Consider the following 55,252-nt stretch of genomic DNA (forward strand, 5'->3'; position numbering starts at 1 on the left):
CAAACGGTGGGTATTAACTTGGCCCGTCGTGCGATGGAAGCCCCTTTACGTCAAATTGTTGATAATGCCGGCGATGAGTCTTCGGTTGTGCTTGATAAAATCAAGAACGGCGAAGGTAACTTTGGCTTTAATGCGGGTACTGGCGAGTACGGTGATATGATCGAGATGGGAATTCTTGATCCTGCCAAGGTAACTCGTACAGCACTGCAAGCAGCCGGTTCTATTGCTGGTTTGATGATCACCACCGAAGCGATGGTTGCTGATCTTCCTGCTGAAGCAGCTGCCGGCGCCCCTGCTATGCCTGATATGGGCGGCATGGGTGGTATGGGTGGTATGGGCGGTATGATGTAATAACCGCTTTAGCGCTGATAAAGAGCCCCGGCATTGTCGGGGTTTTTTTTGCCTGTTATTGGCGCCTTGGTGGCAATCAGGTTTTTTAAAGGCACAAAAAAGCCCGGACTAGCCGGGCTTCGATATCACTTAGCCTGCTACTTATACAAACTGTAATAAGCTCAGACAAACAACAGTTAAGGCAACAGAGCAGTGGATAACCCCTTTAACCGATGCCATTGGGCCAACCTTACCGAAGATAGCATTGGCTTCCAAAAGAATAATAATGGCAATTACAGCTAGCAAACCCATCGACGGGTCCACGGCCGGCAGAGTCGCGTGGTCAACTAAATTGCTCGCAGCACCGCCGCCGTGAGTAGACGCGGTCATGCCCAGAACCATCGGCATAGAGAAGAGGGTGTTGGTGCGTGAGGCTAACAGCGCTTTAGGGCCAGCTACGGCAGCGTCGCCGTCAACGATACCCGTGACAATCTTCTGGTTTGGCCAGATGATCAGCCAAACGTTCAAAAACATAAGCGTACCCATCAGAGCGCCCATGGTGATATAGCCATCAATACCCCAAGTTTTGCGGATACCGATTAACAACAATACCCCAGTGATAAAGGTGAACATGGCGCCCCAGCGGAACCACCATAATGCGCGAGGGGCCAGCTTTTTAGTAGCATCGGCTTTAGCACTGGCCTCGGCCTCTTTGAAATACTCGCCCTGGATAAAATTGAAGTAATACAAAAGGCCGATCCACGTAATCCCAAAGATGACGTGTAGCCAGCGAAACAAAATATCATGACTGATGAAGCTTTCCATTGAGAATCCCCTAAAACTGGAATGAGTTTATTGTTTTCAATCCCCTAACCCAACTGTCACTGATTCAGCAAATAGCTGGTAAGGCATTGAATTTAATATAACTATATAGGCTATTTATCGATAAAAGGAAACCCAAATTGTATTTCAGAGTCTATAAAATCGTTAAATGGCCGCATCGATAAAAATTTTTGCTATGTTTAATAAAAATCTGTGTACAGTTGCGCCAATTTGCTAGTGTTACGATCAATAATCGCTCTGCGATCATTTTGGCTAATAATTGTGCTAAATCGTGCAATATTAATAGGATGATGTGAATAACTTTATGTCCCAACGAGATAATGACTCTATAGATCATGTGCCTGAAATAACCCCTGCCCATGATGAGATTGCTTCCTTTCAGCGAACTCAAGCCAAAGGTTTGCTGGCGAGTCGTTTGGGGGAAGTGCCTGAAGTTGGTGACGCGGGCGCTACTTCCACAGTGACCAAGTCCATTTTGACACTGGTAGTGCTAGTGTTATTGGCGACGGCAGCACTGGCGGGTTATTTATACCAACAGCTACAGATAGCCGAAAAATCGCTGCAAAACTATGAGTTGCGTATTGGTGATCTGGAGCGTCGTCTAATGGTAACGGATGAAAGTATGGACCAGTCCAGCGCCGCGATGAAGGTTAAACTCCGTGAATTGGATTCCGAGGTACGCAAAATTTGGGACAATGTCTGGAAAAAAAGTAAACAGCAGTTTGCCGAAAATGATGTTCTGTTGAAGCAGCATGCTGGCAGTATAAAGACTATTGATGCCTTTATCGCATCCGCTAAGCAGCAAATGACTCAACGAGATAATGCCGTGGCGGGGCTGACTAAACAGTTAAAGCAAACCCAGCAGTTGCAGGCGCAGGTGACTGAGAGTCAGCGTCTGCTTAAGCTGCAGGGAAGATCTTTGGAGGCAGTGGCTGATAAAACTAACCGTGTTAGTGCTGATATCAGTAATTTGGATCGCCGTGTTAAAGCCACTGAGGAATGGGTTGAATCTATTAATGGCTTCCGCCGTCAGGTTAACCGCGATATAGGTGACCTAAAGCAACAAATTGGGCAAATGCAACAAACACAAGACACCCTCTCTCCGTAGTGCTTTTTAGCCATACTCATTTTCGCGGCAATGGCTACCTTGGTGTATAATCACGCTCCTATTTTTCCACAAGACCCTACTGAACGAGAGGTTTATTTTCGATGACTGTAATCCGTCAAGAAGATTTGATCGAAAGCATAGCCGGTGCGCTGCAATATATTTCCTATTACCATCCGGTAGATTTTATTCAGGCTATGGATAAAGCCTACCAACGCGAGCAAAACCCGGCCGCTAAAGATGCGATTGCACAAATTTTAATTAACTCTCGTATGTGTGCCGAAGGGCATCGCCCCATTTGTCAGGACACCGGTATTGTGACGGTGTTTTTAAAGGTCGGGATGCATGTGCAGTGGCAAGCGGATATGTCGGTGACCGATATGTGTAACGAAGGTATTCGTCGCGCTTATATGGATCCGGACAATGTGCTTCGTGCCTCTATTCTGGCTGATCCAGATGGCGCCCGTACTAACACCAAAGACAATACCCCCGGCGTTATTCACTATGAAATTGTTGCCGGTGACAAAGTGGAAGTCCACGTTGCGGCCAAAGGCGGTGGTAGTGAAGCCAAGTCAAAATTTGCCATGCTTAACCCCTCCGATTCTGTAGTCGACTGGGTGTTGCAGATGGTGCCCCAGATGGGTGCCGGTTGGTGTCCACCGGGCATGCTGGGTATCGGTATTGGTGGTACCGCCGAAAAAGCGATGTTATTAGCCAAAGAAGCCTTGTTAGAGCCTATCGATATTCAGGATTTACAACAGCGTGGTGCCAGTAACCGTGCTGAAGAGTTGCGTCTAGAGCTGCATGAAAAGGTCAATAAACTAGGCATTGGCGCTCAGGGTCTGGGTGGTCTGACCACCGTTATGGATATCAAAGTAAAAGATTATCCAAGCCATGCGGCCAACAAAGCGGTTGCGATTATTCCTAACTGTGCAGCGACGCGCCATACCCACTTTACCTTGGACGGCGCCGGCGCCGCCACCTTAACACCGCCAAAACTGGAAGACTGGCCCGAGGTTACCCGCGCAGCCGGTGGCAATGTTAAGCGTGTTAATCTCGATACCGTCACACCGGAAGAAGTGAAAACCTGGCAACCCGGAGATACCCTATTATTAAACGGTAAAATGCTAACCGGCCGTGACGCCGCGCATAAAAAAATGGTCGATATGATTGCCGCTGGTGAACAATTGCCGGTGTCTATGAAAGGGCGTTTTATCTATTACGTCGGGCCGGTAGATCCTATCGGTGATGAAGTTGTCGGCCCTGCTGGACCCACAACGGCAACCCGTATGGATAAGTTTACTCGCACCATGTTAGAAAAAACCGGCCTGTTAGGTATGATCGGCAAAGCCGAGCGAGGCCCAACCGCGATTGAAGCGATTAAAGATCATCAATCGGTTTATCTAATGGCGGTAGGCGGTGCAGCCTATTTAGTTGCCCAAGCAATTAAATCTTCCAAGGTGGTTGGCTTTCCCGAATTGGGTATGGAAGCTATTTACGAATTCGAATTAGAAGATATGCCGGTGACGGTTGCAGTTGACCATCGTGGTGAGTCTGTTCACAAAACCGGCCCACAAATATGGCAAGCAAAAATTGAACAGCAGGCAATAGAGGTTACCTAAGCGCTATTAATAATTAACCAGAGCAACTGTTATGCCTACTGCTGAAATCTCTCCATTAGCATTACGCCAGCGCATCCGCAATGGCCAGCACACAGCTAACACTTCCGGCTATGCCGCCGGCTTTGTACAATGTAATTTGGTGATTTTGCCAAAAGATTGGGCTGACGAATTTCTGCAGTTTTGTCAGTTAAACCCAAAGCCTTGCCCCTTGGTGGGTATGGCTTCACAGGCTGGCGATTATATGTTGCCTGATCTGGGTGAAGATATTGATATCCGTTCTGATATTTCCGGTTACCGTATTTTTGAATATGGTGAACTGAAAGCATCGGTTGCCGATATTAAAGACTATTGGCGTGATGATCTAGTCAGCTTTTTATTGGGCTGTTCCTTTTCTTTTGAACAATCGCTGATTGCCGAAGGCCTTGAGATACGCAATCTTAGCCAAAACCTTAATGTGCCCATGTATCGTACCGATATTGACTGTCGTCCCTGCGGACGCTTTAGCGGTAAAATGGTCGTTAGTATGCGTCCCTTTTTGGCGGCGGATGCCATCCGTGCGGTAGAAATCTCTAGTCGTTTTCCATCGGTTCATGGCGCGCCTATTCATTTGGGTGACCCTGCCCTAATTGGGATCAATGATATTAATCAGCCAGATTTTGGTGACACGGTTAATATTAATCCCAATGAACTTCCGGTTTTTTGGGCCTGTGGTGTCACGCCACAGGTTATTTTGGAACAGGCCAAACCATCATTCTGTATTACCCACGAGCCGGGTTGTATGTTGGTCACCGATATTCCCAATAGCCAGTTATCCAATTTATAGTGCTAACGGCAGTACTATTGAATACCAACCTTTTTATAGCACAGCATGGGAGTAGCCACTATGACATTACAGCTAAATTGTGATTTGGGCGAAAGCTTTGGCAGTTGGACTATGGGAATGGATGCCGCGGTGATGCCTTATATCGATCAGGCTAGTATCGCCTGTGGATTTCACGCTGGCGACCCGATGGTGATCCGCAAAACCTTGGCGCTGGCTAAAGCGCATCAGGTTGTCATCGGTGCCCATCCGTCATATCCCGATCTAGTCGGTTTTGGTCGCCGCTCGATGCAGTGCAGTAGCGAAGAAATTATTAGTTTGATGCATTACCAAATTGCGGCAATCGATGGTATGGCAGCTAGTGCAGGTCTTACACTGGACTATGTCAAACCTCACGGCGCACTTTATAACGATATGATGGCAAAACCCGATGTGCGCGATGCCATTATGGCATCTATGTCTGAATACCATCGTCCTCTGACACTGATGCTACAGGCAACTTTGCAAAATGCCGAGCATCAATCGGCAGCAGAGCGTTTTGGATTGAATCTTTGTTTTGAAGCGTTTGCTGATCGTTGTTATGACGATGATGGCAGATTGCTGGCACGTTCAAAACCCGATGCTGTTCATAGCAAAGAAAAAATGCTCGCTCAGGTGAAACAGTTATGTAACGAAGGAAGCGTCACTACAATTAATGGTAATACGCTAAAGTTGCAGGCTGATACGCTCTGTGTGCATGGTGATAATAAAGCTGGCGTGCAGGCTATTCAGGACATTCGTGAGTTAATTAACGGATGAGAATAGCACTGGCGGGTGAAAATGCGCTGATTATTTATTTTGATGAGGCTGGCTTTTCTGCTCAGGCATCACCAGAGGTGGCGGCTCGAGTGCAGGTGGCCACAGTGGCTGTTAGCGCTGCGCTAGACTCTGTACTGATTGATTTAATTCCTTCCTATGCCTCGCTAACGCTAATTTTTGATGCCTTAAAAACCGATCATTTTTATATTCGCCAAACCTTAACAACGATATTGGCGGAACAGGATAATGTGCAGTTAGGGCAGGGCGAATTAGTCACCTTGCCGGTTTATTACAGTACGGAGTCGGGGCCAGAGTTAGAGCTTATTGCTGCCAATGCCGAGCTGTCGATTGAGCAGGTGATTGATTTACACCAAGAGCAGGAATATCGCGTTTATGCCATTGGCTTTGCTCCGGGTTTTGCTTATTTAGGTCAAGTGAATAAAAAAATTGCCACCGCACGTCTATCAACACCGCGACAAAAAGTACCTCGAGGTGCCGTTGGTATTGCCGACCGTCAAACCGCTGTTTATCCGGCGCCATCGCCCGGAGGTTGGAATTTAGTGGGTTTATGTCCGCAGCGCATGTTTGATCCGGCGGCAGAGCCGAGTATGCCGGTGGCTGTTGGTGATCGCATTCGGTTTGAAGCTATTTCCCGCAGTCGGTTTTTAGCATTGGGGGGTGAGCTGTGATAAGTGGCTTCAAAGTCATTAACCCCGGTATATTAACCTTGATTCAGGATGCCGGTCGTTTTGGTTTTCATGGTATTGGCTTAACCAACGGCGGGCCTCTGGATCCACTGGCTTTTCGTTGGGCTACTCGTCTTTGTGGAGCCGCGGTTGAAAACGCTGCATCTAGCGATACCGCTTTGGAAATTAGTATTGGTGGCCTATCACTTGAAGCCTATGTCGATACCGTAATAGCGGTGACCGGTGCCGATATGCCTCTAACGATTAATGGTCAGCCCTGCCAACTGTGGCAGAGTCATTCGGTCAAAGCCGGTGATTATATCGAGCTGGGTTATGCACAGCAGGGTTGTCGAAGTTATTTGGCGGTGAGCGGTGGTTTTGATATTTCCCACAGTTTTGGTAGCGCCGCAACGGTAAGCCGAGAGTCGATTGGCGGTCTCAGTGGTGAGCCTCTACAGCAGAATGATGTATTGCCCTGTGCCGGTTATCACACAGCGCAACATTATGCTGTTGCTGATAATGATCGGCCACAGTACGGCAATGCATTAACGGCGAGAGTTATTTTGGGCTATCAGCAAGAAACCTTTAGCGAGGTACAGCAACGATTGTTTTTTACCAGTGACTATACCGTCTCTGATCGCTGTGATCGTATGGGTTATCGTTTAACAGGACAAAGCATTCAGTCATCGGTTGAGGGTATTTTATCAGAGGGTATTTGTCATGGTGCTATTCAAATCCCTGCCGATGGCCAGCCGATTGTATTGATGAATGATCGCCAAACCATCGGCGGCTATCCCAAAATTGGTTCAATGATTTCTATTGATACCGCAAGGTTGGCGCAATTATCAGCGGGTGCCAAGGTTTGTTTTGAGCCCATATCGATGGAGCAAGCACATAGTTTATTGCATTTTGCCGAAGCCAACTTTCAGCAAATATCCTTGCAACGGTGCTAAAGAAAATGAATGCTATTGATCATCAACATGATCTTGCACTCAGTCAATCCATTGAAGATTTACTGGTGGCGCGCAATTTACGGGGTATGCGCGATGTGCAGCCGGCACTAAGCTCGGGATATTGTCTGCGTGCGGCAAAATTATTGCAGGCATGCAAAGGCACGGTATTACTGGGCACCGGCTTTCCGGTATTGAATAGTTTTGAAACAGATGGCCCAGTCGGTGCGATAGCCTTATACCAAACACTGGACTTTTTAGGTGCCAGCCCCGTGATTGTCTGTGATGCGCCTCTGTCAAAAGCGATTGCCGCGAATTATCGGGTCTATGAAATTACGGTTAATGATTTGAATAGTGCCGAGGCTGCAGCACAGCAGGTGCTAGAAAAATTACAGCCTGATCTGGTGTTATCGATTGAGCGCGCAGGTTTAACCGAGCAGGGCATCTACTGCAATATGCATGGTGAAGATATTAGCGACCGTTGTGCCAGCTTTGACTTTTTCCTTAATCATGCGCGTTGCCCTACCTTAGCGATTGGTGATGGCGGCAATGAAATTGGTATGGGTAATATCCATAAAGCAATAACGCAGCTGGATATTACTCCATCGATTACCCGTTGCGATGAACTGGTGATTGCTGATGTGTCTAATTGGGCAGCTTATGGCTTAATAGCCATGCTGGCCCATTGGCAACAGGCTGATTTATTGCAGCGGATAAATTCACAGCAAATTTTAGCGTATATCGTCAGCCGCGGCGGCCTAGATGGCGTTACCAAAGAGCCAAACTTAACCGAAGATAGTTTGCCTTTAGCTGAAGGACAAAGGATGATTGCCAACTTGCGGCAGATAATCGGTTTTAGTGAGTAAGATTTTAATTAAAAATAGGTTTTAGTGATGAGTATTGTCTATTTAAACGGTGAATACCTGCCGATGGAGCAGGCCAAGATCTCGCCTATGGATAGAGGTTTTTTATTTGGTGATGGTATTTATGAAGTGATTCCTTCCTACCAAGGTAAGTTGGTGGGTTTTGGTCCCCATATCGACCGCATGAATAATGGCCTTAATTCGTTGGATATTCAGTTTATCTATAGCCATGATCAATGGCGTGAAATTGCTACTACCCTGAGCGAAAAAAATGGTGCGGGTAATTTGGGGATTTATTTTCACGTTAGTCGCGGTGCTGATACCAAACGAAATCACGCTTACCCCGAAGATCTAACACCCACCGTATTTGCCTTTGCCTTTGAAATTCCGCCGGAGCCTGTGGCTGATCGCAATCTGGTGAAGCGCTATAAAGTCTCCACAATGCAAGATTTACGCTGGAGACAATGTAATATTAAAACGACCGCTCTATTAGGTAATGTGATGCATTACCAGCAGGGTTATAGTGAAGGCAATGATGAAACCATCCTTTATAATGAGCGTGGTGAAATGACTGAAGGCAGTGCGGTTAATGCTTATATTGTTAAAGAGGGTAAAGTGATTACCCCGTCACTGGATAAGCAGATTTTACCCGGCATTACTCGGCTTATTTTATTGGATGTGCTGCGCCAGCAAAGTTCTATACCGGTTGAAGAGCGGGTGGTAACGATGGATGAGCTACGCAATGCTGATGAAGTCTGGCTTAGCAGTTCCAGTAAAGAGGTGGTGCCGGTGATTGAGGTGGATGGCCAACCGGTAGGTGATGGCAAGGTGGGCGATATTTGGCAAAAGGCACAGGCTTTGTTTTCTGCCCACAAATATAACTACTAACTTATTCAGGAAATACATTGTTATGGCCAGGCCGACAATAGCGCGCGTTGATTTACAGGCGCTACAGCATAATTTTCAATTAGCACAGGGTTTAGTCCCGGATGGACAATGTCTTGCTGTGGTTAAAGCAAATGCCTATGGCCATGGCGCTGTCGCGGTAGCTAAGGCGTTGGACTCGATGGCGGCGGCTTTTGGGGTGGCCTGTATTGAAGAGGCTGATGAATTACGTCAGGCTGGTATTAATAAGCCCGTGCTATTGATGGGGGGTGTCTTTAATCAACAGGAAGTCATCCATGCCGCAGAAAATAACTACTGGTTGATGTTGAATAATCAGCAACAGCTAGACAGTGTTATTGATGCCGATTTAACTCAGCCGGTTACCGTATGGTTAAAAGTGGATAGCGGTATGCATCGTTTAGGTATTGGTCTTGGCGATGTCAGTACTTATTACCAGCAACTTCAAGCCAGCGACAATGTGTTAGATGAAATAGTTATCGCGACCCATTTAGCCTGTGGCGATGAGCTTGATAGCACCTTTACCGATCAACAGATCAAGCAATTTATGGCCAGTGTTGAAGGTATCAATGCTCCGCTAAGCATCAGTAATTCATCGGGACTGTTGGCGTGGCCGCAGGCCAGACAGCACTGGAATCGACCGGGTTATATGCTTTATGGCAACACACCGTTTAGTGGTGCTCATCAAGATGCGGATAAATTACGTCATGTTATGACCTTGTCATCAGAGGTTGTAGCGGTGCGCGATATTGATGTGGGTGAATCTGTAGGTTACTCCGCTAATTGGACCGCTAAACGCCCCTCAAAAATTGCCACCATTGCTGTTGGTTATGGTGATGGCTATCCGCGACAGGCGCGTAATGGAACGCCGGTTATTATTAATGGCAACCGTGCTCCGCTAGTCGGTCGAGTGTCAATGGATATGATCACCGTCGATATTACCGATTTGGCTGATGTAGCTGTGGGTGATGAAGTAGTGCTTTGGGGTGAGCATCTAACCGCCAATGAAGTGGCTGAATGCGCAGGGACTATTGGTTATGAAGTGTTGACCAGAATGCCTTTGCGAGTGCCTCGGGTTTACAGCTGAATGCCTATTCAATCTAGGCCGGTTTTTTCACCGCGACTGTTATAGCTGATATCGCCATATTTCCCGTCCTTATCAAGATCATTGTCATTGCTATCCTTGCTTTGGTTGCCCTGAGCAAGAGCCCTTAAGTTGACACATCTAACAATACTGCCGTCACAGGCTACGGCCTCAATTTTATAGTGACCCCCCGGTGATATTGGGGCCTCGTCGAAACCTAAAGCGGTTAAATCCTCGGTATAGCTTCCTTGTTCAGCAGCATAACGCTCCTGCGCCTGCATAATATGATTGAGGTAGGGCAGAGCATCGCCTGCTCTATTACTTTTTAATACAAAGGCCTGATAATTTACCATCGCTATGGATGCCAATAGGCCAATGATGACGAGTACCACTAACATTTCCAATAAGGTAAATCCGATTTTCCGGCTACGATTGATTTTCAATATTCTCTCCAATAGGTTTTGTGCAGGGATAAATCGACAGTATCGTTAATGCACTCAGTACCGATACAGACGATCAGCTTGTCCTGTTTGCTGAGGGATGGGTTTGAGGTGTTGCAATTGGCTATGCAGTTATTTTCAGTGGTAAAAATGATGCTGGGTTGAGTGGGGATGCCCTGCCGTTGAAGCTCTTTATAGGCCTGCCTATTGCCTGAAATAGATAAAACTGAATGGCCCTTTAGTAGGTTTAAAATATAGTATCTTGCAGTGCCTATTTCTCTTCGAGTGTTTGTACAGTTATTATTTTGACTGCTCGGTATATAAGTGGTGAATAAAAGTTGATGATTGAAGCTGACCGATGAAGACAGAATTTTTTCACCATTAGCGCTATCCATATTGAGATACCAGCCATACTGATTAGCTCTGGATCGGGTATGCAATCTAGGATTGACCGTGACAGCGGCCATATCGGAGGCGGTAATAACCCTAGTACCCACATAGTTGTAATTAGCAGGAGGCGTCAATGGATGGTGATCAAAAACAACAAAGAAGCGATCTTTGATAGTAGTATTATCAGGCTGTGGCCGATAACCACTGCCCACGGCAATGCTTAAAAAAGGTGTTTGGCCACGAAGACGGATATAGGCAATATCAGCAGCATTATAAAAATGACGATTATCACCGCCCAGATTGGCAATCATTGCTCCTGTGGTGCCTTTAGCAAAATCGTCTTTATTGTTAGTCTGTTGATTAAGATCAAAGCGCCATAACTGTCCCATAATATCGATGGCAAATAAAACATCGGCATAATTATCCCCATTAATATCGGCAACGGTAACATCGGCTGGAATACTGAAATGCATATTATCCAGCTCAAGATCATGACCGTGTTTACCCGCGCTCCATAGCAACTTGCCGCTGATCGCATCTACCATATAAATAGCATTGCCCTGATCGCTATGGCTAAGGTCGAGATGGTCATGTTTGCTATCGTAACCACCGGCAAAGAAAATGACTTTTTTATCTTGGCAGCCGGTTATGCCATCGGTGCAATTCCAGCGCAGAGTGGCCAGTTGCGGGCGTGACCAGGTTTGGCCCAAATCAGTAAATCCGGGGCTAGCATCACTGTGACCATCATGGTCGAGATCTTTCTTGCCGTTAATTTGCCACATCAATTTTGGTTGCTGCCGAGCACTGACATCTAGGGCAAATAGGCTATTACCACCCCGTCGCATCGCTTGATAAATATAGACGTGGTCGCCCGTCTCGGGAATATCTATACCGCCGAAGCTACTGACAACGCTACCATTGCCATTGCTATCGTGGCGCCATACAGTCATTGAAGCATCAAGTCCGTAGGTTTTATTTAAGGGGTTTGGCGTATTTTGATAATAGCTAGTCAGATTTGGCAGTAATTGTTTGGGTATAAAGCTAAAAATTGGATTACCACTGGCGGCATCAATAGCATGGAAAAGTCCTCTATTAGAGCCAGAAAATAGGGTGTCATCAAATTGTTCTTTATCGGCATTTAAGGTGCGATAGCTGACTACTGCAGGTCGGTTATGAATAAAGTCGGCAACAAAGTAGTTGGGCGATGGGTTGTCACTCATCTGATATCCCTGTGTCCAGTTGAGTACGACGTTGCGTTTATCGACTTCGGCAGATTTAAGTCCTAGCAGTTCGGCAGTAATCTTGGTGTTGTCTTTGGTTAATCTTTCTGTCGCTAGTGCTTCGTTATTAGGGGTAAAGTCATTGAGGTAGGTATAGATTTTACGCGTTGAAGGAGAGTCGAGTCGGTAACCATAGCCACCATAGTCTATATGATTGCCATCGACAGTCGCTGTGTTATCACCATCATCAGGATTCCAGTCTGTTATTGATGTCCAAAAACTTAATGCAGAGTCGTTAAAATAACCGGCATTTTTATCCTGCCGGATGGCATTTGCACCATTGGCGTCGACAATTTTACCGTTGGCAAGCTGATACTTTTTGATATTGCCCGCCCAGCGTGATGATGCACTGGGTTGAAATAAGGCAAAGTAAATATCGCTGCGATGCTGCAAATTGTTATAGGCATTGACGGCAATAACAGGGGTGGTCAAAGTATCTATGGTTTTAGTAGTGCTCTTAAAAATATCGTTAATAACGGAGGATGTTTTTTGTGAGTTATTAGTTTGACCAAGGTCTATCCGATGAATTTTTATGTTGTTTGGTTTGGTGTCTTTGCTCAGGCTGCTCTGATCGTTAAGTATGATGATATGGTTTTCCGAACAGACTGAGTTCTGTTCGGGGAAAATTTTGACAGCTTTTTGTAGCAAGGTTTCCAGAGAAACATTAGCTTGATCAGGTTTAATATAATCTACGGCTGTTTTTAAGCTTTCAAGGTTACTGTTCTTGGAAATATCAACCAACCTATGAGCCAAATGCTCGCTATCGGATGTCATTAATCCGATAGTGACGGGTCTGCGTGTTTGATAAAAATTGTCGAGGATGGTTTTAAGTGATTGTTTGGAATGCAATTTGTTAGATGCGTTGACAACGAGTAATACATTGGGCATCCGTTGCTTTGGGTAGATATCAATATCATCGGCAGATAATAGAACGCCATTTGTAAGCAGTAGAATAACAGCGATTAGTTGTAGCCAATTTTTCAACATACACGCTCTGCGGCCGGATCAATGCTTTGGTTAGAGTAGAGGGGCAATGCGACTTAACCCCTGTGTTTGTTTTGATGTTGATTGAGTTCTGGTTGATTCGGCGACAATATAGATTTCGTAGTTTTTCCCGACATACGAGCCCAAACTATAACCAGAGGGCGGTGCTGTATTTCCAATAAAGGCTATTGCGCCAGATTGGGTATAGTCATCGTTGGCATTATGCGTTGCCGATAAAGCATCGGTTAGTATTAATCCCACACCATCTTTGGAGAGCCCTTGATACTGCAGTTTTTCAAGGGTTGTAGTTGAAGTAGTAACGCTGTCAAGGTAATCGGGGTCTGCCAATGCCTTTACCTGCGCTTGGATCTCGCTATAGGCTATTTGATGAAGATATTGCGATAGCAAACTATTGCGAGCCATTTGCGATTGCAGTTGGGATAAATCTATTGCAGCGATACCTAACAAAGTCATTACCAGCAATAGAATCAAGCTAACCATTAGTACAGCGCCTTGTTGACGAATGTGAGAAGGCATAGCCGGCTCCGGTTAACGACTGTTTTTTAATTGCACTGTAGTGCTATAGATCCTGCGGGCCTGTCGATCGGTGTCGGCCGTTTCCAGTTCCGCGCTATCAAGCAGCCGGTATTTGCGCGCTTGCGCCTTGGCAAAACCTCGTTGCAAACCGTTGCTTACCAACAGCGCAATGCTGACGGATTTAATATAGGGCCAGTCAGATTCCTCTAATGCGCTTTGAGGCATATATTGATTCACGCTACCAGTGCTATCGCTGGTATCAGTCACGCCATATAACACCTGCATATTATCGATACCATCGATCAGTGGTTGAGCTCCCCGCTCAAGCCATGTGCCTTTGTTTTTGTTATAGCCACGGCAATAAAGACTATTAATACCGTTGACGGTATCAATCGTATAAACATTGACAATAATGCTATGTCGCTCTGTGGCATCGAGTTTTTTACCTAGGCAATCTCTAGCTTCACCGCCAAGATCATCGGCTGGAGGGTCATACTGTATCGATAATCTATCACTGCCATGGGTAATGCTATCTGTACTATCAATGTATTGGTTGAGCGTACAGGTTGGATGATCGCGGCTGCAGTTGGTTTGAAAATCAAAATAGTGAGGAGCCGTATCATCACCATTTAATGTTTGTCGATAGCCTGCCATGCGCAAATCTTTAACCAGTATATCCATAGCAATACGGCCATTTTCTTGGATGCGAGAAATATCATTATTCAGCTCAAAGGTTTGTCGGGTGCTGGCCATAAACTGCATGGCACCTGCCGTTAATAGCAGGCCTAGCGTCATCGCAATCATTAATTCAATTAGGCTAAAACCTCGCTGATAATCAATCATTATGGCCTTACCTTCATAACAATCTGTTGCTTTTCGATATCAGCCTGTTGGCTATCAATAGATTGAATCTGCCAAGATAGACTGATGCTAAAGTTTGCTTGGGAAGCAGCGCAGTCACTGTCACAGGAGATCGATAAGGTCGATAGTTTTAGTGATTCAACGGCATCGGCTAAAACATTTTGCGAAGCCTCACCGCAAAAAACGTCCCAGATATCAAATGCAGCCATTTCAGCTGGGCCACATTGATTCGGTGAGGTGTTTAAGCATAGCTTGACTGGTTTTTTGCAGTTTTCCGTTGTCAGTGTTGTGTTGTAGTTGTTCGCTTGTCCGGCTGGGTTGGCTCGTATGCGTTCAACAAGTTCACTGACCAACCATGCCGTCTGTGATTGTCGGGCTGTGTTTAAACTGTCTTTAATCGCATTTAATTGTAGTCCTGCCAAACCCAGTAAGCCGACGCTGATAATAAACATGCTGATCACTACCTCCAGCATGGTTATGCCAAGTTGCTTTAAGAAAATACCCATTGCCAGCTTCCCTGATATTAAAGCTAGAGGCTTCTCAACGAGGTTCGACCATTAAGCGCTACTACAAGCCTTTTGTTACCGGTGGTGCCAATAGGTTCGCAAAATCGGAAATGTCCCGCTGTGCCATTGCTGGCTCCCGAGGGTTTGAACTGCAAATACTGACGACCAAGGCCTGCCTTCCATTGGATGCAGGGGGTTGTTTTTGGTAGTGTTAATACCCGATAAATAACGTCTCGATCGTCTACCGATTCGTTGGTATTAATGTCACTAAACACGATAATCGTATTGTTCCATTGGCCATTGCAGGTGATTTTATCGATGCTGGCGCAAATAGTAAGATATTGGCCGTCTTTAATGGCTGTGGTTCGTGCGAACTGGGTTAAATGGCTGAGTGAATTAAACAGGGTAGTTTCGGTTTGATAGTGTAACCATTGTGATAATCCAGAGAGACCGAACCCCATGGTTATCATTATCACGCTCAAGGTAGTGAGTAGTTCGATTAAGCTAAAGCCGTTTGGCAGAGAAGGGAGTGTTGGGAGATAATATTGATTAATCTTCATGTTGCAGTTCCTTCTGCAAAGTTCGATATGTCATAATCCGTTGACAGTACAAAAATTAGCATAGAACAATGAGAGCAAGCAACACTCGATAAGGATTAATTTTTTCTATGGCAGATTTTTCTTTCTATTGGCACGATTACGAAACCTTCGGCATCGATCCCGCTCGTGATCGTCCATCACAATTTGCCGGTATTCGTACCGACGCAAATTTTAATATTATTGGCGAGCCCTTGGTTATTTTTTGCCAGCCTGCCGCTGATATGCTGCCGCATCCCGAGGCTTGTTTGGTTACCGGTATTACACCACAGCAGGCCCTTGAGCAGGGTGCACCAGAGGCTGAGTTTATTCGCCAGATTCATGCCGAGTTTGTCCAGCCCGGCACCTGCGCAGTGGGTTATAACAGTATCCGTTTTGATGATGAGGTTAGCCGCTATACCTTATATCGTAATTTTTATGACCCCTATGCCCGCGAGTGGCAAAACGGTAATTCGCGTTGGGATATTATCGATATGGTCAGGCTGTGTTGTGCCTTGCGTCCGGAGGGGATTGTTTGGCCCAGCCATGAAGATGGTAGTGCCAGTTTTAAACTCGAACATATCACTCAGGCAAATGGTATCAGTCATGAGGCTGCGCATGATGCCTTGTCCGATGTCTATGCCACTATTGCCGTCGCTAAATTAATTAAAGAGAAACAACCCAAGTTATTCGATTATGTCTTTAAGTTGCGTAATAAAAGTGAAGTGATCAATTTACTCGACGTTGCGCAAAAAAAGCCAGTGTTACACACATCGGGTATGTTTTCCGCCAGCCGCTTTTGCACCAGCCTGATAATGCCTTTGGCGATGCATCCCAGTAATAAAAATGCTGTTATTTGTTATGACTTGGCTGTTGATCCTGCGCCTTTACTTGAATTAAATGCCGAAGAAGTTTGCAAGCGGTTATATACCCCGGTTGCAGAATTGCCAGCAGGGATTGAGCGGATTCCGTTAAAAACCATTCAAATCAATCGGTGCCCGGTGGTTGCCACTGCAGATTTGTTGGATGCTGCTACGGCTCAGCGTATTCAATTGGATTTGGCCAAGGCCCGCCAGCATTATCAGCAAATTATCAACGCCGATCCTTTAACGGAAAAATTGGCCGAGGTATTTTCATCGCAAGCTTTTCCTGAGCAAAAGGATCCGGATGCTATGCTTTATAGCGGTGGTTTTTTTGGCCAAAATGATAAAAGTATGATGGCTCAAATACGCGCCAGTACTCCCGAAGAATTGCGTGATAGCACTTTCTATTTTGAAGACGCACGTCTGACGGATATGTTATTCCGTTACCGTGCGCGCAACTATCCCGATTCACTAACCGACGATGAAAAACACCAATGGCATGAGTATCGCTATCAGCGTTTAACAGAAGTCGACGGCGGCGGCAGCATTATTCTCGAAGACTATCTGGATAAAGTGCATGGCTTGATGGAAGACGCTAATATTAGCGAACGCGATCGACAGATATTAGAACAACTATTGGATTACAGTGATCAAGTTCTTGCCTAAAAAAATTAACCAGGCGAATAGCCAATGACTGCCAAACAACCGTTGTCTTGGTGGGTCTATATGGTGGAGACAGAAAGCGGCAGACTGTATACCGGTATTACCACCGATATTGAGCGCCGTTTTGCTGAGCATAGTGGGGCGGCAGGCAAAAAGGGTGCAAAGTTTTTCCGCTCCGATAAGCCAAAAAAAATAGTATTTCAGGAAGCCAGTCAAAATCGTAGTGAAGCCAGTAAACGTGAGGCGGTCATTAAAAAATTACCCCGCAGAGAAAAGTGTTTGCTAGCGGGCATCCACTACCAGCCAATCCAATAAATCGCAGATGCTGGGTAAAGCCAAAAAATATCGCCAGCCAACTCTGTGGATCGATAGTCGGTTATGCAGATGGTAACCAGCTCAAAATAGCCGAATATTGTTAAAAATACTCCGGTTAACCACTCACAGCCCTTTTACCTTGCACCTATAGCGGTGATAATAGCCAGCTGTGATAATACCGCCACGCTTAACTTGGCATGGCATATCAATAGTTATAAGGGTTTTCAGTGCGAGGCGATATATCTGAACAGCGCGACAGCAGTCGCAATATCAAAGTTCTATCGGCAATGTTGGTTTTTTTAAAGCCCTACCGCTGGTATGTAGTGGCGGCTCTGTTTGCCTTAACCTTTACCGCTGGCGTTACCCTGTCGATGGGGCAGGGTCTGCGGATGATGATAGACCGTGGTTTTGGTCAAGGTGCGGGCGCCGGTTTGGACCAAACCATCATCATGTTTATGTTTATCGTGCTGTTATTGTCGATGGGGACCTTTGCGCGGTTTTATTTGGTGTCATGGATTGGCGAACGGGTCAGCGCCGATTTGCGTCGCGCCGTTTACAGCAGGGTGATCGAACTGCACCCCGGTTTTTTTGAGACCAATCTCAGTGGCGAAATCCAATCTCGTATCACCACCGATACCACCCTGTTGCAAACCGTTATTGGCTCTTCGGTTTCCATGGCCCTGCGTAATGTGCTGTTATTTATTGGCGGTATTATCTTACTACTGTTTACCAATCCTAAATTAACCGCCATTGTATTAATCAGTGTGCCGTTGGTGATTATGCCGATCATTGTTTTTGGTCGTCATGTCAGAAACCTGTCCCGCAGTAGTCAAGATAAGGTGGCCGCGTTTGGCGGCTTTGTCGGGGAATCACTGAAAAATATCAAAATTGTGCAAGCCTTTAATCACCAGCAACGCGATAGCGATACTTTTTCCAATCAGGTTGAAGCGGCCTTTGAGGTGGCTTTGCGTCGCATCAAGCATCGGGCATGGCTAACAGCCATTGTCATTGCACTGGTATTTGGTGCCATTGGCTATATGCTGTGGGTCGGTGGTCACGATGTGATCGCAGGCAAGATTACGGCGGGTGAATTAGCGGCGTTTATTTTTTATGCCTTTATGGTGGCGATGTCGGTGGGTGCAATCAGTGAGGTATATAGTGATTTACAGCGGGCTGCGGGTGCCACTGAACGTTTGCTGGAGTTAATGCAGGCCGATAATTTGATTCAGGCACCGGCTGAGCCAGAGCATCTGCCTGAACAGGTACGCGGCGAGTTATGTTTTGATCATGTCAGTTTTTGTTATCCTTCTAGGCCGGAAACGCCAGCCATTGATCAATTAACCCTTAATTTGACTGCCGGTAGCAGTCTGGCATTGGTGGGTAGCTCCGGCGCCGGTAAGTCGACTTTGGTCGATTTGATTCTGCGTTTTTATGATGTCACCGACGGCAAAATTTTATTTGATGGTATCGATATTTGTCAGTTGGACCCTAAGGAACTGCGCCAGTGTATTGCTATTGTTCCGCAGCAACCGGTGCTGTTTAGTGACTCTGTGTTAGAAAATATTCGCTATGGTCGTCCAGAAGCTAGTGATGCCCAAGTGCACGCTGCTGCCAAAGCTGCCTATGCCGACGAGTTTATTGAAAAATTACCGGAAGGCTATAACAGTTTTGTGGGTGAGTCCGGTGTCAGATTATCCGGCGGTCAACGGCAGCGTATTGCTATCGCCAGAGCCATATTAAAAGATCCCAAGCTATTATTGTTAGATGAGGCCACCAGTGCGCTAGATGCGGAAAGTGAATACCAAGTCCAGCAGGCGCTGGAGCATCTGATGCAAGATAGAACCAGTATAGTAATAGCTCACCGATTGGCCACTGTGGTCAATGTTGATACCATTGCCGTATTGGATCACGGGCGTTTGGTGGAAACCGGTACTCATCAACAACTACTGGCCAGTTCAGCCTTGTATTCAAGATGGGCTGGCCTACAATTTGGTGATGCGGTTAGTGATTCTGTGACGGTTGACCAAGCTGGTTAATTATCTATAACAGCAATAAAAAACGAATAGAAACGAATAGAAGCGGAGAGACAGGATTGAAATTCACCGGCAGCCATATTCTTTCCATTGGTCAGTTTGAACGTATTGATATCGATCGTATTTTTGATATCGCTGATCGTATGAGGCCCTATGCCCAGCGCAAACGGGTGACCAAAGTACTGGATGGAGCGATTTTGGGCAGTATGTTTTTTGAGCCTAGTACCCGTACTCGTGTTAGCTTTGGTAGTGCCTTTAATTTACTGGGCGGTGAGGTGCGTGAAACCATCGGTTTTGAGTCTTCAGCGATTGCCAAGGGCGAGTCACTCTATGACACTGCTAGAGTCCTCAGCGGTTATAGTGATGCCATTGTTATGCGTCATCCACAGGCCGGTTCAGTCGCCGAATTTGCTGCCGCTAGCCGAGTGCCGGTCATCAATGGTGGCGATGGTGCTAATGAGCATCCCAGTCAGGCGCTGTTGGATTTATATACCATTAAAAAAGAGCTGCAGGATCACCATCGCGATTTGGATGGCTTGCGTATCGCCCTGATTGGCGACTTAAAGTTTGGCCGTACTGTTCATTCTCTCTGCAAATTATTAACTCTGTATCAAAACGTCAGCGTGACATTAATCTCGCCGCAAGAATTAAAAATGCCCGGTGATATTATTGAGAAAATGCGTGTTGCCGGTCTTTCAGTGACCGAATCCGATGCGATGGAAGAAAGCATTGCCCATGTTGATATTGCCTACTCAACTCGGATTCAGGAAGAGCGTTTTTCCAGTCAGGAAGAAGCGGATTTATACCGTGGGCGTTACCGCCTGAATCAGGCTATTTATACCCGCTTTTGCGAACCCAATACCGTCATTATGCACCCATTACCGCGCGATTCTCGTGAAGGCGCCAATGAATTAGACAATGACCTTAACGACAACCCCAATCTTGCGATATTTCGTCAGGCCGATAACGGTGTAGTGGTTAGAATGGCGTTATTTGCTTTGATGTTGGATGTAGAAAATCAGATAGAGAAAAATGCCCGCGATGTTAATTGGTATACGGGTAGCCGTTTTTAATGTCGACCTCAACATCTGATCAGCCCGAACCAAAAACCGGCTTATTAAAGTCCAGTTTAGTGGTGGGCATGATGACGATGTTGTCACGCGTCTTAGGCTTATGCCGCGATGTGGTGATTGCTCACTTTGTTGGTGCCACTGCCGCAGCAGATGCTTTTTTTGTGGCTTTTAAAATCCCTAATTTTATGCGCAAGCTGTTTGCCGAAGGCGCCTTTTCGCAAGCCTTTGTGCCGGTGTTATCAGAGTATCGTGAGCAGCGCGACTTTAATGCGGTGCAATTGCTGGTCAATAAAGTCGCCGGGGCATTGGGCGGCAGCTTATTAATTGTGACCGGTTTGGCGGTGGTGGGTGCGCCGGTAATTACCGCCGTTTTCGCTCCAGGCTTTTTCCTCGCAGAAGATCCACTTCGCTATCAGTTAACCAGCGATATGATCCGCATTACCTTTCCGTACTTATTGCTGATTTCGCTAACCGGTTTTTGTGGTGCGGTACTCAACAGTTATGGTCGATTTGCGGTGCCAGCTTTTACGCCGGTGTTATTAAATATTGCACTGATTACCGCTGCGATTGTGGCCGCCCCTTATTTTGATGAGCCCGCTTTTGCTTTAGCCTGGGGTGTGCTGGCAGCAGGTATTTTGCAGCTAACTTTCCAGCTACCCTTTATACATGGCCTGCGCCTAACGCCAAAACCTGCTTGGGATTGGCAGGATGAAGGGGTGCGAAGGATTCTGGTGTTAATGGGGCCCGCTATTTTTGGGGTGTCAGTCAGCCAGATTAATCTATTGCTGGATGTGGTGCTGGCGTCATTTTTACCTGCGGGCAGTGTGTCGTGGCTGTATTATTCTGACCGTCTGGTGGAACTGCCGCTCGGTGTTTTTGCTATTGCTATTAGCACGGTTATTTTGCCGAGTTTATCGCGACAGCAAGCCAATACCTCGATAGAAGCGTTTCGAGCCACATTGGACTGGGCGATCCGTATGGTGCTATTGATCGCTATCCCCGCAGCAGTAGCCTTAATGATATTGGCCGAACCGATTTTAATGACCTTATTCCAGTACGGGCAATTTACCGTAAGCGATGTCACCATGGCTTCCTATAGCTTGCAGGCCTACGCGATAGGTTTAATAGCTTTTATGTTAATCAAGGTATTGGCGCCGGGTTACTTCTCTCGCCAAGATACCAAAACCCCAGTAAAAATCGGCATTATCGCCATGGCGGCCAATATGGTGATGAATATCGCTTTGGTGCTGCCGCTACATCACTTCTGGCAGTTGGGGCATATAGGCTTGGCGCTGGCCACTTCACTCTCGGCTTGCCTGAATGCAGGTCTCTTATACCGCGGTTTACGTCATCAACAAGTCTATGCACCCATGGCCGCAATGACCATGGTCTTGCTGCGTTTAACGGCAGCGGCAGTGGTTATGGCGGCGGTCCTTTGGCAGCTAATACCAGAAGCGTCGCTGTGGATTGATTGGCTGTGGTGGCAGCGGGTATTAAATATTTTCTATCTCTGTGCGGCCGGTGCGGTCAGTTATTTTGTCGCCTTGGGCGTTTTTGGCGCAAGACCCCGCGATTTCCGTGCCGCTGCAAGCACAATTGGCTAATCTTGCTCTCGTCTTGGCTAGCTGTCTAAGCTATAATCACGCGCTATTTTGGGCCTTACAGCCCCCTTAACACTACTTAGCAGCACTACTTAGCACTATTGAAAGATATTACTCCATGGAGCTTATTCGCGGCCTGCATAATCTGCGTCCCAAACATCAAGGGTGTGTCACTACCATTGGTGCTTTTGATGGTGTCCATCATGGCCATCAAGCGGTATTGCAGCAGCTGATTGCCAAGGGTAGAGAGCTTGATTTGCCAACGACCGTCGTTGTATTTGAGCCATTACCCAGAGAATATTTCGCCCCTTTGCAGGCGCCGGCTCGCCTGATGAGTTTTAGAGAAAAGTTTCAGGCTTTTAAAGCGCTGGGAATTGATCGAGTATTACGCATTCGATTTACAGCAAGCTTTAAGGAGATGGGTGCTAAAGAGTTTATCCATAAGGTCTTTGTAGAGGGTTTGGGTGCGCGTTATATCATCGTCGGTGATGATTTGCGTTTTGGTCGTAATCGCGATGGTGATTTTGACTTACTGAAATCACAAGGCTGTGTTCATGGTTTTGATGTGGTAGCGACTTCTACATTAAAAATTAAAGATGACCGGGTGAGTAGTACCCGCATCCGTATGGCGCTTGAACAAAGCGATTTTGAATTAGCTGAAATATTATTGGGTCAGCCCTATAGCATTGCCGGTCGAGTGATTATGGGGCAGCAACTAGGTCGGCAATTAGATGCACCGACTGCGAATATTGATCTTTGCCGGTTGCGTGCGCCAATGTCCGGCGTGTATGCGGTGGAGGTTGAAATAGACCAGCAAACCCTGTTCGGTGTTGCCAATGTCGGTTCAAGGCCCACGGTTGATGATAGTTTAAAAGCGATTTTGGAAGTGCATATACTGGATTTTGATAAAGATATTTATGGCAAAAAAATCAAAGTGATTTTTCGTAAAAAAATTCGGGATGAAAAAAAGTTTGATGCCGTTGATCAATTAAAGCAACAAATCCACAAAGATATCAAGATCGGTCGCCAGTATTTATCGGCGCCGGTTTAGACATAAACAAGAGACATAAACAAGATACGTAGTTAGGTAGATTAAACCGGTATGAGTGATTATAAAAGCACCCTGAACCTTCCCAAGACCGCCTTCCCAATGAAAGCGAACCTTGCCCAGCGCGAGCCACAAATGTTAAAGCGTTGGCAGGAAGAGGGTTTATACGAAAAAATTCGCCAGGCCAGCAGTGGTCGGCCGCAATTTATTCTGCATGATGGTCCTCCATATGCCAATGGCGATATTCATATTGGTCACGCGGTTAATAAAATCATTAAAGATATGATTATAAAATCCAAAACTATGAATGGGTTTGATGCGCCATATGTGCCGGGCTGGGATTGTCACGGTCTACCGATTGAGCTTAATGTTGAGAAAAAAGTAGGCAAGGCTGGCGTTAAAGTTGAGCCTTCAGTGTTTCGAACCAAATGCCGTGAATACGCACAAAAGCAGGTCAATGGTCAGAAGAAAGACTTTATTCGTCTTGGTGTATTAGGCGATTGGGAAAACCCATATCTGACTATGAACTTCCAAAACGAAGCCGACATTATTCGCACCCTCGGTAAAATTGCTGAAAACGGTCATCTGCAAAAAGGCTTTAAGCCGGTGCATTGGTGTATGGACTGTGGCTCTGCTTTGGCAGAAGCAGAGGTTGAATACAAAGATAAGGTCTCGGTAGCGATTGATGTTACTTTTGATGTGGTTAATCGTAGTGAAGTGCTGGCGGCCTGTGGAGCCAGTGATGATATCGAAGGCAGTGTGGCTGTTGCGATCTGGACCACAACGCCGTGGACGCTACCAGCCAACTTGGCAGTTAGTCTTCACCCTGATTTTGACTATGTGTTAGTAGCGTTTAGTCAGCAGGGTCAGCAGAAAAACATTTTACTCGCTGAAGACCTTCATCAGCGTGTGATGGCGCGGATTGGTATTGAATCTTTTGCTATCGTAGGTCGTTGCAAAGGCGCAGTGTTAGAGCACCAACCACTACAACATCCGTTTTATGATCGTCAGTCTCCGATTATCCTAGCTGACCACGTTACCACTGAAGCCGGTACCGGTGCAGTCCATACAGCTCCCGGTCATGGTGTGGATGACTTTAATGTAGGTCAGGCATATGGCTTGGATGTGTATAACCCCGTGGGTTCAAATGGTGTTTATTTACCGGATACCGAACTCTTTGCCGGGCAGCATGTGCTTAAGGCTAATGGCGCCATTGTTGAAACCCTGCAGCAGCGTGGTGCTTTATTGCATCATGAAGATTTTGAGCATAGCTATCCACATTGCTGGCGTCATAAGACACCAATTATTTTCAGGGCAACACCGCAGTGGTTTATCTCCATGGATCAAAACGGTCTATTAAATCAAGCCTTAGCTGAGGTAGAAAAAACCGAGTGGATGCCGGGGTGGGGTAAAGCGCGTATTGACGCTATGATCAACGATCGACCTGATTGGTGTGTTTCCAGACAGCGCACTTGGGGTGTTCCCATCACGCTGTTTATCCACAAAGAAACCGCAGAGCTACACCCTGAAACCCAGCGTTTGGTTGAAGAAGTGGCTGTTCGTGTTGAGCAAAAAGGTATTGATGCTTGGTTTGATATGGATGCTGCAGAATTGCTCGGTGATGATGCGGATAACTACGAAAAAGTCACTGACACACTGGATGTATGGTTTGATTCTGGCGTTACTCATGCTTCCGTACTGGATCGTCGCGATGGCTTATGTTCACCGGCTGATTTATATATGGAAGGTTCCGATCAGCACCGCGGTTGGTTCCAGTCATCGTTATTAACTTCTGTGGCAGTGAATGGTCGTGCGCCGTATAAACAAGTATTAACCCATGGCTTTACCGTCGATACTGAAGGGCGAAAAATGTCCAAGTCAATTGGCAATACCATCGCGCCACAAACGGTAATGAACACCATGGGTGCGGATATTTTACGTTTGTGGGTTGCCGCCACCGATTACCGCAATGAAATGACCGTTAGTGACGAGAACTTTAAACGCACGGCAGATTCCTATCGTCGAATTCGTAATACCGCTCGTTTCTTATTGTCCAATATGCATGGCTTTGAACCCGCTGAGCACTTGGTGGCCAACGACAATATGCTGGCGCTGGATCGCTGGGCCGTTGATGCTGCAGCCCGTTTGCAACAAGAAATTATTGAAGCTTTTGAATCCTATCAATTTCATTTGATCTATCAAAAGCTGCATAATTTTTGTGTGCTTGAGTTGGGTGGCTTTTATCTGGATATTATTAAAGATCGCCAATACACCACGAAAGAAGATAGTTTGCCTCGCCGCTCTGCGCAGACGGCGCTGTATCATATTATTCGTGCCATGGTGCGTTGGATTGCCCCGATCACCAGTTTTACTGCTGATGAATTATGGCAATATATTCCCGGTGAAAAAGAAGAGTCGGTCTTTCTGGCCCAGTGGTATGACGGCTTAACCACGCTAAGTGATGACGAGGAATTCGGTGACGCTTATTGGCAAAAAGTGATGGCGGTTAAAACTGCGGTCAATAAAGAGCTGGAAGCAAAGCGAGGCGAGGGGGTGATTGGTGGTAGTCTCGAGGCAGAAGTCACTCTTTACTGCAGCAACGACTTGGCTGCCCAGTTAGAAAAATTGGACACGGAACTGCGTTTTGCTTTGATTACCTCAACAGCCGAAATTAAGCCATTGGCAGCATCGTCCTCCGCGGTAGCAACGGAAGTTGAAGGTTTGGAAATTGCAGTGGCACAAAGTGCCCATGCCAAATGTGCTCGTTGCTGGCATCATCGTGAAGATGTTGGTGCCCATGCTGAGCATAAAGAGCTCTGTGGGCGCTGTATCGATAATGTTGAAGGTGCTGGCGAACAGCGTCGGTTTGCTTAGAATAGTATGCGTTTAAATCGTTCTAACAGTCTTGGTTTATTGGCCGCGGTTATGATTATTGCCGTTGATCAGTGGACTAAATATATGGCTAGCGCTGAGCTTAGCTACGGCCTACCGGTTGAAATATTGCCGGTTTTTGATTTGACTCTACAGCATAATACTGGCGCGGCGTTTAGTTTTCTGGCCGATGCCGGTGGTTGGCAGCGTTGGTTTTTTACCATCGTGTCGGCGGTTGTTAGTCTTGTTTTAGTTGTTTGGTTAGTTCGTTTGCGCTCCAGTCAAACATTAATGATTGCCAGTCTGTCCTGTATTCTGGGTGGAGCTATCGGTAATTTGTGGGATCGAATAGTGTTGGGTTATGTGGTGGATTTTATTTCTATTCATTATCAGACCTGGTATTTTCCGACCTTTAATGTTGCGGATATGGCTATTAGTATCGGTGCAGGCTTGATGATCCTTGATATCGTTTTTAACCCCGAGCATCATAAAAATGATACAGGCTCTGGCGATAAAGCCGCTTAACCCTTTCAGAAATAATAGATACAGTATAAAAATTATGAGCGATATCTCTATTGGTACCAATTCAAAAGTCACTTTGCATTTCTCCCTAAAATTGGATGACGGATCGGTCATTGACTCTACCTTTGACAGAGAAGCTGCCACTTTTGTGATTGGTGATGGCAATTTGCTAGAGGGCTTTGAAAAAAAAATTCATGGTATGAAAAAAGGTCAACAGGGTAGTTATACAGTTTTGCCCGAAGAGGGTTTTGGTCAACCCAATCCCAGTAATGTGCAACGTTTTGCACGCACGGATTTTTCAGCTGACTTGGTGCTGGCTGAAGGTCTGGTGATCTCCTTTGCCGATGCTAGCCAATCTGAACTGCCCGGGGTGATAAAGTCGATTGAAGGCGATACGGTTACTGTAGACTTTAATCATCCCTTGGCGGGTAAGGATATTCAGTTTGATGTTGATATTATTGACGTACAAATCAACGCTGACAGTTAGATCGTTGTTGAGAGAATAGTCATTGATGAGTGCAATCCAAATTAAACTAGCCAATCCCAGAGGTTTTTGTGCGGGTGTTGATCGGGCGATTGAAATTGTCAATCGTGCTCTGGAAGTCTTTGGTGCCCCTATCTATGTGCGCCATGAAGTGGTGCATAATAAATTTGTGGTAGATGATTTACGCGCTCGTGGCGCTGTCTTTGTTGAAGAGTTAGACGAAGTGCCCGACGATACCATTGTTATTTTCAGTGCTCATGGTGTGTCTTTGGCGGTGCAGGATGAGGCCAAAAAGCGCGGTTTAAAAGTCTTTGATGCTACCTGCCCATTGGTCACCAAGGTGCATATGGAGGTGACGAAATTTTCGCAGGAAGGTCAGGAGTGTGTGTTAATTGGTCATAAAGGTCATCCCGAGGTTGAGGGTACCATGGGACAGTATGATCATAGTCAAGGTGGAGACATTTATTTGGTTGAGGACGTCGATCAGGTGAATACGTTAGCGGTTAACCATCCTGAAACCTTGTCTTATGTTACCCAAACTACCTTATCGGTCGATGATACTGCTCAAGTGATTAATGCCCTGAGGGCCAGATTCCCCCATATCAGCGGTCCGCGCAAGGATGATATTTGCTATGCCACCCAGAACCGGCAGGATGCGGTAAAACAATTGGCGCAAAACTGTGATTTATTATTGGTGGTGGGTTCGCCCAATAGTTCCAATTCCAATCGTTTGCGAGAGTTGGCTGAGCGCATGGGAACCGAGTCTTATTTGATCGATACCGCCGAGGATATTGATCCTAAATGGCTGCAGGAAAAAAAGACCGTCGGTATTACTGCAGGTGCCTCTGCGCCAGAAGTACTGGTCAGGCAGGTGATTGAGGGGCTCTGTCAATACGGTGCCCAGCCGCCCGAGGAAATGCAGGGTGCAAAAGAGAATATCACTTTCTCCTTGCCCAAAGAGTTACGTTTTGTTCCTTAGGCCTAGTTTTTTGATTCGATAGCGTATTTGCCGAAAAGAAATACCCAACAATTCAGCGGCGCCTGTTTTATTCCAGCGGGTTTTTTCTAATGCCATCACTAAGGCGTCTTTTTCAATCGCCGCAAGATAACCATCTAGATCCCCAGGCGGGCCATCTGTTAAAAGTGTGGCAGATGTTACGTTAGCCAATGATGCAATAGCCGGACTAACTACAGGCAGTTGCAAATCTTCTACATCAATCTTATTACCTTCGCAGAGGGTAAAAGCTCTTTCCAATTTGTTTTCCAACTCTCTAACATTGCCGGGGAACGGGTAGCTGTTGAGGGCGGCAAGCGCTTGCACTGAGAGCATAGGTTTTTCCAGTTGCCACTGTTTAGATAGTTTTTCGAGAAAGAAATCTGCCAGTAGTGCAATATCTTCTTTACGTTCGCGCAGCGATGGCACTTGTAATTCAATCACATTAATGCGGTAAAACAGATCGTTTCGAAAACGTTGATGATTAACCTCTTGGTAAAGATTTTTATGAGTGGCGCTTAGAATACGTACATCGATAGACTGTTCTTTATTGGAGCCCACCTTGCGAATAACCTTTTCCTGAATCGCGCGTAATAATTTTACCTGCATGGCCAGTGGTAAATCCGCCACTTCATCTAAAAACAGGGTGCCGCCATGGGCTGCTTCGAATAAACCTTGTTTATTGTTTACGGCGCCAGTAAAGCTACCCTTAATATGGCCAAAGAACTCACTTTCCATCAGTTCCAAAGGAATGGCGCCACAGTTAACAGCCACAAAATTATTGTTGCTTCTTGGCCCGTTGCTATGAATCAGTCGGGCAACCACCTCTTTGCCGCTACCGGATTCTCCGCTGATATAAACAGGCGCTTGGCTATGTGAGAGCTTGATGATTTGCTTGCGTAAAGCGGCAATAGTGGAGGAGTCGCCTAACAGTTGGGTCTGTTTATTACATTCTATCGTTGCAACTGTAGCCATTGTTCAAAATTATCCTTTCAGGGACGGAGTGTTGCGTCTTAAAAGTCTGGAAGCGAGTTGTGAATTTAATGATGCGGGTTTTATTTTTCCTGTTAGAAATAATTCGCTGGACAGCAGAAAGATTGTTAATAAAACCAGGTCAGATGGTGGGCGGTAAACCGGATATACCGTTAATACGGCAAAATTGATTTGCTGATTAAGCTGGCCATCCTTGGTTACTAAGTTCATATATTGCCGTCAGTGCTACTGATCTCGTCCTTGAGTATAAGTGCAGGCTATTGCCTCAATGATGTCACGTTAATCATAAATGGTAGGGATGGGTAAACGTTTATGTTGGGTTTTGGCGTAAATACCTTCGATATGTGCGGCAATATCATCACTAACCGGTTTGCCCTCGAGGTAATCATCCAGTTGATCGTATGTCACGCCCAAAACCTTTTCGTCAGCTTTTTGTGGCGATAGCGATTCCAGATCAGCGGTTGGGGTTTTATCGACCAATCCCTGTGGTGCCCCCATATGTTTGGCTATTTGTCTCACTTGACGTTTACTGAGTCCAAATAGCGGAGCCAGATCACAGGCGCCATCACCCCATTTGGTAAAGAAGCCGGTAATGTTCTCTGCAGAATGATCGGTACCTAAAACTAAGGCGCCCAGTAAACCAGCGATATCATATTGCACGACCATACGCGTTCGGGCTTTAACATTACCTTTGGAAAAATCGCTACGGGTATCAGAAGGGCTGGTATTGTCGGCGATTAATGCGCTAAGCACTTCATCGTGAATAGCATCCGCGCCGGGTTTTACATTCACCGTAATATGGCGTGAGGGTTGAATAAATTGAATCGATGTTTGCGCATCGGCTTCGTCCTGTTGCACATCGTAGGGTAGTCTTACCGCAATAAATTGATAGTTATTATCACCGGCTTGTTGATTAAGTTGGTTGACTGCAAGTTGCGCCAGTCGACCAGTGGTCGCGGAATCTATACCGCCGCTGATACCCAACACCAGATTTTTAACGCCACTAGTGAGTAAAGTGTTTTTAATAAAGTCTACCCGGCGGCTAATTTCAAAGTCGACATCTATATCAGGTAAAACCCGCATTTCCTGAAGTATGGTAGTTCTGTTCATGGTTAAATTTCAGTCCAATAGTGCTTTTAAACAGTGATTAGCGAATCAGATATTCAGCTCGGTTATCAAATTTAGGCGGTTGGCTTTGATCAAATAAACCAAAAGATACTTTGTTGATAAAAGAGCGTTCATGGGCAGCAACGGTAAACTTATCAATAAATTGCCCGTTTTTATCAATCGAAGGATGGTCAGGGAAGTTTTTTTTCAGTACCGCCAGTGAATCATCAGCCAAGTCATTCATGCCTAATAGTTGATAGGCCTGAACCATCACTGCCAAGGCATCAGCGTTTGCCGGTGTCTGAGGAAAATTTTCAACCACATAACGACCACGGTTAGCCGCGGCCAGATAAGCTCCGCGTTTAAAGTAATAGTTGGCGACATTAATTTCATAGCGTGCCAGACGGGCACGCAGATAGACCATGCGGGCTTTGGCATCGGCGGCATAGTTGCTATCAGGGTAGCGGTAGAGTAGCTGGCCGAAATCCTCAAACGACTGTAATGCAGGGCCGGGGTCACGCATAGTCATATCGGTGGGTAAAAAGCGATCTAAAAAGCCTTCGCCCTCGGCATAGTTGGCCAAGCCCTTAATATAATAAGCGTAGTCCACATTGGGATGCTGAGGGTGCAAGCGGATAAAACGATCGGCCGCAGCAACGGCAGCTTCCGCTTCAAAATTGCGGTAATGGGCGTAAATAATTTCAAGTTGTGCTTGTTCAGCATAAGGGCCAAAGGGGTAGCGAGTTTCTAACAACTGAAGGTTTTTAACCGCCAATTGAAAGCTCTCATCTTTAAGATTCTGCTGCGCTTGCTCATAGAGTTGTTTTTCAGTCGGGTTTTGTGGCAATTGATCGTCAGAGGAGCAGGCGATAAGGCTCAAAAAAACACCAATAAGCAGTAATTTAAAAAGAAAATGTGGTTTTACAAGTATGTTCATTCAACGGTTTCCAAGCATTCATATACAATAGGGCCAAATTAGACCGGATTATGGGTAATCAGTGCCCATAAAATCCCCTTATCTGCGAGCTCCATTTAACCACAGCCGCCGGTAGGCATAAAGTCATCCTGATGGGAAATTCAATGGCAGAGACAATAGAACTAATCGCCGAGGTACCTGATGAGCTTAGCGGTAGCCGCTTTGACCAGATCGCTGCCCAGCTATTTCCAGATTATTCCCGTGCACGGCTGCAAATCTGGATTAAAAGCGGCGAGCTGACTGTTAATGGTCAGGCAAAAAAAACGCGTGAAAAGCTTATTGCCGGTGACATCTTACAGCTAAAGGCAGTCGCGGCAGACGAAGACCGTTGGCAGGCTGAGGATATTGCGCTGGATATCGTCTATGAAGATCAAGCCCTGCTAGTGATTAATAAGCCAGCGGGTCTGGTTGTTCATCCTGCTGCAGGTCATGCTAGCGGTACCTTGCTTAACGCCTTGCTGGCGCATGATCCGGATCTTGCCAGTGTACCCAGAGCCGGTATTGTTCACCGTCTGGATAAAGATACCAGTGGTTTGATGGTGGTGGCGAAAACCTTGGCCGCGCAAAACCACTTGGTCAATCAACTGCAGGATCGGACGGTTAGTCGGGAATATGAGGCGGTAGTATTTGGCAGTATGACCGGTGGCGGTAAAGTAGAAGCTGATATTGGCCGCCATGCCAAACAGCGAGTAAAAATGGCGGTAGTAACTTTAGGAGGTAAAGAGGCTATTACCCATTACCGTTTGTTGAAACGCTTTGCTAATCACTGCCATCTGCGCTGTATGCTAGAGACTGGCCGTACCCATCAAATCCGCGTACATATGGCGCATATCAAACATCCCTTAGTTGGCGATCCGCTCTATGCCGGTCGTCCCCGTCTTCCCAAGGCGGCTAGTGAAGCATTAATTCAGGGTCTTAGGAACTTTGGCCGGCAGGCACTGCATGCTCGTCGCCTATCCTTGATTCATCCTTCGACTGAAGAAGAGATTAGTTGGGAAGTTCCTTTGGCTGACGATATCGTTGAGCTGTTGGCTCTGTTGGAACGGGAAGATAGCTAATGTCAGGGCTACAGCTGATTACACCGGATTGGCCCGCACCGGACAATATTGTTGCGTTAACTACAACCCGTATTGGCGGTGTTAGCTCGGCTCCTTTTAATCGTTTTAATGTGGCTAGCCATGTCGATGATAAGGCAGTAAGCGTTGAAGCTAATCGGCAAACCTTATTAAACCATTGTGAAGGTTTACAAAAAATCCAATGGCTAAACCAAATTCACAGCGCAAAGGTGGTCACGGCCGGCGCAGAAATCTGTCCTGATGCTGATGCCAGCATGACGGCAGAACCAGCTTTAGCCTGTGCAGTGATGACCGCCGATTGTCTACCGCTGCTTGTCTGCGATAAATATGGTTATCAAGTGGCTGCAGCTCATGCCGGTTGGCGTGGTTTGGCCGGTGGTGTTATTGATAATACCGTTGCGGCATTTAGCGCAGCGGGAAACGAGCTGATGGTGTGGTTGGGTCCGGCCATAAGCCAGGCTAATTTTGAGGTGGGTGAAGAAGTGCTGCAGCAGTTTTTAGCAGCCTTTGAGACGAAAGACCAAGACAAAGTTTATCGGGCCTTTCAGCCTAATAGACAGCACGAAGGTCATTACTTCGCTGACCTGTATCAACTGGCTCGTATTCGACTCAATGCCTTGGGTATTGCCAATATCTATGGCGGCAACCTTTGCTGTTTTGAAGATAGCCAGCGTTTTTATTCCTATCGCCGCGATGGTCAAACTGGCCGTATGGCAACACTCATTTATAAACGTCCAACTTGAATTATGTAAAATCGGCCTTACTAAGTCAGTATGTTTAACCTTAACGCTGGAAACTAAACAGGTATTAAATAATTATAGGTAATAAATAATGCGTATGGACCGCCTGACTAATCAACTACAGCTGGCATTATCTGACGCTCAATCACTGGCGTTGGGTAAAGATAATAATGCCATTGACCCGCTGCATTTATTATCCGCCTTGGTTGAACAGAAAAATGGTTCAGTAAGGCCCTTGCTTTCGCAGGCAGGCGCTAATATCCCGCGCTTGCGCGAAGCAGTTAACCAGCATATAGCAGCCCTACCTACGGTCACTGGCAGTGCCGGTGATATTCAGTTGTCTAATGATTTGGGCCGCGTACTCAACCTTGCCGATAAATTGTCACAAAAAAATAATGATGCCTATCTTTCCTCAGAAGTCGTGGTACAGGCGATGCTGGAGGCTAATAGTTCAGTTAGCCAATTGTTGATTGATGCCGGTGTTAATCAAGCATCATTTATCAAGGCTATTGAAAGTATTCGCGGTGGTGAGGCGATTAATGACCCCTCTGCTGAAGAGAATCGTCAGGCATTGGATAAATACACTATCGACCTTACGGCTCGTGCCGAAGCGGGTAAGCTTGATCCGGTGATTGGTCGTGACGATGAAATTCGTCGTACCGTCCAAGTATTGCAACGCCGCACTAAAAATAATCCGGTATTAATCGGTGAGCCTGGGGTCGGTAAAACCGCTATCGTTGAAGGTTTGGCGCAGCGGATTATTAATGGCGAAGTCCCCGAGGGGTTAAAAGACAAGCGCTTATTATCATTGGATTTGGGCGCGCTATTAGCGGGCGCCAAATTCCGTGGTGAATTTGAAGAACGGCTAAAGTCTGTGCTCAATGAGTTATCCAAACAAGAAGGGCGCATTATTTTATTTATTGATGAGTTGCACACCATGGTGGGTGCCGGAAAATCAGATGGCGCGCTTGATGCCGGCAATATGCTTAAACCCGCTTTGGCGCGCGGAGAATTACACTGCGTCGGTGCTACTACGCTAGATGAATATCGGCAGTATCTTGAAAAAGATGCAGCGCTGGAGCGTCGCTTTCAAAAAGTGATGGTTGAAGAGCCTAACGAAGAAGACACTATTGCCATTTTGCGTGGTTTAAAGGAGCGCTATGAAGTTCACCATGGCGTCGATATCACTGACTCTGCAATCATTGCCGCCGCCAAACTGTCACAGCGTTATATCACTGATCGCCAGCTTCCGGATAAAGCCATTGACTTAATCGATGAAGCGGGTAGTCGTATCCGGATGGAAATAGATTCCAAGCCAGAAGATATGGATCGTTTAGAACGCCGTTTGATTCAATTAAAAATTCAGCGTGAAGCGGTGAAAAAAGATACCGATACTGCCGCTAAAAAACAGTTGGATCTGCTAGCCAAAGATATCGAAAAGGCCGAGCGCGAATTGGCAGATTTAGAAGACATCTGGAAGGCAGAAAAAGCCGCCTTGCATGGCTCGCAAAAAATTAAAAGTGATTTGGAGCAGGCGCGTCTGGATTTGGAGTCCGCTCGTCGCTCTGGCGATTTAACCCGTATGTCTGAATTACAGTATGGGGTTATTCCTGAGCTAGAAAAAAGCCTAGCGATAGCTGGCCAAACAGAAGTGATCGAAATGACCTTGTTGCGTAACAAAGTGACCGATGAGGAAGTGGCCGAAGTTGTATCGCGCTGGACCGGTATTCCTGTTGCTAAAATGTTAGAAGGCGAGCGAGACAAGCTTCTGCAAATGGAGGCGTCGCTGCGTAACAAAGTTATCGGCCAAGACGAAGCAGTGACCGCTGTTGCCAATGCGGTAAGACGCTCACGGGCAGGTTTGTCTGATCCAAATCGCCCAAATGGTTCCTTTTTATTCTTGGGGCCAACGGGTGTCGGTAAAACGGAATTATGTAAATCACTAGCCACCTTTTTATTTGATAGCGAAGATGCGATGGTGCGTATTGATATGTCCGAATTTATGGAAAAGCATGCAGTCGCCCGTTTAATCGGCGCACCGCCCGGTTATGTCGGCTATGAAGAGGGTGGTTACCTGACAGAGGCGGTACGCCGTCGCCCATACTCCCTACTTCTGCTGGACGAAGTTGAGAAGGCTCATCCGGATGTGTTTAATATCCTGTTGCAAGTTTTAGAAGATGGTCGTCTCACTGATGGTCAGGGCCGTACGGTGGATTTTAGCAATACCGTTATCGTTATGACCTCTAATCTGGGTTCTGATTTCATTCAAACATTGGCCAACGAAGAAAATTACGAGGCGATGAAAGAGTCTGTGATGAATGTTGTCGGTGGTCACTTCCGGCCTGAATTTATTAACCGTATTGATGAGGCCGTGGTATTTCATCCTCTGAGCAAAGCGCAGATCCGCGGTATTGCCAACATTCAAATTGATTTACTTCGCACACGCCTGTCGGAACGTGAGCTGAATATTGAATTAAGTGATGATGTGATGGATAAGCTGACCCATGTGGGCTTTGACCCTGTTTACGGGGCTCGTCCTTTGAGGCGCGCTATTCAGCAATATGTCGAGAACCCACTGGCTGAAGATATTTTGCAGGGTAAGTTTATGCCGGGGGATGTGATTCGGGCCGAGTTGAGTGCTAACCAAGAGCATCTAGAATTTCATAGCCACTAGGTGTTTTCGGCTTTTTGGCAAAGAAAACCGGTCTCAAAAGGTAAATATTGCCGATTTTGGCCGAAAATCGATGATTTTTAGCGATAAATTGCAGTGTTCGCTGACAAATAGTTGACATTGTTCAATCTTCATTCAAAATTAGGCCTTAATGTTGATGGCCGATATCTGTTACTTACCGGTAGCTGATATTAGCGTCGAGTCTCTACTTACCGGTATTGACTGTGGGACGCTCCCTTCACTCTGCAGACACACGACCTGTGTTGTGACAGTGCCTGACAAGACCTTTTGTCATTGTCATATGGGCACTTTCGCTCTTATCGGTTTAGTGGTGTCCCAGCTTGGGAGACACTGACTTTGGTTGTGAGGTTTGTATATTCCAGTAAGCATTCAGCTTCGGACTTACTTTATCTCATAGTTTTTTGACACTGATCCAGAATCGCAGTTTTGCGACTCTGTTTATTAGAGGTATAGCTCCGTGGAAATGTTATCTGGCGGCGAAATGGTTGTTCGCTCACTGGAAGACGAAGGTGTTGAATTTATCTTCGGCTACCCTGGTGGTTCGGTTTTACATATATATGATGCTCTGTTTAAGTCGAGCAAAGTTCCCCATGTTCTCGTGCGGCATGAACAGGCGGCTACCCACGCTGCCGATGCCTATGCCCGTGCTACCGGTAAGCCCGGCGTTGTGTTGGTGACTTCCGGTCCCGGTGCTACCAATGCCATTACCGGTATTGCTACTGCCTATATGGACTCCATTCCTATGGTTGTTATTTCCGGTCAGGTGCAAAGTCACTTGATTGGTGGTGATGCCTTTCAGGAGACCGATATGGTCGGCATCTCCCGTCCTATCGTTAAGCATAGCTACCTGATTAAGGACGCCAAAACCATTCCAGAAACCATTAAAAAGGCCTTCTACTTGGCCGCCAGTGGTCGACCTGGTCCTGTGGTTATTGATATCCCCAAGGACATTACTAATCCTACGGATAAATATCCCTACGTTTATCCGGAAAAAATGCAGCTGCGTTCGTATACGCCAGCGACTCGCGGGCATGCTGGTCAAATTAAAAAAGCGATGCAGCTATTGTTAAGTGCCAAGCGCCCCGTTATCTATACCGGTGGTGGTGTGGTTCAAGGCAATGGTAGTGAGCTATTAACCGAATTGGCCCGTGAGCTTAATTATCCTGTCACCAATACGCTGATGGGCTTGGGCGCTTATCCTGCTACCGATAAGCAGTTTCTCGGTATGTTGGGCATGCACGGCTTTGTTGAAGCCAACAATGCTATGCACCACAGTGATGTTATTTTAGCCGTGGGCGCGCGTTTTGATGATCGTGTTACTAACACTATCAGTAAGTTTTGCCCAACGGCAAAAATTATTCATGTTGATATTGATCCCGCGTCTATCTCTAAAACGGTAACCGCTGATATTCCTATTGTCGGTCCTGTTGATGTAGTACTAAAAGATATGTTGGCGCAGGTGCGTGATATGCGCGCCGCCGATAACTCGCTGCCGGATACCAATGCGCTCGACAGCTGGTGGAAACAGATCAATGAATGGCGTGATGCCCATGGCTTATGGACAGCACCGCGTTACGAAACAGATAGTGGCTTGATTAAGCCACAGCAGGTGATTGAATCCTTATATCGTGCAACGAACGGCGATGCCTATATCACCTCGGACGTAGGTCAGCATCAAATGTTTGCGGCACAGTTTTATAAATTTGATAAGCCTCGCCGTTGGATTAACTCTGGTGGGCTGGGCACTATGGGCTTTGGTCTGCCTGCCGCTATGGGCGTTAAGATGGCTTTCCCTGACGCTGATGTTGCCTGTGTTACGGGTGAGGGCTCTATTCAAATGAATATTCAGGAGCTATCAACCTGTTCGCAATATGGTGCGCCCGTTAAAATTGTCAACCTGAATAATGGTTATTTAGGGATGGTTAAGCAGTGGCAAGATATGCAATATGCCGGTCGCTATTCGTCAAGTGATTACGAAGAATCGTTGCCAGATTTTGTAAAATTGATGGAGGCTTACGGTCATGTCGGTATTCGTGTTGAAAAGTTTGAAGACCTTGATGATGCCATGGATGAAGCCTTTAAATTAAAAGATCGATTAGTATTTTTGGATGTCTACGTTGATCGTCACGAGCATGTCTACCCAATGCAAATTGCCCCCAACGGCTCTATGCGAGATATGTTTTTGAGCAAAACGGAGAGAACATAATGCGACATATTATTTCAGTATTATTAGAAAACGAACCGGGCGCTCTAAGCCGTGTTGTTGGTTTATTTTCACAGCGTGGTTACAATATTGAGAGCTTGAATGTGGCGCCGACAGAAGATGCCACCCTGTCACGCTTAACACTAACTACCTTAGGTGATGACCAGACCATTGAGCAGATCACCAAGCACTTAAACCGTTTGATTGATGTGGTTAAACTGGTGGATCTGACAGAAGGTGCCCATATAGAGCGCGAATTGATGATGGTGAAAACCAGAGCCACCGGCGCTCAACGCGCTGAAATTAAACGCTGTACGGATATTTTCCGTGGTCAGATTGTGGATGTAGGCCCTGCGGTTTATACCATTCAAATTGCTGGTACATCGGATAAGCTCGATGCCTTTTTAGAGTCGATCGATGATACGGCTATTATGGAAGTGGTTCGCAGTGGTGTATCGGGTATCGCCAGAGGTGAAAAAGTCCTAAGTATATAAAGACTTGGATTGCACACGCCCAATTAATACTCGGCGTTTAAATAACCCATAACCTTGGAATCAGTCATTATATGAAGTTTCCCGACCCTTCAGTGGCTCTTTCAGTAGAGCAGCGTATTGCTGATATCGTCACTACGATTAAGGCTGAAGAGCAGCGCTTGCGAGAAAAATACAGCATCCTGCAATATCAGGATTGGATTGGATTTGCCATTATGCTGTTGTCGTTGAGCGGCATGGTTGGTGGTGGCTATTTGTATTATATCGATGCTATTCCTGCCTGGTTGTGTATTGTGTCGGCAGCTATATTTGCCTCTTTATCTCATGAGTTAGAGCATGACCTGATTCATCGTCAGTATTTCCGAAAAAATAAATTTATGCATAACTTAATGATGCTAGTGGTTTGGGTGATGCGACCCAACACAGTCAGCCCATGGTATCGCCGCAATATGCATTTTCTGCATCACAAAGTCTCAGGTACGGAAAAAGATATGGAAGAGCGTTTGGTCGGCAATGGTATTGCTTATGGTTTTATGCGTTTTCTGGTGATGTTTGATGGTTTATTAGGGATGTTGGCGCGCCGCCATGTGTTGAAAAAAGATATTGATCATTTCTCGGTCCGTGAAGTACTGTCTGCAGCCTTCCCCTTTGCAGTGCTATATTTTGCAATTTTCTATATTTTTCTTGGCTTTCATGGTTTTGATTATTTCTGGGGCGCAGAGATTGCTTATCCTGCCTGGTTACTTCAAGGTATGGATCTAGTTAACTTTCTGGTTGTGGCAGTCATCGCGCCCAACTTTATTCGCTCAGGCTCGCTAAACTTTGTGACTTCAGCCATGCATTATTACGGTGGTGTTGATAATTTAATCCAGCAGACACAAATTCTTAAGCCCTGGTTCTTTGCGCCGCTGCATTTGTTTTGCTTTAACTTTGGCAGCACCCATGCCATTCATCATTTTGTGGTGGGGCAGCCGTTTTATATTCGCCAGATGGTATCCAGCGTTGCGCATAAAGTGATGGTGAAAAACGGCGTCAAATTTAATGACTTCAGTACATTTATTACCGCTAATCGCTGGGTTCATACTTAACGCTAGCATTGCGAGCATAAAAAAGGCCAGTCATTGACTGGCCTTTTTTGTTTCGTGTTATGGCTTAAACAATTTTCTGCATCGCCGTCATATAACCGCGAAGCTGAGTGCCAATTACTTCAACCGGATGGTTGCGAATCTCGGCATTAATAGCCACCAATTCCTGATTGTCGACACCGTTATCTTTAAGGTCCAGACCTTTACCAATAACATCGGTACTAATCTTCTGCATAAAGTCTGCCAGTAACGGCTTACAAGCATGATCAAACAAGTAACAGCCGTACTCAGCTGTATCAGAAATAACCACGTTCATTTCGTACAACTTCTTGCGAGCAATGGTGTTAGCAATCAGTGGCGTTTCATGCAGAGACTCATAATAAGCAGACTCTTCTTTAATGCCCGCATCAACCATGGTTTCAAACGCTAACTCAACACCGGCTTTAACCATAGCGACCATTAAAATACCGTTGTCGTAAAATTCCTGCTCGGCAATGGTCTGATCGGTATTGGTGGACTTTTCAAACGCGGTTTCAGCGGTGGCTGCACGCCAGCCCAACAGGTTCTTATCGTCAGCAGCCCAGTCATCCATCATGGTCTCAGAGAAGTGACCAGACATAATATCGTCCTGATGCTTCTGGTATAAAGGACGCATAATGTCTTTAAGTTCCTCGGCCAAATCATAGGCTTTAATTTTGGCAGGGTTTGATAGACGATCCATCATGTTAGTGATGCCGCCCATTTTCAAACCTTCAGTCACCGTTTCCCAGCCGTACTGAATCAGTTTTGACGCATAGCCAGCGTCAATACCCTGCTCAACCATCTTGTCAAAACAGAGAATAGAGCCAGTCTGTAACATGCCGCAAAGGATGGTTTGCTCACCCATTAAATCAGATTTAACTTCGGCAATAGGAGAAGACTCCAGCACACCGGCACGATCACCACCAGTACCACTGGCCAATGCTTTGGCAATATCAAGGCCATCGCCATTAGGATCGTTTTCACGGTGAACGGCGATCAGTGTCGGCACACCAAAGCCACGTACATATTCAGCGCGGACTTCAGAGCCCGGGCATTTAGGGCAGCACATAACAACGGTTAAGTCTTCACGAACCTGCATACCTTCTTCAACCAGATTGAAACCGTGCGCATAGTCCAGAGTGGCGCCTTGTTTCATTAAAGGCATGATAGTGTTAACTACATCAGTATGCTGCTTATCGGGAGTTAGGTTCATCACGATATCCGCTTGTGGGATTAGTTCTTCATAAGTCCCCACAGTAAAACCGTTTTCTGTGGCGTTTTTCCAAGACTGACGCTGTTCTTCAATGGCGATAGCGCGAAGCGTGTAGGATACATCTAGGCCAGAGTCACGCAGGTTCAAACCCTGATTTAAACCCTGTGCACCACAGCCAACAATCACGATTTTCTTGTCTTTAATATAGTCACAGCCGTTGGCGAATTCTTCGCGGTCCATAAAACGGCATTTGGCGAGTTCTTCCAGTTGTAAACGCAACGGAAGGGTATTGAAATAATTTTGGCCCATAAAATAGCTCCTTGATAAAGTCGAGGGTCAAGCTTTAGTGCTAAGCACCATTCAAAATTCAGTGCGCGCAACTATATAGAAAAAAGACTGTTGCGTAAAATGATGTATTTGCTATACAGTGATGCAAAATATGCAATATTAATTCAAGTATGAGTTTTGTTATGGACACTAAGGATTTGGCGCTATTTCTGACGCTGTCAGAGAACTTACATTTCAGCCAAACCGGTGATGCATTGCATATGAGTGCCTCAGCGGTTAGTCGAGGCTTGAAGAAAATAGAGCAGGAAGTAGGGCAGCGCTTACTGGAGCGGGATAATAGAAGCGTCAGGCTGACAGAAGCGGGTCGCCAATTTCAATCTTATGCCCGCCAGACTTTGGCGCAGTGGCGCTCATTTATGGAAGTTGTGCGGCGTGATAGCGAGAGTTTAACTGGTGAAATTAGTGTTTATTGCTCAGTAACAGCCGCTTATAGTGTGCTGTCAGATCTATTGGAACCCTTTAGGGCCCGCTACCCCGATATTGATATTAAGTTGCGCACTGGCGATCAGGCCGATGCTATCGAACATCTAATGAGCGGCCAAGATGATGTCGCTATTGCGGCCAGACCCGATAAATTGCCCGCCAAAATCCAGTTCCAGACCCTGACTCATTCACCGTTACTTTTTATTTACCCGGTTATTCATTGCGCTGTTGAAAGCACGATAAAACAATATCAGGATAGCTCGGCACCGATCAACTGGCAGGATATCCCGTTTATTGTCTCCGAGCGGGGTCTGGCCAGAACCCGTTTGGATCAATGGTTTCGCTCGCAAGGTATCAAGCCTGATATCTATGCGCAGGTGAGTGGTCATGAAGCTATTGTGAGTATGGTCGGTTTGGGTTTGGGTGTTGGTGTTGTGCCTGAATTGGTGCTGGTTAACAGTCCATTAAAGGATAAGGTGCAGATAGTCGATATCCAGCCACCGCTGGCACCCTTTGCCGTCGGTTTAGGCGCTTCAGCCCAGCGTTTGGAAAATCCGCTGGTTAAAGCCTTCTGGGAATGTGCAAAAGCATCGTACCGCAGCGATTTTTAATTTATTATGGGCGGCATTAAAGCTGTCCTTAAAGATGACCCGATTATGAATGATAAGCCAAATGACCCCGCAGCCCGGTTGCGTGATGTTTCTGCTGACAAGCCAGAGTCTGCCGTAGAGCAGCCGGAAACGTCCTCTGAATCACTAATCCTGATTGACGAGCATGAAGAGGAAGTATCGGTTGACGGTAAAACTATCCGTCGTCGTGGTATTTATCTGTTACCTAACCTATTTACTACAGCGGCGTTGTTTTCCGGTTACTATGCGATTATTGCTGGCATTAATGGCCAATTTGATGCAGCCGCGATTGCGATTCTTGTGGCGATGATTTTCGATGGTCTGGATGGTCGTGTCGCGCGTTTAACCAATACCCAAAGTAAATTTGGCGCCGAGTACGATAGCTTGGCAGATATGGTGTCGTTTGGAGCGGCGCCTGCTTTGGTGATGTTTAGCTGGGCGCTATCCGATCTTGGCAAGTTTGGCTGGACCTGTTCTTTTATCTATATAGCTTGTGCAGCTTTGCGTTTAGCGCGTTTTAATACGCAAATTGATTCTGCAGATAAACATTATTTTTCAGGTCTGGCCAGTCCTGCGGCAGCGGCTGTTATCGCAGGGACTATATGGGTTTGTCATGATATAGGTTATGTTGGTAGTGATGTGTCCCATAACTTGGCTGCGGCTGCTGGATTAATAACCGCTCTAGTTGGCTTTTTGATGATTCTCAATGTGCCATACCATAGCTTTAAGGGTTTAGACCTTCGTGGTCGTGTTCCTTTTGTGATGATGATCCTTATCATCTTGGTGTTTGGTCTGGTGATGCTCGACCCCGCAAAGATTCTATTGGCCGGTTTTGTGTTGTATGCCTTGTCGGGGCCGGCGGCTAAAGTATGGACAATGTTGCGCAGAACATCATAAATACTGATAACGGTTTGTTATCGAAAAACCTTTCCCCTCTTGGTTTGATTGGAACCAAAAGAGGTTTGATCTTGAGCCAAAAGATGTCTTTTGATAGGTTTTAAAGATAACTTACCGATTACTGCGCGGTATCTAGCGTCAGATTATCCTTTAAACTCACCCACAATATGTGAAATCGATTCCTTGGCGTCGCCAAACAGCATTCTTGTATTGTCACCAAAGAATAGTGGGTTATCTACACCAGAGAAGCCCGAGCCCATAGAACGCTTCAATACGAAGACTGTACGGGCCTCATTAACATTGATAACCGGCATGCCGTAAAGTGGGCTGCCTTCATCTTCGTTAGCGGCGGGGTTAACAACATCGTTAGCACCGATAACAATGGCTACATCCATATTGCTCATCTGCGGATTGATATCGTCCATCTCAACTAACTGGTCATAAGGCACGTTAGCTTCCGCCAATAGTACGTTCATATGGCCTGGCATACGACCCGCAACCGGGTGAATAGCGAACTTAACGTCACAGCCATTTTCTTCCAGATGATCTGATAGCTCACGAACAACGTGCTGTGCTTGCGCCACGGCCATACCGTAACCGGGTACGATAGCAACGTTTTGTGCCGCTTCAAGAATCAAGAAAGCATCATCGGCCGAGATAGGTTTAACTTCACCTTCGATTTTTGCGCTAGAGACTTTGGCTGCACCAAAGCCGCTGAACAGAACATTATTTAATGAACGGTTCATTGCCTTGCACATGATATTGGTCAGAATTAAACCACTGGCACCTACCAGAGAACCCGATACGATCAACAGGTTATTATTCAGTACAAAACCTGCCGCACAAGCCGCTAATCCTGAATAAGAGTTCAGTAGCGCGATAACCACTGGCATATCAGCACCACCGATAGGGATGGTGATCATAATACCTAGGACCAGTGATAAGCCGATAACCGCATATAGCCACTGACTATCAGCACTTGGGTTTTGAATAAACAGGACAGCAGAAACAATAATGGCAATCACTAGTGCGCCATTAAAGATTTGTTGTCCCGTAAATTGGATCGCTTTACTAGGCAATCTTTCACTTAATTTGCCGTAAGCAATCAAGCTACCGGTTAGGGTTACGCCACCAATCAAGATAGAAACGATAATAGTGATACTGGTGAATGTAGAGTTGGCTGTAGCGAATACTGCTACTAGACCAACCAACAAACTGGACGCACCGCCAAAACCGTTAAATAGCGCCACAAGTTCTGGCATACCGGTCATTTCAACTTTGCGTGCAGCAACGGCACCAATCAACCCACCAATAATTAAACCGGCAATAATATTTTCCCATGGCAGTTTAATTTCGTTCATCAAAGTCACAACAATGGCGATTAGCATACCCGCTGCGGACATTAAATTACCTTGGCGCGCTGTGGCAGGTGAACTTAACCTTTTAAGTCCGAATACAAACAGTACCGCAGAGACGATATAGGCAAGGTTTATAGTTAAATCAAAATTTAAAGATGTCATTAGTCTGGCCCCTTAGCCTTTCTTCTTAAACATGGCCAGCATGCGGTCAGTAACCATATAGCCGCCAACAACATTGATCGATGCTAAAGCAACCGCTGCGGTGCCAAGCCATAAAGCCAGCTCGGAGCTACCGCTGTGTGCTGCGGTAAGCGCACCTACAACGGTAATGCCAGAAATAGCATTGGATCCGGACATTAGCGGTGTATGCAAGGTCGCAGGTACTTTTGCGATTAACTCAAAGCCCAAAAAGATGGAGAGCATTAAGATGAATGATAAATAAATAGCGTCCATAATTAGCTGCCTCTTATATTTTTGATCATTTCATTAACCAAAGCGCCGTCATGAGTGATCACACAACCTTTGATGATTTCGTCTTCCAGATTGAGATCAAATTGCTTGGTCTCTTTATTCCAGTATTCCAGCACCAAGTTATGCAAGTTGGCAGAATACATTTGGCTGGCATTATTAGCCACGCGGCCAGGCATATTGGCAAGACCGATAACCTTAACACCATTGATGTCTACCTCTTCACCGGCGACAGAGCCTTCAACATTGCCACCGGACTCCACGGCTAAATCAACCACCACACTGCCTGGCTTCATGGCTTCAAGCATATCTTTAGTTACCACGGTAGGAGCAGGGCGACCAAAGAGCTGGGCGGTAGTGATAACAATGTCAGATTGGGCACAGACCTTCTTCTGCCCCTCCAATTGCATTTGAACCTGTTCGGGGGTTAATGCATTAGCGTAACCACCAGCAGTCTGGCCAGTTTCACCCAAATCAATTTCAACAAACTTACCACCGAGTGATTCAACCTGTTCCTTAACCACTGGGCGGGTATCAAAGGCATCAACCCGTGCGCCCATACGCTTGGCGGTTGCAATAGCCTGTAGACCAGCAACACCGGCGCCGATAATAAAGACGCGAGACGGTGAAATGGTACCGGCCGGAGTCATCATCATGGGGAGAATCTTATTGAGGCGTTCAGCCGCCAATACCACCATGGCATAACCAGCCAGACTGGCTTGAGAGCTAAGAGCATCCATCTTTTGCGCGCGAGTGGTACGGGGAATCATCTCCATACTAATTGAGGTAATACCCGCTGCGGCAAAGGCATCAACCAGTTCGTGTTCGTTGAACGGGTCAAGAAAAGAGATATGAATAGAGCCTTTTTTCAGCTGGCTGACTTCTTCTAGAGAAGGTTTGCGTAAGCGCAGGATGATATCGGCATTGTTTAACAAGGCTGTTCTATCGGTAACGATAGTGGCCCCAGCTTTTTCGTAGGCGCTATCCTCAATACCAATCGATTGCCCCATGCCTGTTTCAATTTGGACTTGTGCACCCTGGTCAGTAAAGCGTTTTACTGAGTCCGGGATAACAGGGACTCGGGTTTCTCCGGCATCAAGCTCCCGGGGGATACCAATAATCATAAAATGTCCTTGTTTCGTTGAGGGGCTCTACCGCAGCATATGCCCGTTAAATGTATTCTATTCTATGGTGTTATAACGTGTAAAACGCCTTTATCCAGTGTCGCTACCATAGCGCTAATCATCAACAACGCAAAACGCTATGATGAATAGCCGATATAGTGACAATGAATACTGTTTATTTTGCCATCAGTGATTATTTTTTGAGCAATGGTTGCGTTATTATCCGTTAGGTGTCGCATCATACGGAAGAGAGATAACTAAATCCAATAGAAATCGGCCAATTTTTAGCGCTTAAAAGACTCCTTTAAACGTCGGTAATGAGTAGATAAAACCCCCAATTCTCTATTTATAGGTCTATAACGATTTATTCACAGAAATAATCGGATTTTTAGGCTGCACTTATTAGAATTGTTAGGTTTTTAGTTTATCCTTCGTGACATCACAGTAAGGGCTTGGCCAGTTTTAAAATCCAGTACGGATTGTACAACACAGAATAAACAACGAGAACACTTGGTAATGAACAATAAAGACAATTTGATCATTTTTGATACCACCCTGCGCGATGGCGAGCAGAGCCCCGGTGCGTCGATGACTAAAGATGAAAAGGTGCGTATCGCTAAATTGTTAGAGAAAATGCAGGTGGATGTTATCGAGGCCGGTTTTGCTATCGCCAGTGTCGGTGACTTTGAGGCGGTCAAAGCTGTGGCGGAAGCGGTAAAAGACAGCACCATCTGTAGTTTGGCTCGTGCAGTCCCTGGAGATATAGAGCGAGCAGCCGAGGCGCTAAAAGGCGCTAACTCTGGTCGAATTCATACCTTTATCGCCACATCACCCATCCATATGCAATACAAATTGCAGATGGAGCCTGATCAAGTGCTAGAGCAGGCGGTCGCGATGGTCAAATTGTCGCGAAATCTGCGCGATGATGTCGAATTTTCGCTAGAGGACGGCAGTCGTTCCGACTATGAATTTCAGTGCCGAATTATCGAGGCGGTGATAGATGCCGGTGCTTCAACGATCAATATCCCCGATACGGTGGGCTATGGCGAGCCCGAAGAATATGGCGCGATGTTTAAGCGTTTGATTGAAAATATTCCCAATGCGGACAAGGCGATTTTTTCTACCCACTGCCATAATGATTTGGGTCTGGCGGTGGCTAATTCCCTGTCAGCGGTAATGAACGGTGTCAGACAGGTGGAGTGTACGATTAATGGCTTGGGTGAGCGGGCCGGCAATGCAGCCTTGGAAGAAATTGTGATGAGCGTGCGCACGCGAGCGGATATCTTTCCGGTGAGTACGCGCGTTGAGCCGGTTCATATTGTGCCCACTTCAAAATTGGTTTCGTCTATTACCGGTTTCCCTGTGCAGCCCAACAAGGCCATTGTCGGTGCTAACGCCTTTGCCCATGAATCGGGTATTCATCAAGATGGTGTATTAAAGCATCGTGAAACCTACGAAATCATGAGCGCTGAGTCGTTAGGGTGGAATGCCAACAAACTGGTGCTGGGTAAACACTCCGGTCGTGCCGCTGTTAAAGCCCGTTTTGAAGAATTGGGTATTAGTTTTGACAGTCAGGGCGCTTTAAACGAAGCCTTTAAAAACTTTAAAGCCCTGGCCGATAAAAAACATGAAATCTTCGATGAGGATTTACAGGCTCTGGTTAGCGATGTCACCGCCCCCGAGATTAAAGAGACCTATCAGTTTAGTGCACTGGAAGCGACGTCAAAATCAGGGGTAAAACCCAAAGCCTCAATGACATTATCAGTTGATGGTGTTGAACAGCCGACCGAAGCAGAAGGGGATGGCCTGGTTGATGCTGCGTTTAAAGCGATTGAAAAAATTGCCAATAGTGAGGCCGAGCTGCAATTATATTTGGTGAGTGCCGTTACACAGGGCACCGATTCTATAGGTGAGGTTACGGTACGGCTAGAGAAAGATGGCGTGATTGTTAATGGTTTGGGTGCTGATACAGACGTTATCGTCGCTTCAGTGAAAGCCTACCTTAATGCGTTAAATATGTTAGCGGCAGGTATCTTGAAACCGCATCCACAAAAGGGAATTTAGCTAGCTATGCCAACTAGGCCAACTATGAAGCCAATGATGGATGAATCGCAGCGTCAGGCCTATATGCAGGCAATGGGGGTAGATTGTTATGTCCCAAGGTTGCACTTGCCCGCTGCATTACCCTCAGTACTTTGCGAAATGCCGGTATTGGCCGAGGTGGCAGAAGCGAACGCTGTGACTAATGAAGTTGACGTGCCAGCAACGCCAATGCCCAAAGCAAAAAATGGCAGCGCCGCAGCCATGCAGGCATTGTTGGGGGAAGCTAAGCCTAAGCAAAGCCGACAGAGCACTCAGGCTGTGGTCGCAACGAGTCCTGCTCAAGCTATCCCGCAGTTTGCTTTATCGATAGTCCGTGGCGGCAATATATTGATTGTTGATGATGGATTGTCTGACCAGATTAATTCTGCTGAGTATTTGCAACTTTTACATAATCTATTAATCGCATTGGGAGCAGGAAAACAGCAGCTGACTATGGATAGTTTTATTTGGCCGATGGTTAAGAATGCTCAAATTGATCAAACTGAAACGGCGGCACGACAAACGCTAAATGCGTTTTTATCGAAGCAAGTTGATCAGCTTAAGCCGCAGTATATTATGGTGATGGGTGAGGCGGCGGCAAACTATATCACTGACGAAGCGCTAACCAATGGCAGCTTATATACCCATCCGCAATGGCAGCTGCCTTTAATCTGCACCCATAGTGCAAGCCCGATGCTGGCTGATCGCTCGTTAAAACGTGCGGTCTGGAATGATCTGCAACCCTTACTCTGTTTAATTAAATCCAGCTAATGCTATTAAGATGCATGCAAGCGAATGATATCGAGGCAGTAGCCGCAGTTGAAAAAGCCGCTGCGGAATTTCCTTGGCCACAATCACAATTTGAAGAAAGCTTTAATAGCGACCACCATTGCACGGTACTAGAGGTTGAGGGTGTGGTGTTAGGGTTTAGCGTTTTTTCCCACGCTGTGGATGAATCAACACTGTTAAATATTGCGATCTATCCCGATATTCAAGGCAAAGGCTATGGACGTTTGTTGTTGAGTAGCGGTTTGCAAACTCAACAGCAGCAAGGTGCCAAGCAGTGTTTTTTGGAAGTGCGGGTATCGAATGTCAGCGCTAAAAAGTTATATGGTTCGCTACGTTTTGATGTTGTCGGCATGCGTAAAAATTATTATCCGGCGAAGGCAGGTCGGGAAGATGCCTACACCATGTGCTGTGATTTATCAGACAACACGCTAGTCGTGGTTTAATGGAGGATTAACTATGCGCGTTGTTGAAAGCCAGTGGTGGATTATTGAATTACCCGATGAATGGGAAGCTGATCAGGACGAGGAGACGATTATTATCTCCGATGAAGATGGTGTTGGTGAAATCGCTATCACCACGCTAAAGAAGGAGGCTGGCTTGGTCGATGAGGCCGAATTACATGATTATTTGAGTGATATAGTGGAGTTATTTGGTCCGGCGGAGTCGACACAGATGGCTGAACTCAGTGGTTATTACATCGCCTACAAGGAAGACGGTGATGCAGTTAGGGAGTGGTATCTTCGTTATGATAATTTGTTGGTGTTGATTACCTATAGTTGTGATTATAATAACGCAGGGATGGATGATAGTGCGGTTGATGAGATTTTAGGAACGCTATTTATCAAGCTTGATCAGCCTGAAGAGTAGGGTTTAAATTTAGGCATCGTTGTTTAACAATGGTTGCCATATATTAATTAAGCAGAAGTACTCTATGAAAACTTTTTTTAAGCGGGTCGTACTGACCCTAATAATATTATTATTGATACTCATAGTAGCCCCGTTACTCTTTATTCAATTTGGATCGGGAGCATCCGCCACTAGCGCAAAGATGCTACTCAATGTCATTATGGGCTATGGTACTGAAAGCCCCTCAACAGAAATAATAGAACAACGCTTTGCTATGCCTGAAGGCTTTAGTGTCTCCCCCTATGCAGTCGGGTTAGGCAAAATTCGATTTATGCATATGACCGAACAGGGCGATTTACTGGTTTCGCGGCCACGCAGTGGTGATATTTTATTGTTGGAGCGCGATGTTAATGGCGATGGTCTGCCGGATGGTCAGCGCATATTACTGGACGGGCTGATAAAACCTCATGGCCTGGACATTGCTGATGGTTGGTTGTATGTGGCTGAGTCTACAGCTCTGGGTAAGATTCGTTTTAATCAGCAAACAGGTAGCGTCGAGGGCGATTATCAACGCATTGTTGAGGGCTTAATGGATGATGGTGGTCACTGGACTAAAACTGTGGGGGTTGGGCCTGATGGTTGGCTATATCTGACTTCAGGCTCAACCTGTAATGTTTGCGAAGAACAGGACCCACAGCGCGCTACTATGATGCGAGTTAAGCCTGATGGCAGCGAGTTAGCTGTTTATGCCAACGGTTTACGCAATAGCGTGGGTTTTGATTGGGCGCCTTGGGACCAAAGTTTATATGCTACGGACAATGGTCGTGATCAATTAGGTGATGACTTTCCTCCCTGCGAACTTAACAAAATAGAACAAAATGGTTTTTATGGCTGGCCCTATATCAATGGCTATGGTGATCTGGATCCTGATCTTGGTGTTGGCAAAGATAATCTGCTGGCTTCTGCTATTTCACCCGTCCATGGTTTTCGCGCCCACAACGCACCGCTAGGTATCCAGTTTCTGCGGTACACTAAAGCGCCTGGGTTTGAAAAATCTGCCTTGGTTGCGTTACACGGTTCATGGAACCGCAGTGAAAGAGATGGTTACAAGGTGGTTTCACTACATTGGCAGGAAGATGGCAGTATTATTGAGAAGGATTTTCTAACGGGTTTTAAAGGTGAGGTTGATGTTATTGGTCGTCCTACGGATGTGACTGAAGCCATCGATGGAACTATTTATATTTCTGATGATTACTCGGGCACTATTTATCGGGTAGCCTATGGTGAGCAAGCAAAAGTCTTGCTCAGTGATGAAATTGCACCTCCTGTTGTAGCTGAAGTCGATCCTGAACAAGCCCTAGCGATTTATAGCGATGAACAGCGGCTGGTATTACAGCAGCAGGGTGAAGCGCTTTATCAGCAATACGGTTGTGGTAACTGTCACGGTGGTGAAAGAACGACGGCCATGCGGCCGATCAAAGAGCTAAAAGGTCTGGCCCAACGTTACACTTTAGCTGAAATGACTGATTTCTTTCTAGCACCAACACCGCCAATGCCGGTTTTCCCCTTGAATGAGCAGCAACGAGAGGCGTTATCAGTTTACTTATATCCCCGCTAGATCAATAATCAGACAACAAAAGAGGCGCTCAAAAGCGCCTCGATTAACCAACCAAGCCACTATGTTGATGTGGTCAATGATTGATTATTATTAGTTAATTATTTTTTGCTGAGTGCCTTATAGCGATGGCAGTCCCTAATATGATCATTGATCATGCCTATTGCCTGCATAAAAGCATAAATAATGGTAGAACCGACAAAGCTAAAACCGCGCCTTTTAAGGTCTTTACTAATAGTATCGGACACTGGGCTGGTTGCTGGTATCTCAGATAGGGTTTTCCAACTATTTTGAATGGGCTCACCATTAACAAAGCCCCAGATATAATCGGTAAAATTGCCGAATTCTTTTTGTATGTCGATAAACGCCCTAGCGTTTTTTCGAACTGAAAAAACCTTTAATCGATTGCGCACAATATCGGGGTTGAGTAATAACTTCTCGAGCTTCTTGTCACTAAACCGCGCCACTTTTTCTACCTCAAAATTTGCAAAGGCTTTGCGATAGCCTTCACGCTTTTTCAAAATAGTGATCCAGGATAAACCAGCCTGAGCGCCCTCCAGAGTTAAACATTCAAATAACGTCTGATCGTCATATACCGGTGTGCCCCATTCCTGATCGTGATAGCGTTGGTAGAGTGGGTTATCCTCGCACCAGTCGCAGCGTTTTATAGCCATTATTATCGGGTTTCTCTTAGATGGTATGGGCATCGCCAACGGCGCTAAGTCACTAGAATTAATGCATAAAATTACTATCAGCAACAAAGCGAATTGATTCAGTGGTTTTTAACATTTTAGAGGGTGGCAGTCCAAAAATTTTGGTAAATTTGCGGCTAAAGTGAGCGGCATCTGAAAACCCTGCGGCAACCGCAGCCTCCATAATAAGTTCCCCTGTAGCGATACGAGAGCCAGCATGGTAAAGCTTTTGCCATAGAAGGTACTGCTTTAGTGATACGCCCATTTCTTGACTAAATAAATGCGATAATCTGCTGGTAGATAAACTAACTTGTTCCGCCAGATGATTGATAGAGGGTAGGCTGCCATTGCAGTTATTGATGTGGTCAATAATGACTTGAATTCGAGGTTCAACGGTGTTTCGATTCACGCTGTGATCAGTGAAGTTTGCAATCAATTTTATAATGGTTTGCCCGGCTAAAAAGGAATCGTTGCTGTTGTTTATAAAAGGGGCTAGTAGCTTTTTTGCTGTTTTGATTGTGCCAATATTAGGATGGTAAGTGTTGGTGTTATATAAATAGCGATCAATAATACGTTTAGCCTGCTCAGATTCAGGATTAATTAACAATAGTGCGTGCCAAGTATCATGAGTGTCAATATGATGCGGATAGTCGGGTTTAATAATCGCAGCATCAACTGAACTTGTGCTTTGGCTATGTTGAATGCAAAAGCGATCGTTTTCCATGGCAAAAGCAATTTTTAAAGCATGGTGGCTGTAGTTATCTTTACCCAATGCATTGCTGGTTAATAAGATGCATTCATTGCATTGATAAACATGCGGCCTCTTGCCAACATGTTGGTTGCAGCGTTTCAAATTGATACCATCCATGTATTTAAGAGCCGTTGAGAAGTGTTATGTATAAACCATCATCCTGAGGTTTACGCAAGCAGCCCTCATCATAAATTATGTTGGTGAATTATAGAAGGCATCATCTAACAATATGCCTAAGCTACTGATAAGTGTTTTTCTGAATAAGGGAAATGATTTTTGTAAGATCAGTTTGTTGAACTGAATCATAGTTTACAAAGTCATTGCCTATGATTAAGGTGGAAAACCCACTAAAAGGGATAGCTAATGGTTCGCTTTATATCGAATTTTGATCGGTCTTATTGTTTGTTCAAGGAAAAGTTATGAAACTATATACTTTTGAGATGGCCCCCAATCCCCGTCGCTTAAAGCTATTTATGCAATACAAGGGTATTGATATAGAAACGCAGACAATCAATCTCGGCGACAAGGAGCAATTCACCGAATCCTATAGAGCCATTAACCCCAACTGTACAGTACCGGCCTTACAACTAGATGATGGTACGGTGTTAACTGATGTTATTAGTGCCTGTTTATATTTAGAGAGCTTATATCCTGATAAGCCTTTGCTGGGTTCAACCCCTCTCGAGCAGGCTCAAATTATTGGTTGGGATCATAAAGTATTTGTTGATGGCTTAGCTGCGGTGGCAGAAATGCTGCGTAATCGCGGTGATTTTTTTCAAGGAAGAGCGCTGCCGGGTGATGAGGTGATCGAGCAAATACCTGCCTTGGTCGAGCGTGGTCAACAACGTTTGCATAGTTTTTTTCAAGCGTTGGAAGTCCATCTCGTTGAGCGTGATTATCTAGTGGGTAATGCTATCAGTTTGGCGGATATCGATGCCTTTGTGCTCTGTGATTTCGCAGGGTGGGTAAAGGAGTCTATTCCGGAAGGTTGTAGTCAGTTGCAAGCTTGGTATCAGAGGATCGCCAAGCAGTTAGGGGGGTAACTGCAAGCTGGGTATAGTTATTAGATGTTGCCGTTATTTGCTTATGTTAGAATTCAGCGGCTTCCATTAAACACTGGTAGCCAGACCGTCATTTTTAGCATAAAGAGATAAATCCTTGAAACAGCCGCCGGAACAATCTACCTCAGCAACCGCGTCAGATATTATCAGCCCCAAAGATACCTACAGCGAATTAAAAACCAAACTCAATAAAGAAACTGCCAAAATTGATTGGCAAGAGCTGCAGCGTCATTATGCCAGCGGTGCAGTGATCGCTGTGGCCAATGGTATTGATCTTATTGAGGTGGCCTGTCAGTTAAGTCTGGATAATAAAGAAGCGGTGGAGCAATGGTTAACTGAACAAGCAATAGCTAAAGTTGATGACCAGCAGGCAGCCCTTTGGTTTGAAGGGCAGGTGACCCTCTGGGCCGTTGTCGTGGCCCCTTGGGTATTGGTCCAGGAGGTGGTTTAGTTGTGATAGTTTTGGATCTTGGTGAGTTGCTATGATATTGGGTTTTGTTCGGATTAACGGTATTTTGCTTTGCCGCTGAGTATGCTTTTAATTGCTTGTGGTGCTCCTAGTTGCATGGAATTCTATGGAAACGTTTAAAAGTAAAACTGAGTTTATCGATGAAGTAGAGACTGGGGTTAGGGCAATTTTTACCGCCTATATGAAAAATAGCAGTGTACCCCCTGCAACCGTTTTTCGCTTAGAAGGTTTTATTCAGGCGGGTTGTGTTTTGGGGATATTCACAGAGGATGAAGCTAAAAAGATGATTCAGTCGGCATGGGAGGTTGTGTTCGCCCAGCCATTTCCAGATTCTGCAACAAAAAGTATTATGATCCCCACTATGATGCAGCGAGCACCGGTGCATCCCTCCACTAATGCATAAAACAAATCAGTCCCTAAAAAGAGCGGCTAATTTTCGCGACGCTACGGTATTCATAATAAGCATATAGACGTCAGTATTATTGTCGATGATCTAAGGAGGGAGAGGCGGAACCTAAAGAATAAACGCGTGTCTAGGTACAGATAATAATTTCAATAACAGTGTCGAAAAATATAGTGGAATTAGGACTCTTTGCATATAGCCTTACCAGAGGTAGTGGTGATGTATCATGAAGAGGGTTAAGGTATATCAGTAACGCGAACCAGGAGGTTGCAGTATGCGTTTTATAACCCGACGTAATCGAACGATAGTCATTTTCTTTAATTTACTATTTATAGCGGGGTGTCACGGCTCGGATCCGCTCCAAGTGGTTCAGCCGCATAATTTTGGCATAGTAGATGCGGATATAACTAAAGGATTACCACACGATAAACCTGATGATCCTACTGAAAAACCAAATGTTAATGACAATAGTTATCAAAACAATGGGCCTTCTTCGGGAGGGTCCACTCAAGCCGCTGCAAAGTTAATAACATTGCCAGTAGTAGATGGGCCTATTGGAAATGAAAGAACATATGTTGCTGACAGTCATTATAAAAACAACGGGCCTTCTTCGGGAGGGTCCACTCAAGCCGGTTCAAGGTCAACAACCTTTAACT

The 55,252-nt window shown here is 45.9% G+C and carries 52 protein-coding genes and 1 pseudogene; 37 read left to right on the plus strand and 16 right to left on the minus strand.

Annotation, left to right across the window (positions count from 1 at the left end; translation table 11 throughout):
• The coding region (locus tag AACP44_RS00595; RefSeq protein WP_339337958.1) for a TCP-1/cpn60 chaperonin family protein at positions 1–351 on the plus strand (351 nt) is incomplete at its 5' end.
• Positions 352–492: 141 nt separating this feature from the next.
• Here AACP44_RS00595 and AACP44_RS00600 read toward each other — a convergent pair.
• Positions 493–1,155, minus strand: coding sequence for a urate hydroxylase PuuD (locus AACP44_RS00600; RefSeq protein WP_339337960.1), 663 nt, complete (start codon positions 1,153–1,155; stop codon positions 493–495).
• 322 nt (positions 1,156–1,477) lie between these two features.
• On the opposite strand from AACP44_RS00600, the gene AACP44_RS00605 reads away from it, so the two are divergent.
• From AACP44_RS00605 to alr, 9 genes are all read left to right on the plus strand, one after another.
• Entirely contained in the window at positions 1,478–2,281 is an 804-nt protein-coding gene (locus AACP44_RS00605) for a hypothetical protein (protein ID WP_339337962.1), read from the plus strand.
• 101 nt (positions 2,282–2,382) lie between these two features.
• Complete coding sequence (locus AACP44_RS00610) at positions 2,383–3,900, plus strand: fumarate hydratase (protein WP_339337964.1); 1,518 nt, start codon at positions 2,383–2,385, stop codon at positions 3,898–3,900.
• A 31-nt stretch (positions 3,901–3,931) separates the two neighbouring features.
• Positions 3,932–4,723 (plus strand): putative hydro-lyase, encoded by a 792-nt coding sequence (locus AACP44_RS00615; RefSeq protein WP_339337966.1) that lies wholly within the window; start codon positions 3,932–3,934, stop codon positions 4,721–4,723.
• A 60-nt stretch (positions 4,724–4,783) separates the two neighbouring features.
• Positions 4,784–5,518, plus strand: a complete 735-nt coding sequence (locus tag AACP44_RS00620; protein WP_339337968.1) for a 5-oxoprolinase subunit PxpA — start codon at positions 4,784–4,786, stop codon at positions 5,516–5,518.
• Positions 5,515–6,207 carry a 5-oxoprolinase subunit PxpB gene (pxpB, locus tag AACP44_RS00625; RefSeq protein WP_339337970.1) on the plus strand — a complete coding sequence of 231 codons (693 nt, stop codon included), beginning with the start codon at positions 5,515–5,517 and terminating at the stop codon, positions 6,205–6,207. Before AACP44_RS00620 ends, pxpB begins: the two co-directional genes overlap by 4 nt.
• Entirely contained in the window at positions 6,204–7,157 is a 954-nt protein-coding gene (locus AACP44_RS00630; protein ID WP_339337972.1) for a biotin-dependent carboxyltransferase family protein, read from the plus strand. The genes pxpB and AACP44_RS00630 overlap by 4 nt, the downstream gene beginning before the upstream one ends.
• 5 nt (positions 7,158–7,162) lie before the next feature.
• Positions 7,163–8,020: a glutamate cyclase domain-containing protein gene (locus tag AACP44_RS00635; RefSeq protein ID WP_339337974.1), complete on the plus strand. Its 858-nt coding sequence runs from the start codon at positions 7,163–7,165 to the stop codon at positions 8,018–8,020.
• Positions 8,021–8,047: 27 nt separating this feature from the next.
• A complete protein-coding gene (locus AACP44_RS00640) occupies positions 8,048–8,905 on the plus strand; it encodes an aminotransferase class IV (protein ID WP_339337976.1) in 858 nt (285 codons plus the stop codon).
• Between the two features lie 22 nt (positions 8,906–8,927).
• Positions 8,928–10,007: an alanine racemase gene (gene alr / locus AACP44_RS00645; protein WP_339337978.1), complete on the plus strand. Its 1,080-nt coding sequence runs from the start codon at positions 8,928–8,930 to the stop codon at positions 10,005–10,007.
• Between the two features lie 8 nt (positions 10,008–10,015).
• Here alr and AACP44_RS00650 read toward each other — a convergent pair whose 3' ends face one another.
• From AACP44_RS00650 to AACP44_RS00675, 6 genes are read right to left on the minus strand one after another with little or no spacing between them, the layout of a single operon-like run.
• Positions 10,016–10,447, minus strand: a complete 432-nt coding sequence (locus tag AACP44_RS00650) for a type IV pilin protein (protein ID WP_339337980.1) — start codon at positions 10,445–10,447, stop codon at positions 10,016–10,018.
• Positions 10,444–13,101, minus strand: coding sequence for a PilC/PilY family type IV pilus protein (locus AACP44_RS00655; protein WP_339337982.1), 2,658 nt, complete (start codon positions 13,099–13,101; stop codon positions 10,444–10,446). The genes AACP44_RS00650 and AACP44_RS00655 overlap by 4 nt, the downstream gene beginning before the upstream one ends.
• A gap of 30 nt (positions 13,102–13,131) precedes the next feature.
• A complete protein-coding gene (locus AACP44_RS00660) occupies positions 13,132–13,635 on the minus strand; it encodes a PilX N-terminal domain-containing pilus assembly protein (RefSeq protein ID WP_339337984.1) in 504 nt (167 codons plus the stop codon).
• Positions 13,636–13,647: 12 nt separating this feature from the next.
• Entirely contained in the window at positions 13,648–14,478 is an 831-nt protein-coding gene (locus tag AACP44_RS00665) for a PilW family protein (protein ID WP_339337986.1), read from the minus strand.
• A complete protein-coding gene (gene pilV, locus AACP44_RS00670; RefSeq protein ID WP_339337988.1) occupies positions 14,478–15,002 on the minus strand; it encodes a type IV pilus modification protein PilV in 525 nt (174 codons plus the stop codon). The genes AACP44_RS00665 and pilV overlap by 1 nt, the downstream gene beginning before the upstream one ends.
• Positions 15,003–15,025: 23 nt before the next feature.
• Entirely contained in the window at positions 15,026–15,562 is a 537-nt protein-coding gene (locus AACP44_RS00675) for a GspH/FimT family pseudopilin (protein ID WP_339337990.1), read from the minus strand.
• Positions 15,563–15,669: 107 nt separating this feature from the next.
• Here AACP44_RS00675 and sbcB point away from each other — a divergent pair, with 107 nt between their 5' ends.
• The 10 genes from sbcB (at position 15,670) to ispH (ending at position 28,029) form a co-directional block, all read left to right on the plus strand.
• Positions 15,670–17,106: an exodeoxyribonuclease I gene (gene sbcB, locus AACP44_RS00680; protein ID WP_339337992.1), complete on the plus strand. Its 1,437-nt coding sequence runs from the start codon at positions 15,670–15,672 to the stop codon at positions 17,104–17,106.
• A 24-nt stretch (positions 17,107–17,130) separates the two neighbouring features.
• Positions 17,131–17,418 (plus strand): GIY-YIG nuclease family protein, encoded by a 288-nt coding sequence (locus AACP44_RS00685; protein WP_339337994.1) that lies wholly within the window; start codon positions 17,131–17,133, stop codon positions 17,416–17,418.
• A gap of 227 nt (positions 17,419–17,645) precedes the next feature.
• Positions 17,646–19,454, plus strand: a complete 1,809-nt coding sequence (locus AACP44_RS00690; RefSeq protein ID WP_339337996.1) for an ABC transporter transmembrane domain-containing protein — start codon at positions 17,646–17,648, stop codon at positions 19,452–19,454.
• 56 nt (positions 19,455–19,510) lie between these two features.
• Positions 19,511–20,524: an aspartate carbamoyltransferase gene (locus AACP44_RS00695; protein WP_339337998.1), complete on the plus strand. Its 1,014-nt coding sequence runs from the start codon at positions 19,511–19,513 to the stop codon at positions 20,522–20,524.
• Positions 20,524–22,128, plus strand: a complete 1,605-nt coding sequence (murJ, locus tag AACP44_RS00700) for a murein biosynthesis integral membrane protein MurJ (protein ID WP_339338000.1) — start codon at positions 20,524–20,526, stop codon at positions 22,126–22,128. The genes AACP44_RS00695 and murJ overlap by 1 nt, the downstream gene beginning before the upstream one ends.
• Before the next feature lie 115 nt (positions 22,129–22,243).
• Positions 22,244–23,176, plus strand: coding sequence for a bifunctional riboflavin kinase/FAD synthetase (gene ribF, locus AACP44_RS00705; RefSeq protein WP_339338002.1), 933 nt, complete (start codon positions 22,244–22,246; stop codon positions 23,174–23,176).
• A 51-nt stretch (positions 23,177–23,227) separates the two neighbouring features.
• On the plus strand, positions 23,228–26,047 hold the full coding sequence (gene ileS / locus AACP44_RS00710) for an isoleucine--tRNA ligase (RefSeq protein ID WP_339338004.1): 2,820 nt from the start codon (positions 23,228–23,230) through the stop codon (positions 26,045–26,047).
• A gap of 6 nt (positions 26,048–26,053) precedes the next feature.
• The gene (gene lspA, locus AACP44_RS00715; RefSeq protein ID WP_339338006.1) at positions 26,054–26,569 is read left to right on the plus strand and encodes a signal peptidase II; all 516 of its coding nucleotides are present in this window, start codon (positions 26,054–26,056) and stop codon (positions 26,567–26,569) included.
• A gap of 34 nt (positions 26,570–26,603) precedes the next feature.
• Positions 26,604–27,053: an FKBP-type peptidyl-prolyl cis-trans isomerase gene (fkpB, locus tag AACP44_RS00720; RefSeq protein ID WP_339338008.1), complete on the plus strand. Its 450-nt coding sequence runs from the start codon at positions 26,604–26,606 to the stop codon at positions 27,051–27,053.
• A gap of 34 nt (positions 27,054–27,087) precedes the next feature.
• The gene (gene ispH / locus AACP44_RS00725) at positions 27,088–28,029 is read left to right on the plus strand and encodes a 4-hydroxy-3-methylbut-2-enyl diphosphate reductase (RefSeq protein ID WP_339338059.1); all 942 of its coding nucleotides are present in this window, start codon (positions 27,088–27,090) and stop codon (positions 28,027–28,029) included.
• Here the strand turns inward: ispH and AACP44_RS00730 are convergent.
• From AACP44_RS00730 to AACP44_RS00740, 3 genes and pseudogenes are all read right to left on the minus strand, one after another.
• Positions 28,012–28,980, minus strand: a pseudogene (locus AACP44_RS00730) (sigma-54 dependent transcriptional regulator); the annotation flags it as partial. The gene ispH and the pseudogene AACP44_RS00730 overlap by 18 nt on opposite strands.
• A 336-nt stretch (positions 28,981–29,316) precedes the next feature.
• Positions 29,317–30,147 carry an ammonia-dependent NAD(+) synthetase gene (gene nadE, locus AACP44_RS00735; RefSeq protein WP_339338010.1) on the minus strand — a complete coding sequence of 277 codons (831 nt, stop codon included), beginning with the start codon at positions 30,145–30,147 and terminating at the stop codon, positions 29,317–29,319.
• A gap of 37 nt (positions 30,148–30,184) precedes the next feature.
• The gene (locus tag AACP44_RS00740; protein ID WP_339338012.1) at positions 30,185–31,081 is read right to left on the minus strand and encodes an outer membrane protein assembly factor BamD; all 897 of its coding nucleotides are present in this window, start codon (positions 31,079–31,081) and stop codon (positions 30,185–30,187) included.
• A 143-nt stretch (positions 31,082–31,224) separates the two neighbouring features.
• On the opposite strand from AACP44_RS00740, the gene rluD reads away from it, so the two are divergent.
• From rluD to AACP44_RS00770, 6 genes are all read left to right on the plus strand, one after another.
• Positions 31,225–32,178 carry a 23S rRNA pseudouridine(1911/1915/1917) synthase RluD gene (gene rluD, locus AACP44_RS00745; RefSeq protein ID WP_339338014.1) on the plus strand — a complete coding sequence of 318 codons (954 nt, stop codon included), beginning with the start codon at positions 31,225–31,227 and terminating at the stop codon, positions 32,176–32,178.
• Positions 32,178–32,939, plus strand: coding sequence for a peptidoglycan editing factor PgeF (gene pgeF, locus AACP44_RS00750; protein WP_339338016.1), 762 nt, complete (start codon positions 32,178–32,180; stop codon positions 32,937–32,939). Before rluD ends, pgeF begins: the two co-directional genes overlap by 1 nt.
• 88 nt (positions 32,940–33,027) lie before the next feature.
• The gene (gene clpB / locus AACP44_RS00755; protein ID WP_339338018.1) at positions 33,028–35,610 is read left to right on the plus strand and encodes an ATP-dependent chaperone ClpB; all 2,583 of its coding nucleotides are present in this window, start codon (positions 33,028–33,030) and stop codon (positions 35,608–35,610) included.
• Positions 35,611–36,085: 475 nt separating this feature from the next.
• Positions 36,086–37,834, plus strand: a complete 1,749-nt coding sequence (locus AACP44_RS00760; RefSeq protein WP_339338020.1) for an acetolactate synthase 3 large subunit — start codon at positions 36,086–36,088, stop codon at positions 37,832–37,834.
• Positions 37,834–38,325 (plus strand): acetolactate synthase small subunit, encoded by a 492-nt coding sequence (gene ilvN, locus AACP44_RS00765; RefSeq protein ID WP_339338022.1) that lies wholly within the window; start codon positions 37,834–37,836, stop codon positions 38,323–38,325. The genes AACP44_RS00760 and ilvN overlap by 1 nt, the downstream gene beginning before the upstream one ends.
• A 71-nt stretch (positions 38,326–38,396) precedes the next feature.
• On the plus strand, positions 38,397–39,410 hold the full coding sequence (locus AACP44_RS00770) for a fatty acid desaturase (RefSeq protein ID WP_339338024.1): 1,014 nt from the start codon (positions 38,397–38,399) through the stop codon (positions 39,408–39,410).
• 64 nt (positions 39,411–39,474) lie between these two features.
• Here AACP44_RS00770 and ilvC read toward each other — a convergent pair whose 3' ends face one another.
• On the minus strand, positions 39,475–40,950 hold the full coding sequence (gene ilvC / locus AACP44_RS00775; RefSeq protein ID WP_339338026.1) for a ketol-acid reductoisomerase: 1,476 nt from the start codon (positions 40,948–40,950) through the stop codon (positions 39,475–39,477).
• Between the two features lie 161 nt (positions 40,951–41,111).
• On the opposite strand from ilvC, the gene ilvY reads away from it, so the two are divergent.
• Both ilvY and pssA read left to right on the plus strand, forming a co-directional pair.
• Positions 41,112–42,023, plus strand: a complete 912-nt coding sequence (gene ilvY / locus AACP44_RS00780) for an HTH-type transcriptional activator IlvY (RefSeq protein ID WP_339338028.1) — start codon at positions 41,112–41,114, stop codon at positions 42,021–42,023.
• 45 nt (positions 42,024–42,068) lie between these two features.
• Positions 42,069–42,938 (plus strand): CDP-diacylglycerol--serine O-phosphatidyltransferase, encoded by an 870-nt coding sequence (pssA, locus tag AACP44_RS00785; RefSeq protein ID WP_339338030.1) that lies wholly within the window; start codon positions 42,069–42,071, stop codon positions 42,936–42,938.
• A 143-nt stretch (positions 42,939–43,081) separates the two neighbouring features.
• Here the strand turns inward: pssA and AACP44_RS00790 are convergent, their stop codons facing one another.
• Genes AACP44_RS00790 through AACP44_RS00800 form a run of 3 tightly spaced genes read right to left on the minus strand, consistent with a single transcriptional unit; the run spans position 43,082 to position 45,888 of the window.
• Positions 43,082–44,458, minus strand: coding sequence for an NAD(P)(+) transhydrogenase (Re/Si-specific) subunit beta (locus tag AACP44_RS00790; RefSeq protein ID WP_339338032.1), 1,377 nt, complete (start codon positions 44,456–44,458; stop codon positions 43,082–43,084).
• Positions 44,459–44,470: 12 nt separating this feature from the next.
• Positions 44,471–44,749 carry an NAD(P) transhydrogenase subunit alpha gene (locus AACP44_RS00795; RefSeq protein ID WP_339338034.1) on the minus strand — a complete coding sequence of 93 codons (279 nt, stop codon included), beginning with the start codon at positions 44,747–44,749 and terminating at the stop codon, positions 44,471–44,473.
• Positions 44,750–44,751: 2 nt separating this feature from the next.
• Complete coding sequence (locus AACP44_RS00800; RefSeq protein WP_339338036.1) at positions 44,752–45,888, minus strand: Re/Si-specific NAD(P)(+) transhydrogenase subunit alpha; 1,137 nt, start codon at positions 45,886–45,888, stop codon at positions 44,752–44,754.
• Between the two features lie 516 nt (positions 45,889–46,404).
• On the opposite strand from AACP44_RS00800, the gene AACP44_RS00805 reads away from it, so the two are divergent.
• The 5 genes from AACP44_RS00805 (at position 46,405) to AACP44_RS00825 (ending at position 51,223) form a co-directional block, all read left to right on the plus strand.
• Positions 46,405–47,952, plus strand: a complete 1,548-nt coding sequence (locus tag AACP44_RS00805; RefSeq protein WP_339338038.1) for a 2-isopropylmalate synthase — start codon at positions 46,405–46,407, stop codon at positions 47,950–47,952.
• 6 nt (positions 47,953–47,958) lie between these two features.
• On the plus strand, positions 47,959–48,741 hold the full coding sequence (locus tag AACP44_RS00810) for a uracil-DNA glycosylase family protein (protein ID WP_339338040.1): 783 nt from the start codon (positions 47,959–47,961) through the stop codon (positions 48,739–48,741).
• Positions 48,742–48,755: 14 nt separating this feature from the next.
• Entirely contained in the window at positions 48,756–49,202 is a 447-nt protein-coding gene (gene rimI / locus AACP44_RS00815; protein WP_339338042.1) for a ribosomal protein S18-alanine N-acetyltransferase, read from the plus strand.
• A gap of 13 nt (positions 49,203–49,215) precedes the next feature.
• The gene (locus tag AACP44_RS00820; RefSeq protein WP_339338044.1) at positions 49,216–49,626 is read left to right on the plus strand and encodes a hypothetical protein; all 411 of its coding nucleotides are present in this window, start codon (positions 49,216–49,218) and stop codon (positions 49,624–49,626) included.
• A 181-nt stretch (positions 49,627–49,807) separates the two neighbouring features.
• Positions 49,808–51,223 (plus strand): PQQ-dependent sugar dehydrogenase, encoded by a 1,416-nt coding sequence (locus AACP44_RS00825; RefSeq protein ID WP_339338045.1) that lies wholly within the window; start codon positions 49,808–49,810, stop codon positions 51,221–51,223.
• Positions 51,224–51,321: 98 nt separating this feature from the next.
• On the opposite strand, the gene AACP44_RS00830 is transcribed toward AACP44_RS00825, so the two are convergent.
• Both AACP44_RS00830 and AACP44_RS00835 read right to left on the minus strand, forming a co-directional pair.
• Complete coding sequence (locus AACP44_RS00830) at positions 51,322–51,894, minus strand: DNA-3-methyladenine glycosylase I (RefSeq protein ID WP_339338047.1); 573 nt, start codon at positions 51,892–51,894, stop codon at positions 51,322–51,324.
• 58 nt (positions 51,895–51,952) lie between these two features.
• Entirely contained in the window at positions 51,953–52,519 is a 567-nt protein-coding gene (locus AACP44_RS00835; protein WP_339338049.1) for a helix-turn-helix transcriptional regulator, read from the minus strand.
• A 563-nt stretch (positions 52,520–53,082) separates the two neighbouring features.
• Between AACP44_RS00835 and AACP44_RS00840 the strand changes: the two genes are divergently transcribed.
• The 4 genes from AACP44_RS00840 to AACP44_RS00855 all read left to right on the plus strand — a co-directional run.
• Positions 53,083–53,706, plus strand: coding sequence for a glutathione S-transferase family protein (locus tag AACP44_RS00840; protein ID WP_339338051.1), 624 nt, complete (start codon positions 53,083–53,085; stop codon positions 53,704–53,706).
• A 115-nt stretch (positions 53,707–53,821) separates the two neighbouring features.
• Positions 53,822–54,175: a DUF2288 domain-containing protein gene (locus AACP44_RS00845; protein WP_339338053.1), complete on the plus strand. Its 354-nt coding sequence runs from the start codon at positions 53,822–53,824 to the stop codon at positions 54,173–54,175.
• Between the two features lie 124 nt (positions 54,176–54,299).
• Positions 54,300–54,596: a hypothetical protein gene (locus tag AACP44_RS00850; protein WP_339338055.1), complete on the plus strand. Its 297-nt coding sequence runs from the start codon at positions 54,300–54,302 to the stop codon at positions 54,594–54,596.
• Positions 54,597–54,870: 274 nt separating this feature from the next.
• The coding region (locus tag AACP44_RS00855; protein ID WP_339338057.1) for a hypothetical protein at positions 54,871–55,252 on the plus strand (382 nt) is incomplete at its 3' end.

It is taken from the genome of uncultured Oceanicoccus sp., assembly GCF_963968385.1.
Lineage (GTDB): Bacteria > Pseudomonadota > Gammaproteobacteria > Pseudomonadales > Dasaniaceae > Oceanicoccus.

Excerpts from the sequence above, each read along its gene's own strand:
- AACP44_RS00640 (WP_339337976.1), top strand. The coding sequence starts at position 8,048 with ATGAGTATTGTCTATTTAAACGGTGAATACCTGCCGATGGAGCAGGCC.
- alr (WP_339337978.1), top strand. The coding sequence starts at position 8,928 with ATGGCCAGGCCGACAATAGCGCGCGTTGATTTACAGGCGCTACAGCAT.
- pssA (WP_339338030.1), top strand. The coding sequence starts at position 42,069 with ATGAATGATAAGCCAAATGACCCCGCAGCCCGGTTGCGTGATGTTTCT.
- ilvY (WP_339338028.1), top strand. The coding sequence starts at position 41,112 with ATGGACACTAAGGATTTGGCGCTATTTCTGACGCTGTCAGAGAACTTA.
- clpB (WP_339338018.1), top strand. The coding sequence starts at position 33,028 with ATGCGTATGGACCGCCTGACTAATCAACTACAGCTGGCATTATCTGAC.
- rimI (WP_339338042.1), top strand. The coding sequence starts at position 48,756 with ATGCAAGCGAATGATATCGAGGCAGTAGCCGCAGTTGAAAAAGCCGCT.
- fkpB (WP_339338008.1), top strand. The coding sequence starts at position 26,604 with ATGAGCGATATCTCTATTGGTACCAATTCAAAAGTCACTTTGCATTTC.
- AACP44_RS00830 (WP_339338047.1), bottom strand. The coding sequence starts at position 51,894 with ATGGCTATAAAACGCTGCGACTGGTGCGAGGATAACCCACTCTACCAA.
- AACP44_RS00825 (WP_339338045.1), top strand. The coding sequence starts at position 49,808 with ATGCTACTCAATGTCATTATGGGCTATGGTACTGAAAGCCCCTCAACA.
- AACP44_RS00795 (WP_339338034.1), bottom strand. The coding sequence starts at position 44,749 with ATGGACGCTATTTATTTATCATTCATCTTAATGCTCTCCATCTTTTTG.
- AACP44_RS00740 (WP_339338012.1), bottom strand. The coding sequence starts at position 31,081 with ATGAACATACTTGTAAAACCACATTTTCTTTTTAAATTACTGCTTATT.
- AACP44_RS00600 (WP_339337960.1), bottom strand. The coding sequence starts at position 1,155 with ATGGAAAGCTTCATCAGTCATGATATTTTGTTTCGCTGGCTACACGTC.
- AACP44_RS00665 (WP_339337986.1), bottom strand. The coding sequence starts at position 14,478 with ATGATTGATTATCAGCGAGGTTTTAGCCTAATTGAATTAATGATTGCG.
- AACP44_RS00675 (WP_339337990.1), bottom strand. The coding sequence starts at position 15,562 with ATGAAGATTAATCAATATTATCTCCCAACACTCCCTTCTCTGCCAAAC.
- AACP44_RS00685 (WP_339337994.1), top strand. The coding sequence starts at position 17,131 with ATGACTGCCAAACAACCGTTGTCTTGGTGGGTCTATATGGTGGAGACA.
- AACP44_RS00850 (WP_339338055.1), top strand. The coding sequence starts at position 54,300 with ATGGAAACGTTTAAAAGTAAAACTGAGTTTATCGATGAAGTAGAGACT.
- ribF (WP_339338002.1), top strand. The coding sequence starts at position 22,244 with ATGGAGCTTATTCGCGGCCTGCATAATCTGCGTCCCAAACATCAAGGG.
- AACP44_RS00805 (WP_339338038.1), top strand. The coding sequence starts at position 46,405 with ATGAACAATAAAGACAATTTGATCATTTTTGATACCACCCTGCGCGAT.
- sbcB (WP_339337992.1), top strand. The coding sequence starts at position 15,670 with ATGGCAGATTTTTCTTTCTATTGGCACGATTACGAAACCTTCGGCATC.
- AACP44_RS00605 (WP_339337962.1), top strand. The coding sequence starts at position 1,478 with ATGTCCCAACGAGATAATGACTCTATAGATCATGTGCCTGAAATAACC.
- ileS (WP_339338004.1), top strand. The coding sequence starts at position 23,228 with ATGAGTGATTATAAAAGCACCCTGAACCTTCCCAAGACCGCCTTCCCA.
- AACP44_RS00620 (WP_339337968.1), top strand. The coding sequence starts at position 4,784 with ATGACATTACAGCTAAATTGTGATTTGGGCGAAAGCTTTGGCAGTTGG.
- AACP44_RS00800 (WP_339338036.1), bottom strand. The coding sequence starts at position 45,888 with ATGATTATTGGTATCCCCCGGGAGCTTGATGCCGGAGAAACCCGAGTC.
- AACP44_RS00770 (WP_339338024.1), top strand. The coding sequence starts at position 38,397 with ATGAAGTTTCCCGACCCTTCAGTGGCTCTTTCAGTAGAGCAGCGTATT.
- ilvC (WP_339338026.1), bottom strand. The coding sequence starts at position 40,950 with ATGGGCCAAAATTATTTCAATACCCTTCCGTTGCGTTTACAACTGGAA.
- rluD (WP_339338014.1), top strand. The coding sequence starts at position 31,225 with ATGGCAGAGACAATAGAACTAATCGCCGAGGTACCTGATGAGCTTAGC.
- murJ (WP_339338000.1), top strand. The coding sequence starts at position 20,524 with ATGTCGACCTCAACATCTGATCAGCCCGAACCAAAAACCGGCTTATTA.
- AACP44_RS00615 (WP_339337966.1), top strand. The coding sequence starts at position 3,932 with ATGCCTACTGCTGAAATCTCTCCATTAGCATTACGCCAGCGCATCCGC.
- nadE (WP_339338010.1), bottom strand. The coding sequence starts at position 30,147 with ATGAACAGAACTACCATACTTCAGGAAATGCGGGTTTTACCTGATATA.
- AACP44_RS00655 (WP_339337982.1), bottom strand. The coding sequence starts at position 13,101 with ATGTTGAAAAATTGGCTACAACTAATCGCTGTTATTCTACTGCTTACA.
- AACP44_RS00810 (WP_339338040.1), top strand. The coding sequence starts at position 47,959 with ATGCCAACTAGGCCAACTATGAAGCCAATGATGGATGAATCGCAGCGT.
- ilvN (WP_339338022.1), top strand. The coding sequence starts at position 37,834 with ATGCGACATATTATTTCAGTATTATTAGAAAACGAACCGGGCGCTCTA.
- AACP44_RS00840 (WP_339338051.1), top strand. The coding sequence starts at position 53,083 with ATGAAACTATATACTTTTGAGATGGCCCCCAATCCCCGTCGCTTAAAG.
- AACP44_RS00610 (WP_339337964.1), top strand. The coding sequence starts at position 2,383 with ATGACTGTAATCCGTCAAGAAGATTTGATCGAAAGCATAGCCGGTGCG.
- AACP44_RS00820 (WP_339338044.1), top strand. The coding sequence starts at position 49,216 with ATGCGCGTTGTTGAAAGCCAGTGGTGGATTATTGAATTACCCGATGAA.
- AACP44_RS00660 (WP_339337984.1), bottom strand. The coding sequence starts at position 13,635 with ATGCCTTCTCACATTCGTCAACAAGGCGCTGTACTAATGGTTAGCTTG.
- AACP44_RS00790 (WP_339338032.1), bottom strand. The coding sequence starts at position 44,458 with ATGACATCTTTAAATTTTGATTTAACTATAAACCTTGCCTATATCGTC.
- pilV (WP_339337988.1), bottom strand. The coding sequence starts at position 15,002 with ATGGGTATTTTCTTAAAGCAACTTGGCATAACCATGCTGGAGGTAGTG.
- pgeF (WP_339338016.1), top strand. The coding sequence starts at position 32,178 with ATGTCAGGGCTACAGCTGATTACACCGGATTGGCCCGCACCGGACAAT.
- pxpB (WP_339337970.1), top strand. The coding sequence starts at position 5,515 with ATGAGAATAGCACTGGCGGGTGAAAATGCGCTGATTATTTATTTTGAT.
- lspA (WP_339338006.1), top strand. The coding sequence starts at position 26,054 with ATGCGTTTAAATCGTTCTAACAGTCTTGGTTTATTGGCCGCGGTTATG.
- AACP44_RS00635 (WP_339337974.1), top strand. The coding sequence starts at position 7,163 with ATGAATGCTATTGATCATCAACATGATCTTGCACTCAGTCAATCCATT.